The 47,024-nt window shown below is 26.5% G+C and carries 44 protein-coding genes and 1 tRNA gene; 19 read left to right on the top strand and 26 right to left on the bottom strand.

Annotation, left to right across the window (positions count from 1 at the left end):
* The 3 genes from AS160_RS11030 to AS160_RS11020 all read right to left on the bottom strand — a co-directional run.
* Positions 1–1,141 (bottom strand): methyl-accepting chemotaxis protein (locus tag AS160_RS11030; protein WP_165149041.1); only part of this gene is annotated, 1,141 nt, incomplete at its 3' end.
* 15 nt (positions 1,142–1,156) lie between these two features.
* Complete coding sequence (locus AS160_RS11025) at positions 1,157–1,789, bottom strand: class II aldolase/adducin family protein (protein WP_165149038.1); 633 nt, start codon at positions 1,787–1,789, stop codon at positions 1,157–1,159.
* Positions 1,790–1,797: 8 nt separating this feature from the next.
* Positions 1,798–2,985, bottom strand: coding sequence for a pyridoxal phosphate-dependent aminotransferase (locus tag AS160_RS11020; RefSeq protein ID WP_206528184.1), 1,188 nt, complete (start codon positions 2,983–2,985; stop codon positions 1,798–1,800).
* Positions 2,986–3,101: 116 nt separating this feature from the next.
* On the opposite strand from AS160_RS11020, the gene AS160_RS11015 reads away from it, so the two are divergent.
* From AS160_RS11015 to rbr, 6 genes are read left to right on the top strand one after another with little or no spacing between them, the layout of a single operon-like run.
* Positions 3,102–3,761, top strand: a complete 660-nt coding sequence (locus AS160_RS11015; RefSeq protein WP_165149035.1) for a ribonuclease HII — start codon at positions 3,102–3,104, stop codon at positions 3,759–3,761.
* A gap of 9 nt (positions 3,762–3,770) precedes the next feature.
* Positions 3,771–4,433, top strand: coding sequence for a MazG family protein (locus AS160_RS11010; protein ID WP_165149032.1), 663 nt, complete (start codon positions 3,771–3,773; stop codon positions 4,431–4,433).
* Positions 4,433–5,452 (top strand): peptidylprolyl isomerase, encoded by a 1,020-nt coding sequence (locus AS160_RS11005; RefSeq protein ID WP_165149029.1) that lies wholly within the window; start codon positions 4,433–4,435, stop codon positions 5,450–5,452. The genes AS160_RS11010 and AS160_RS11005 overlap by 1 nt, the downstream gene beginning before the upstream one ends.
* Positions 5,442–5,741 (top strand): metal-sulfur cluster assembly factor, encoded by a 300-nt coding sequence (locus AS160_RS11000; protein WP_165149026.1) that lies wholly within the window; start codon positions 5,442–5,444, stop codon positions 5,739–5,741. Before AS160_RS11005 ends, AS160_RS11000 begins: the two co-directional genes overlap by 11 nt.
* Complete coding sequence (locus AS160_RS10995) at positions 5,738–6,559, top strand: HemK/PrmC family methyltransferase (protein WP_165149023.1); 822 nt, start codon at positions 5,738–5,740, stop codon at positions 6,557–6,559. Before AS160_RS11000 ends, AS160_RS10995 begins: the two co-directional genes overlap by 4 nt.
* Positions 6,556–7,116: a rubrerythrin gene (gene rbr / locus AS160_RS10990; RefSeq protein ID WP_165149020.1), complete on the top strand. Its 561-nt coding sequence runs from the start codon at positions 6,556–6,558 to the stop codon at positions 7,114–7,116. Before AS160_RS10995 ends, rbr begins: the two co-directional genes overlap by 4 nt.
* 47 nt (positions 7,117–7,163) lie before the next feature.
* On the opposite strand, the gene ileS is transcribed toward rbr, so the two are convergent.
* The 3 genes from ileS to AS160_RS10975 are packed head-to-tail and all read right to left on the bottom strand — an operon-like array spanning position 7,164 to position 13,050.
* A complete protein-coding gene (gene ileS / locus AS160_RS10985; RefSeq protein WP_165149017.1) occupies positions 7,164–9,911 on the bottom strand; it encodes an isoleucine--tRNA ligase in 2,748 nt (915 codons plus the stop codon).
* Between the two features lie 20 nt (positions 9,912–9,931).
* Positions 9,932–10,288 (bottom strand): response regulator, encoded by a 357-nt coding sequence (locus AS160_RS10980; RefSeq protein ID WP_165149014.1) that lies wholly within the window; start codon positions 10,286–10,288, stop codon positions 9,932–9,934.
* A 17-nt stretch (positions 10,289–10,305) separates the two neighbouring features.
* Positions 10,306–13,050 carry an ATP-binding protein gene (locus AS160_RS10975; protein WP_165149011.1) on the bottom strand — a complete coding sequence of 915 codons (2,745 nt, stop codon included), beginning with the start codon at positions 13,048–13,050 and terminating at the stop codon, positions 10,306–10,308.
* Positions 13,051–13,182: 132 nt separating this feature from the next.
* On the opposite strand from AS160_RS10975, the gene AS160_RS10970 reads away from it, so the two are divergent.
* The 7 genes from AS160_RS10970 to AS160_RS10940 are packed head-to-tail and all read left to right on the top strand — an operon-like array spanning position 13,183 to position 21,083.
* Positions 13,183–14,031 carry a YitT family protein gene (locus AS160_RS10970; protein WP_165149008.1) on the top strand — a complete coding sequence of 283 codons (849 nt, stop codon included), beginning with the start codon at positions 13,183–13,185 and terminating at the stop codon, positions 14,029–14,031.
* An 11-nt stretch (positions 14,032–14,042) separates the two neighbouring features.
* Positions 14,043–15,269, top strand: coding sequence for a tRNA uracil 4-sulfurtransferase ThiI (gene thiI / locus AS160_RS10965; protein WP_165149005.1), 1,227 nt, complete (start codon positions 14,043–14,045; stop codon positions 15,267–15,269).
* Complete coding sequence (locus tag AS160_RS10960) at positions 15,262–15,999, top strand: lysophospholipid acyltransferase family protein (protein ID WP_165149002.1); 738 nt, start codon at positions 15,262–15,264, stop codon at positions 15,997–15,999. Before thiI ends, AS160_RS10960 begins: the two co-directional genes overlap by 8 nt.
* A 12-nt stretch (positions 16,000–16,011) precedes the next feature.
* Positions 16,012–16,554, top strand: a complete 543-nt coding sequence (locus tag AS160_RS10955; RefSeq protein ID WP_206528183.1) for a bifunctional nuclease family protein — start codon at positions 16,012–16,014, stop codon at positions 16,552–16,554.
* Positions 16,538–17,380, top strand: a complete 843-nt coding sequence (locus tag AS160_RS10950) for a polyprenyl synthetase family protein (RefSeq protein ID WP_165148999.1) — start codon at positions 16,538–16,540, stop codon at positions 17,378–17,380. Before AS160_RS10955 ends, AS160_RS10950 begins: the two co-directional genes overlap by 17 nt.
* Before the next feature lie 2 nt (positions 17,381–17,382).
* Positions 17,383–19,926, top strand: coding sequence for a hypothetical protein (locus AS160_RS10945; protein WP_165148996.1), 2,544 nt, complete (start codon positions 17,383–17,385; stop codon positions 19,924–19,926).
* Positions 19,902–21,083, top strand: coding sequence for a tetratricopeptide repeat protein (locus AS160_RS10940; protein ID WP_165148993.1), 1,182 nt, complete (start codon positions 19,902–19,904; stop codon positions 21,081–21,083). The genes AS160_RS10945 and AS160_RS10940 overlap by 25 nt, the downstream gene beginning before the upstream one ends.
* A gap of 6 nt (positions 21,084–21,089) precedes the next feature.
* Here AS160_RS10940 and AS160_RS10935 read toward each other — a convergent pair.
* Positions 21,090–21,165, bottom strand: a tRNA-Gly gene (locus AS160_RS10935).
* A 52-nt stretch (positions 21,166–21,217) separates the two neighbouring features.
* Between AS160_RS10935 and lgt the strand changes: the two genes are divergently transcribed.
* The 6 genes from lgt to AS160_RS10905 all read left to right on the top strand — a co-directional run bounded on the left by lgt (position 21,218) and on the right by AS160_RS10905 (position 24,944).
* Positions 21,218–22,096, top strand: coding sequence for a prolipoprotein diacylglyceryl transferase (lgt, locus tag AS160_RS10930; RefSeq protein ID WP_165148990.1), 879 nt, complete (start codon positions 21,218–21,220; stop codon positions 22,094–22,096).
* A 3-nt stretch (positions 22,097–22,099) separates the two neighbouring features.
* Positions 22,100–22,459, top strand: coding sequence for a cupin domain-containing protein (locus AS160_RS10925; RefSeq protein ID WP_206528182.1), 360 nt, complete (start codon positions 22,100–22,102; stop codon positions 22,457–22,459).
* Complete coding sequence (locus AS160_RS10920) at positions 22,459–23,223, top strand: TatD family hydrolase (protein WP_165148987.1); 765 nt, start codon at positions 22,459–22,461, stop codon at positions 23,221–23,223. Before AS160_RS10925 ends, AS160_RS10920 begins: the two co-directional genes overlap by 1 nt.
* Before the next feature lie 64 nt (positions 23,224–23,287).
* A complete protein-coding gene (locus AS160_RS10915; protein WP_165148984.1) occupies positions 23,288–23,512 on the top strand; it encodes a hypothetical protein in 225 nt (74 codons plus the stop codon).
* Positions 23,513–23,524: 12 nt separating this feature from the next.
* On the top strand, positions 23,525–24,151 hold the full coding sequence (locus AS160_RS10910; RefSeq protein WP_165148981.1) for a hypothetical protein: 627 nt from the start codon (positions 23,525–23,527) through the stop codon (positions 24,149–24,151).
* A gap of 4 nt (positions 24,152–24,155) precedes the next feature.
* The gene (locus tag AS160_RS10905; RefSeq protein WP_165148978.1) at positions 24,156–24,944 is read left to right on the top strand and encodes an ABC transporter ATP-binding protein; all 789 of its coding nucleotides are present in this window, start codon (positions 24,156–24,158) and stop codon (positions 24,942–24,944) included.
* Positions 24,945–24,967: 23 nt separating this feature from the next.
* On the opposite strand, the gene AS160_RS10900 is transcribed toward AS160_RS10905, so the two are convergent.
* The 19 genes from AS160_RS10900 to AS160_RS10810 form a co-directional block, all read right to left on the bottom strand.
* Positions 24,968–25,327 (bottom strand): DUF6672 family protein, encoded by a 360-nt coding sequence (locus AS160_RS10900; RefSeq protein WP_165148975.1) that lies wholly within the window; start codon positions 25,325–25,327, stop codon positions 24,968–24,970.
* Between the two features lie 9 nt (positions 25,328–25,336).
* On the bottom strand, positions 25,337–26,434 hold the full coding sequence (locus AS160_RS10895) for an ABC transporter permease (RefSeq protein WP_165148972.1): 1,098 nt from the start codon (positions 26,432–26,434) through the stop codon (positions 25,337–25,339).
* Positions 26,431–27,471, bottom strand: coding sequence for an ABC transporter permease (locus AS160_RS10890; RefSeq protein WP_165148969.1), 1,041 nt, complete (start codon positions 27,469–27,471; stop codon positions 26,431–26,433). The genes AS160_RS10895 and AS160_RS10890 overlap by 4 nt, the downstream gene beginning before the upstream one ends.
* A complete protein-coding gene (locus AS160_RS10885) occupies positions 27,471–29,057 on the bottom strand; it encodes a sugar ABC transporter ATP-binding protein (RefSeq protein ID WP_165148966.1) in 1,587 nt (528 codons plus the stop codon). The genes AS160_RS10890 and AS160_RS10885 overlap by 1 nt, the downstream gene beginning before the upstream one ends.
* A 75-nt stretch (positions 29,058–29,132) precedes the next feature.
* Positions 29,133–30,293: a DUF3798 domain-containing protein gene (locus tag AS160_RS10880; protein ID WP_165148964.1), complete on the bottom strand. Its 1,161-nt coding sequence runs from the start codon at positions 30,291–30,293 to the stop codon at positions 29,133–29,135.
* Positions 30,294–30,630: 337 nt separating this feature from the next.
* A complete protein-coding gene (locus AS160_RS10875) occupies positions 30,631–31,842 on the bottom strand; it encodes a U32 family peptidase (RefSeq protein WP_165148961.1) in 1,212 nt (403 codons plus the stop codon).
* Between the two features lie 20 nt (positions 31,843–31,862).
* Complete coding sequence (locus tag AS160_RS10870; RefSeq protein ID WP_165148958.1) at positions 31,863–32,288, bottom strand: peptidylprolyl isomerase; 426 nt, start codon at positions 32,286–32,288, stop codon at positions 31,863–31,865.
* A 1-nt stretch (position 32,289) separates the two neighbouring features.
* Positions 32,290–33,882 carry a DEAD/DEAH box helicase gene (locus AS160_RS10865; protein ID WP_165148955.1) on the bottom strand — a complete coding sequence of 531 codons (1,593 nt, stop codon included), beginning with the start codon at positions 33,880–33,882 and terminating at the stop codon, positions 32,290–32,292.
* Entirely contained in the window at positions 33,860–34,315 is a 456-nt protein-coding gene (gene aroQ / locus AS160_RS10860) for a type II 3-dehydroquinate dehydratase (protein ID WP_165148952.1), read from the bottom strand. The genes AS160_RS10865 and aroQ overlap by 23 nt, the downstream gene beginning before the upstream one ends.
* A 75-nt stretch (positions 34,316–34,390) precedes the next feature.
* Positions 34,391–35,854, bottom strand: a complete 1,464-nt coding sequence (locus AS160_RS10855) for a shikimate kinase (RefSeq protein WP_165148949.1) — start codon at positions 35,852–35,854, stop codon at positions 34,391–34,393.
* Entirely contained in the window at positions 35,802–36,896 is a 1,095-nt protein-coding gene (aroC, locus tag AS160_RS10850) for a chorismate synthase (protein ID WP_165148946.1), read from the bottom strand. The genes AS160_RS10855 and aroC overlap by 53 nt, the downstream gene beginning before the upstream one ends.
* A gap of 73 nt (positions 36,897–36,969) precedes the next feature.
* A complete protein-coding gene (locus tag AS160_RS10845) occupies positions 36,970–37,752 on the bottom strand; it encodes a shikimate dehydrogenase (protein ID WP_277601317.1) in 783 nt (260 codons plus the stop codon).
* Positions 37,749–38,639 carry a tRNA-dihydrouridine synthase family protein gene (locus AS160_RS10840; RefSeq protein WP_165148943.1) on the bottom strand — a complete coding sequence of 297 codons (891 nt, stop codon included), beginning with the start codon at positions 38,637–38,639 and terminating at the stop codon, positions 37,749–37,751. The genes AS160_RS10845 and AS160_RS10840 overlap by 4 nt, the downstream gene beginning before the upstream one ends.
* Positions 38,633–39,637 (bottom strand): tRNA (adenosine(37)-N6)-threonylcarbamoyltransferase complex transferase subunit TsaD, encoded by a 1,005-nt coding sequence (tsaD, locus tag AS160_RS10835; RefSeq protein WP_165148940.1) that lies wholly within the window; start codon positions 39,635–39,637, stop codon positions 38,633–38,635. The genes AS160_RS10840 and tsaD overlap by 7 nt, the downstream gene beginning before the upstream one ends.
* Positions 39,637–40,863: an ATP-dependent Clp protease ATP-binding subunit ClpX gene (gene clpX, locus AS160_RS10830; protein WP_165148937.1), complete on the bottom strand. Its 1,227-nt coding sequence runs from the start codon at positions 40,861–40,863 to the stop codon at positions 39,637–39,639. The genes tsaD and clpX overlap by 1 nt, the downstream gene beginning before the upstream one ends.
* Before the next feature lie 118 nt (positions 40,864–40,981).
* Complete coding sequence (locus AS160_RS10825; protein ID WP_165148934.1) at positions 40,982–43,162, bottom strand: cache domain-containing protein; 2,181 nt, start codon at positions 43,160–43,162, stop codon at positions 40,982–40,984.
* Positions 43,159–44,283, bottom strand: coding sequence for a 1-deoxy-D-xylulose-5-phosphate reductoisomerase (dxr, locus tag AS160_RS10820; RefSeq protein WP_165148932.1), 1,125 nt, complete (start codon positions 44,281–44,283; stop codon positions 43,159–43,161). The genes AS160_RS10825 and dxr overlap by 4 nt, the downstream gene beginning before the upstream one ends.
* Positions 44,284–44,358: 75 nt before the next feature.
* A complete protein-coding gene (locus tag AS160_RS10815; protein ID WP_165148929.1) occupies positions 44,359–45,948 on the bottom strand; it encodes a hypothetical protein in 1,590 nt (529 codons plus the stop codon).
* Between the two features lie 14 nt (positions 45,949–45,962).
* A complete protein-coding gene (locus tag AS160_RS10810) occupies positions 45,963–46,724 on the bottom strand; it encodes an outer membrane lipoprotein-sorting protein (protein ID WP_165148926.1) in 762 nt (253 codons plus the stop codon).
* Positions 46,725–47,024 lie beyond the last annotated feature (300 nt).

The raw sequence follows: 47,024 nt of genomic DNA, 5'->3' as shown, positions 1-47,024 counted from the left end.
TTACACTTGTATTCTTTTCTATTGCTGTTGTTACTACTGATGATGTTTTTATTAATGTTTCTGATGAATCTTTTACTTTATTTACTAGTCCTGCTAATGATTCTATTGTTTTGTTCATTATATTTGCTAATTCTCCTAATTCATTTTTCGATTGCACTTCTACTTTAACATTTAATTCTCCTTTACCTACTTTTTCCATTTCAGATGAAATTATCATTATAGGATTGATTATAGATTTTTTAGAAAAATATAAACCAATAATAAATACAAATAGTGTAATTAAAACAATGCCTGCTAATTCAAAGTATAAGCTTTTTAAAATTGCATTTTTTATTGTACTTTCTGGTATTCCTGTATAAATAGTCCATTCTAATTTAGGTAATTTATGATAAAATGCTAATTTATTTATACCATCATAGTTATATTTAATAACCCCAAAATCAGAAGTTGCGTTTTTAAAGAAATCTTGAGATTTAACATCTAAACCCCATTTTGATGAATCTTCATGAACAAGTGTAATTCCTTCTTTGTTGATTATATATGGAACTTCATCATCATACATTTTATTTTCAAAAAATTTTGAAACGAGATTTTTTATATTAAGATCAATAGCTATTGCTCCTATTAAATTTCCTTCTTTGTTTATCACAGCTTTTGACAATGTTAATAATATATCGCCTGTTTTTACATCAGGATATGGATCTGATATTATAACTTTATTAGGATTATTTATAGCTTTAATATACCAAGGTCTAGATGTAGGATCATATCCTTCCATATTATCATCAGGTTTTATTAAAGTAGTTTTATCCTTTAATCCAATATATATCCATTCAAAATCGCTGTATATATCAATTATATTTTCGAATTCATTTAATACAGCTATTCTTTCATTATTATTATTCTCTAAAACTCCCATTATATTTTCATTTTTAGATAATAAATTAATTAAATCAATAATAGGATTAAAGTATTCGATAATTGTTTCTGCTCTACTATGTGTTGACAATTCTAAGTAATCTTTTGCGTTATTTAATTTTGTATTATACAATTTGTATGAATTGTTTAAGGTTAACAGTAATAATGGTATTAAAGAAGTTATAATTAATATAAAAATAATCTGATTTTTAATACTTTTCACGCAAAGACCTCCTGACTAAATATTTTTACTATATGATGCTATGTATAGATTTCTCATCCATTTAATATCTTCTTCAGATAATGGGTGCCCACCACCCATTAATTCCACATAGTAAGCAATATTAGCGCTTTTTTCAATTATTTCTGCAGCAATTAAAGCTTCTTTTAGATTTCTTCCAATAGATACTATCCCGTGATTAGCAAGTAAAATTCCATATACACCTAACCTAAATTTTTTAACGGCTTCTAATGCCAAATCTAATGTTCCTGGAAGTTTATATTCAGCTACAGGGATTTCTCCACCAATTATTTGTGCTTGATCTTCAATATAACAAGGAACTGTTTTTCTTAAAGCTGAAAAAATTGATGCATATAAACTATGTGTATGAACAATAGCATTAATTTCAGGAAAATTTTTATAAATTTCTATATGTAAAGCTTTTTCAGACGAAGGTTTTAAACCCGAAAGATGTTTTTGAGATTCTAAATCCAACACAGATATATCTTCTTCTTTTAATATATCATATGGTATTCCTGATGGTGTAATAAACACTTTATCATTAACCCTCACACTTAAGTTTCCCCAAGTGCCTTTTATTAAACCCTTTTTTTCTAAATAGTCAATAGCTTTAATTATTTCGCTTCTCAAAATATCACCTACCTATTATTGTATGCTTTAACAGCTTCTGCTAATATATGTGTTGCAAATTTAAGTTTGTCACTTTCTAAAACATATGCAATTCTAATTTCTTGTTTTCCAGCACCTTCAGTTGCATAAAATCCAGATAATGGTGCAACCATAACGGTGGTGTTATCTATACTAAAATCTGTAAGTACCCATTTTACAAATTCTTCACTATCGTCAATTGGCAATTTTACAGATACATAAAATGCACCTTTTGGTTTTTCAAAAACAGCACCTTCTATTTTTGATAATTCTTCATATACAGCTAATCTTCTTTTATCATATTCTTTATACACTTCTTTTATATATGAATCATCCATTTCTAATAATCCAATGGTACCCAATTGAGCTATTGTTGGAGGGCATAATCTTGATTGAGCCATTTTCATTACTTGATTATATAAATCTTTATTTTTTGTTGCAAAGACACCTATTCTAGCTCCGCATGCACTATATCTTTTTGAAACACTATCTACAACAATTGTTCTATCATATTCTCCAAATGCCATTGTGGAAATATGTTTTGTACCATCAAAAGTAAATTCCCTATAAACTTCATCAGAAATGATAAAAAGGTCATGTTTTTTAGCAAAATCAACAATTCTTTTTAATTCTTCTTCAGTGTAAACTGCGCCTGTTGGATTTGATGGATTAGAAAAAATAATTCCTTTTGTTCTACTAGATACAACTTTTTCAAATTCTTCTGTAGGAGGTACAGCATAACCTGTTTCTGGTAAAGCTTTTACAGGAACTAATTTTACATTTATCATTTCTGCGAATCCTTTGTAATTAGCATAAAATGGTTCTATTACAATAACTTCATCGCCTGGATCAGCAATAGCTGCTAAAGAAAAGATAATTGCTTCGCTACCACCATTGGTAACAATAATTTCTTCTGTAGAAAAAGGTATATCATTTTTATTATAATAAGCGGAAAAAGCCTCTCTTAGTTCTATTAATCCTGCAGAATGAGAATAAGCTATTACTTCAGGTTTGTTTTTCTCGATATAATCAAAAAAAGCCTTAGGAGTTTCTAAGTCTGGCTGACCTATATTTAAATGTAAAACCGTCTTTCCAGCTTTTTTAGCTTGTTCAGCATATGGTATTAATTTCCTAATAGGTGATGCTTGCATGTTTGAAGCTCTTTCAGATAAAATCATATAGCTACCTCCTATGAAATATTTTTCTATATAATTTTACCATAAATGTTAAGAATTTTTTCATATTTTTTTGTAATAATAATGTATTGAAATTATTAAAATTTAGGAGTGAAAAAATGGATTTAGAATATATAGAAAAATATGGTAAAATTATTGGTGTAGATGAAGCAGGGAGAGGTCCTTTAGCAGGACCGGTGGTTGTTGGTGCTTTGTTATTAGAAGATAAAAGTCAATTAGATATATTAAATAAAATATCTAATGATTCAAAAAAAATGTCAGAAAAATCTAGAGATGAGGCATTTAAAATAATTACAGAAAATTTCAAGTATTCTATAAAATTATCAACACCTGAAGAAATAGATTTATACAATATTTTTTCTGCTACAACATTAGGTATTGAAAGAGTATTAAAGGAATTTAATATTATTGATAAATATATTATTATTGATGGGAAAAATTTTAAATTAAATATAAAAAATTACGAGTGTATAGTAAAAGGAGATTCTAAATCAAAAATTATAGGAGCAGCATCAATTTTAGCAAAAGTTTATAGAGATAGAATTATGACAGAATTGGGTGAAAAATATACTGAGTATAATTTTCAAAAACATAAAGGATATCCAACTAAGGAACATATTGAAAATATAAAAAAATATGGAATTAAAGAATTTTACAGAATAACATTTAATCCAGTTAAAACTATGCTATTGAAAAATGAAATTAAATTTAATAGAAATGAATTTAATATTATGCGATTAATGAGAATAGGATTATAGGAGGATTATATGAAAGAATTAGAAAATTTTAAAAAATTATTAGAAATTATGGAAATTCTAAGATCGGAAAAAGGTTGTCCTTGGGATAAAGAACAAACACATGAGTCACTAAAACCGTATGCTATCGAGGAAGCATATGAATTAGTACATGCTATAGATAGCAAAAATAATAACTATTTAGTAGAAGAGTTAGGAGATGTGCTATTGCAGGTTATTTTTCATTCACAAATTGCAAAAGAAAATAAAGAATTTACTATTAATGAAGTAATAGAAAGATTAAATGAAAAATTAGTTCGTAGACATCCACATGTTTTTAAAGAAGAAGGTGAATATTCATATGAACAATGGGAGAAATTAAAAGCAAAAGAAAAAGGAAATAAAAAATATTCTAAAATTGGTGAATATAATCCTGGTATGCCTCCTTTAATGAATTTAAGACGTTTAATAGAAAATTCTTTTGCTGTTAATTATGATCCGTATAAAGATTATGATGTAATAGATTTAATGATAGAAGATTTAAATAATATAAAAGATAATAATGATGAAAAATATCATATTGTTTTTTTAACGCATTTGATATATTATTATGTTAAAAATAATATAAACATAGAAACATTAATATCAAAAGCTGCTCGAAAATATTTAGAAAATTATATAGGGGAGGATAAATAATGAAAAAAAACATATTTTTTATTATTATTATGTTGTTAATCATTTCATCATTTGGTGCAATATCATATAAGGATTTAGATGAAAAAACAATTGTAATAATTAATGATGAAATTGTTAATTATGATTATTTCCAATCACAAGCTAAATCTTTAGAAATATTAAGAGGAATAAATAATATTAATAACACATTTTATAAAATTTTAGTTGGGACAAATGAAGGAAATAGTGTAGTTAAAAAATATGAAAAATATATATTAGATAGATTATCTGGTGAAATTTTATTTATTCAATATGTTGAAAGTAAAGGAATAAATTTAAGTAAAAATGATTTATTTAGTACTATAAAAAATCAAACTAATGAAATTTTAAACTCTTCAAGTTTAAATGATAATGATATAATGCTTTATTTCCTTTCTAAAGGGTTTGAAAATAAAGATCAATATATTTACAATATATATCATGAGAGATTATATAAAAATTCAGTTTCATCGATATATCAATATTTGTTAAATAATGTAGAAGTTACAAACGAAGAAATCAAAAATGAATATGAACAGAATAAAGAAAAATATTTTACTCAACAATCTGCTGAATTAAAAATGGTTTTTTTTAAATCTTCTGATGAAGCATCGTTAACCTATAAAAAAATTATAGATGGTTATTACACTTTTGATGAAGTTTATAATACTTCTAACGAATCCACATCATTAACAATAAGCGTTGAAGATGAATCGAATGAATTTATTAAAACAATAAAAAATTCTGTACCTGGAGCAATATTAGATCCAGTAAAATATAATGATAATTATTTTGCATTAATAAAAATTAATAAGAAAATACCGAGAAAACAAATGACTTTAGAAGACGCTACAAATTTAATTATTGAAAATATCAAAGATGAAAAAGCTAAGCAATTATTTGATAAATTAATAACTTCAGAATTTCAACAATTTAAAAGTAATTCTGAAATTATTATAAATTCAAAATATTTTAAAGGAGATGAGATAAATGGTAACTAAAGATCAAGTTATGGACGCTTTAAGAAACGTATATGATATGGAAATAGGTTTTGATGTTGTATCTTTAGGTCTTATATATGATATTAACATAGATGAAGAAGATAATGTTCACGTATTAATGACTTTAACAACACCTATGTGCCCATTAGCAGGATTTATTACAGAAGATGCAAAAAATAAAGTTGGATCTATAGAAGGAGTAAAAAGTGTTAATGTTGAATTAACTTTTGATCCTCCTTGGGACCCTTCAAAAGCTTCTGATGAGGTAAGAACAATTTTAGGAATATGACATTAAAAGAATTTATAAAAAAATATATAAATATATTGAATAAAAAGGGGATTGGTAATCCCCTTTATTTTGTTGCAAAATTAATTTCAGAAATAACTGCTATTCCTATATCAAAAATACTAATAGATGATAATTTTATTATAGACAATAAATTAGATAAAAAATTAAGGAAAATAATAATAGACGATTATCCTTTAGAATATATAACTAATAAGGTTACTTTTTATGATTACGAATTTTATGTTGATAATAATGTATTAATTCCTAGAGTAGAAACTGAAGATTTAATAAATATTGCGAAAGAAATAATACAAAAATATAATTATAAGTATATAATGGATATAGGTACTGGAAGTGGGGTTATTGCAATAATTCTAAAAAAAATATTTCCAAATATTATTGTGTATAGTACAGATATTTCTAAAGATGCTTTGAAAGTAGCAGTAAAAAATGCTAAAATTCACAATGTGGAAATAAACTTTATTCATAGTAATATATTTGAAAATGTACCAGAAAATATTATTGAAAAAATACAATTTATTGTTTCTAATCCTCCATATGTTGAAAGCGAATATTATTATAATAACCCGTCATTAAAACACGAACCTAAAATAGCTCTTGAAGCAGGAAGTGATGGACAAGATTTTTTTAGAGAATTAGTAAAATACAAAAAAATACTAAAAAAACATATGTTATTTGAAACTACTGAATTTAATATTGATAAAACAGCTAAAATTTTATCTGAATATGGAAAAATTAAAATTTATAATGATTCTTTTGGAGTTAAAAGATTTGTTGAAAAGGAGGGAGAATTATGAGTATTAAAGGAACAAAAACCGAAAAAAACTTATTAATTGCCTTTGCTGGAGAATCACAAGCAAGAAATAGATATGATTTTTTTGCAGGGGTAGCCAAAAAAGAAGGGTATATAAAAATTCAAAAGGCTTTTTTAGAATTAGCAGAAAACGAAAGATCCCATGCAAAAAATTTTTTTAAGCATCTTGAAGGCGGAGAATTAGAAATTACTGCATCATTTCCAGCTGGTAAAATTGGAACAACCATAGAAAACTTAAAAGCTGCGATAGAAGGGGAAACATTTGAATATGAGAAGTTATACCAAGAATTTGCTGATATTGCAGAAGAAGAAGGTTTTAAAGAAATAGCATTTCTTTTTAGATCTATAGCTATTGCTGAAAAACATCATTCTGATATTTTAAAAGCATTACTAGAAGAATTAGAAAATGATACTATATTTAAAAGCAAGGAAAAAGTTTTATGGAAATGCGAGAAATGTGGCTATATAGTTGAAGGATATTATCCTCCTGAAAAATGTCCTGCATGTAATCATCCAAAAAGTTATTTTGTAAAAATATAAAAATAAATTAGGTGCGGTTATCGCACCTAATTTATTAAATCATAATATTATAATTGTTCTAATACACTTGCACATCTTGGACAAGCATCTGGATATTTTTCATTATTACCAACTTCCGGATGAATCTTCCAACATCGTTCACATTTTTCTCCTTCGGCTTTAACAACTTTAACTTTTGCATATTCTCCATTATAACCATCTTCAACAGTACCTAATTCAAATTGAGAAGTGATAAATAAATCTGCAATGAAATATGGGTCATATGAGTTTAAAATTTCTTTTAATTCTTCTGATTTGGGTTCTACAATAATTTTAGCATCTAATGGATGACCTATAAATTTTTCTCTTCGTTTTTCTTCTAATGCTTTTGTAACATCTTCTCTTAATTGGAAAATTTTATTCCATTTTTCTTCTAAATCATTATCAAAATATTTTTCATTTACTTTAGGCCATTCTTCTAATTGTACAGTTTCATATTTTTTTGTTGGTAAATAAGAATATATTTCTTCTGTTGTAAAAGCTAATAGCGGAACCATTAATTTTGTCAATGTAACTAATGTTTCATACATTACTGTTTGTGCAGATCTTCTTAGTCTTGACTTTGGCAATTCGGTATAAACTCTATCTTTTATAATATCTAAATATATTGAACTCATTTCAACTGTACAGAAATTGTTTATTAAATGATGAACCCTGAAAAATTCATAATTTTCATATGCTTCTGTAACTTTTTGTATTAATTGATGGACTTTCATTAATGCCCATTTATCTAATTCTTCCATTTCTTCATATGGAACTGAATCTGTTTCAGGATTAAAGTCAGATGTATTACCTAATAAGAATCTAATTGTATTTCTATATTTTCTATATACCTCTGTTTGTTGTTTTAATATATCAAATGATACTCTAATATCACCTCTATAATCACTTGAAGCTACCCATAATCTTAATATATCAGCACCGTATTGGTCAATAACATCAAATGGGCTAATTACATTTCCTAGTGATTTGGACATTTTCTTTCCATCTTTATCCTTAATAAATCCATGGGTTAATACTGTTTCATATGGAGCTATTCCATTTTTAGCTACAGATAAGAATAAAGAGCTTTGGAACCATCCTCTATGTTGATCAGTTCCTTCTAAATATAAATCAACTGGATATTTATTTAAATCTTTTCTAACATTAACTACAGCATCCCAAGATGAACCAGAATCAATCCAAACATCTAATATATCTTCTTCTTTTTTGAAATGAGTTCCGCCGCATTTAGGACATTTATATCCTTCTGGTAAGAAATCTTCAACAGGTCTTTCATACCATGCATTTGTTCCTTCTTTTTCGACAATGTTTATAACATTTTCTAATACTTTTGGATCTAAATAAGTTTCTCCACAATCTTCACAATATAATGCTGGAATAGGAATTCCCCAGGCTCTTTGTCTAGAAATACACCAATCAGGCCTATCTTGAACCATTGCAGTAATTCTATTTTCTCCCCAATCAGGAACCCAATTTACTTTTTTTATCTCTTCTAAAGCTTTCTCTCTCAAATTATTTTTGTCTACAGAAATAAACCATTGTTCTGTTGCTCTGAAAATAACAGGATTTTTACATCTCCAGCAATGAGGATAAGAATGTCTTATATCTGATTGAGCAATTAAATGCCCTGATTCTTTTAAATCATTTATTATAATTTTATTACCTTTCCAAATATGCAATCCCTTATATTTTCCAGCTTCATCTGTAAATATACCTTCATGATTTACAGGAGATAATATAGGTAGATTATATTTTAATCCTGTTTGATAATCTTCAGCACCATGTCCAGGTGCTGTATGAACACAACCTGTACCGTCTTCAAGTGTTACATAATCTGCTAATACTAATATTGATTCTCTATCCATGAAAGGATGTTTTGTCTTTTTGTATTCTAAGTCTTTACCTTTAAATTCTTCAACTATTTCATATTCTTTAATTTCTGCTGCTTTTAACAAATTATCTAATAATCCTTTTGCTAAAATCCAGTTTTCTTCTCCAACCTTTACCTTTACATAGTCAAAATCTGGATGAACTGCTATAGCAACATTAGCAGGTAAAGTCCATGGTGTAGTTGTCCAAATAACTACAAATGTATTTGGATCATCAGTCATTTCAAATTTTACATATATTGAATGTGATGTATGATCATGATATTCTATTTCAGCTTCAGCTAAAGCAGTTTCACAACTTGGGCACCAATATATAGGTTTCTTATTTCTAAATACATTTCCATCTTCAACCATTTTCTTTAATATTTCAAGAACTTTAGCTTCATATTCAGGTTTTAAAGTAACATATGGATTTTCCCAGTCACCTCTAACGCCTAATCTTTTAAATTCTTCTTTTTGAATATTTACATAATTTAATGCATATTCTTCACATAATTTTCTTATTTCTAATTTTGACATTTGTTTTGCTTTTTCGCCTAAATCTGTAGTAACTTTGTGTTCAATAGGAAGACCATGTGTATCCCAACCAGGAACATATGGTGCATTATATCCTTGCATTGTTTTATATTTTATTACTATATCTTTTAATACTTTATTCAAGGCATGACCTAAATGAATATGACCATTTGCATATGGAGGTCCATCGTGCAATATATATGTTGGGGCCTTTTCTCTCTCTTTTCTTACATAATGTTCTAAATTTAAAATTTCCCATTTCTTTAAAGTTTCAGGTTCTTTTGTTTTTAAATTTGCCTTCATTTTAAAAGGCGTATTTGGCAAATTTAACGTATCTTTATAATCCAATGTAAAGCACCTCCAAGTAGTTATAATTGCAATAATCTATTTATTGTATCTTTAAATTCTGTTAAATCCAATGATTTTACTACATAAGCATCTGCTGCCCATGATGCCATATCACTTTTATAATGACTATATGCGGTCATTAAAATAATTTTTTTATTAGGATATTTTTTTCTTATCTCTGCAGCTAATTCCAATCCGTTCATTTCAGGCATTTCAATATCTAAAGAAATAATATCAAAATTCTGATCATTTGATAATATTTCCAAAGCTTTCTTGGCACAATTTGCTTCAATAACTTCATAACCAATATCCTCTAATTCTTCTTTTAAAAGAAGTCTAATATTATCCTCATCATCAACAATTAATATCCTTGCCATAATAACCCCTCCCAAAGTTAATTTAATGGTAATTCAAATCTAAAGATGGTTGATTGTTCATCAGATTTTACTAAATAAAGTTTACCTTTATGTTCTTCTTCTATTATTTTTTTACAAATAGGTAGTCCTAAGCCGGTACCTTGTATTTTTGTAGTGAAAAAAGGTGAAAAAATTCTGTTTTGTTTTTCTTCTGGAATAGGCTCTCCATTATTTTCAATTTGAAAATAAACATATCCATTTTCAGTTCCGGTATATATATATATATAATTATCCTCATTAACAGCTTCAATAGCATTTTTTATTAAATTAATCAATACTTGCTTTACCCTACTTCTATCACATTTTACATCTATTTTATCAAACATTTTTTCGAATTTCAACTCTATTCTCTTTTGGTATAGAAAATCTTGAAACATTAATATTATTTCATCTATTAGCGAGTTAATATCTACAAATTCAAAGACTGGGATTCTACTTCCTCTACTAAATTCCAGTATTTCTGAAACAATACTTTCCAATCTAGTTAATTCATCTTTTATTATAGAAGAATATTGTTTTATTTTTTCTGGATCATCTAATTTTTTCATCATTCTATTGACAAATCCACCAATAATAGTTAAAGGGTTTTTGATTTCATGAGCAACTCTTGCTGTCATTTCACCAATAGCTGCTAATTTTTCTCTTTTGGCTATTTCTCTTTCCATTTCATAGGTTTCAGTAACATCATCAAAGGTAACTATAACTCCTTCGATTACATCTAAATCTCTATTCCATAAAGGTGAAAGTTGTATATCGAATACCTTTTCATTGTTATCATTTCTAATGATATATTTTGGCATTTTCATTTCTTCTCGTGTAAAGAAAATACTTTCTATAGAGTTTATAACATCTATACCAAGTTTATCTCTTAAAATTTCTGAACTTTCACCAACTACTTGTTCTCTGCTTTTCTCAAAAAATAATTCTGCTTTTTTATTCCATTCGATTATTTTACCTTTTCTATCTATAACAATTATAGCATGTGATAAATTTTGCAAAATATTTTCATTAAATCTTCTATAAAATTCTATTAAATTTTTTTGTTCCTCTAAATATTTAGTTTTTTCTTTTAATTCTTCGTAATTTTCAATTGTTTCAATAGAAAGTCCTATACTATCTTGAAACAATCTTAATATTTCAATATCGACAGGAGTAATTTCCTTTTTATTGAATTTATTATCAGCTATAACTATACCTTTTGTTTCCCATTTTCCAGTTATTGGAATTATTACAAATTCATCGTATTTAATAATGTCATATAAGTATTGAAGCTCATCATTTTTAAATTTAATCATTTGAGGTACAACGTGTACAATATGTTTTTTTGTAACTGCTCTTTCTAAAATTGGTTGTCCTTTATATACTATAATTTTATTTTTTACATTTTGTGTTAATTTATTATCCGTTGGTAGTTGTATAGCTTCTTCTCTTAAATATTGAACAATGTCCCCATATTTTAATGCTCTTTTATTTGCTTCTTTCCAAATAGTATCAACATCTTCATCGTCAGAAGGTCCAATCCATATTTTAGGAATTAAAACTCCTTTTATTCTATCTCTTTCTAAATATAATGCTCTATTAAACTTTAAACCTCTTACACTAGTTAATCCCATTAACATAATTTTTATAGCATTTATTTTATCAAAAGTAGACCTAACAGCTTGACTAATTTTATGTAATGAATTTAGTTTGTCTAAGTGTTCTCTTTGTGTGTTTATAAGATTTTCATGATTTTTCTTTAATGATATTAATTTTTCTATCTCATCTTTTAGTTTGTCGTATAAATAAATTCTACTAAGAGCTAAGCTAAGTCTTCTTGTTATATTCCTTAAAGAAGCTAAATCAAAATTGTCAAAATGTTTATATGGCCTAAACCCATAACCCTCTTCTCTATTATAAACGCCTATTACGCCATAATCTATATTATCTATAATAATCGGTGCATATATAGCAGATAAAAGATCAGTTTTTATTGGAACAAAAAATTTCTCAAATCTTTTTTTACCAACAACTAAAAATGGTTTTTTTCGTAATTTAGATAAACCTTCTAAAGTATTTCTTTCTTCTAAAATTTCTTCTATATTATCAAATCCGATTTTTTCTTTTAAAATCAATTTATTTCCTTCATTTTTCCAAAAAACGACACATTGTGCATGCAACATATTTTTGATTTTTTCAATTATCTTAGTCATCAATAAATTTTCATCTAAAATATTTTCAAATAGCTCTGTAATTTCATCTATGTATTCAAGTCTATCTCTAGTTTCTTCCAGTACTAAAAATTCCATAGTAAGTTTTAGTAATATTCCATAACTTTCAGTTTCTTCTAAAAAATAATTTAATTCATTTTCATTAAAGTTATCCGAAACACCAAAAGCACCAATTAATGAATTATTAGAAATAATAGGAATTAAAAATAATTTATTTAAGTTTAAGCAATTTAATTCTTCTAAATTCTCTAATGTAATTTCACTAACTTTGTTGTTTATAAGATTTTCATATAATTTTTTATTATCAGAAAAATATATTTTTAATTTATTTATAGCATTGCATTCAACAGATGCCCCCAAAAGTTTTAATAATTCTCTTGTAGGCTCATGTATGAATATGTATATATTTCTATTGAATTTTTTGGATAAATTTTTTGCGGTATCATTTAAAACTACTTTTAATAAATTTGAAGGATTTTCTATTGAGAATTTTTTTAATAATTCGTTAAGCATATTATCACTCCAATATATTTTTTATATAATAATTATACTATAAAAAAATACAAATTTTAACAATAATACCTTTAAATTAAAATTATTTTGATATAATTAATTGCAAAAGACTTTAATAAGGAAGGGATAAACATGAAAAAAGAATTATTTAAAGATATATTTCTAATAACTTTAGGGACTTTTATTAATGCAATAGGTTGGACTTTATTTTTAATTCCATGGAAAATAGTAGGTGGAGGATTAAGTGGTGTAGGTACAATGATTTATTATGTAACAGGTATTCCGGTTGGTATAAGTTATTTAATTATGAATGTAATATTATTATATATTGCTATGAAAATAATTGGAAAATCTTTTGGGTTTAAAACTATATTTGGTATAGCGAGTTCATCGTTTTTTATAACCTATTTGCAAAATTTTTTTAATTCTCCTATATTATATGATCAATTTTTGTCATCTGTAATTGGAGGTATATTATTGGGTACAGGTATAGGAATTGTTTTTCTTGCTGGAGGAAGTACTGGTGGAACAGAAATAATAGTAATGATTATAAATAAGTTTAGAAATGTTAGTCCTGGAAGAACCATGTTTTTATTTGATATAATAATAATAGGTAGTTCATATTTTATTTTTAGATCTTTTGAGACTATAATATATGGTTATGTTACAATGGCAATATCAAGTTATGCTGTTGATTTAGTTTTAGAAGGTGGGAAATCATCTGTACAATTATTTATATTTTCAGATAAATACGGAAATATTGCAGATGAAATCACTAAAACATTAGGTAGAGGAGTAACATTAATTCAAGGAACAGGTTGGTATACAAAAGAAAACAGAAATATTATATTGACTATCGTAAGAAGAAGAGAATTACCTATTGTTTTGAAAATAATAAAAAAACATGATAAAAATGCTTTTATTTCAATGGGATCAGTTGCTGGAGTATTTGGTGAAGGTTTTGATAAATTAAAAATTTAAGGAGGTATTTTATGTACGATTTTGTGGTTATTAAATATAGTGAAATAGGAACTAAGGGAAAAAATAGAAGAATATTTGAAAATAAATTAATGAATAATATAGTGTTACAATTAGACCATAATGTTAGTGCAAAAAAAATATATGGAAGAATAATAATTACTCCTAAAGAAAATAAAAAAATAGACAGTACTATGTTAAATAATTTAAAAAGGGTATTTGGTATAAAATCTATATCTCCGGCTTTAAAAGTGGAAAAAAATTATGAAGACATAAAAAATAAAATATTTTTCTTATTAAAAGAAAAAAATATTGCAACAGGTACTTTTAAAATTGATGCTAGAAGAACAGATAAAACATTTCCAATTAGAAGTTTTGATTTAAATAAAAATCTTGGCGAAGATGTTCTTAATGAATTTCCGAATTTAAAAGTAGATGTGCATAATCCTGATTATTTAATTAAAGTTGAAATAAGACAGGAACTTTCTTTTGTATACTTTGAAAATATAGAATGTTATGCGGGATATCCCGTCGGTGCTGGTGGTAAGGCTAGTATTATGCTTTCTGGAGGTATAGATAGCCCTGTAGCAGCATGGCTTATGATGAAAAGAGGAATGAAAATGAATGCCATATCTTTTTATAGCCCTCCAAGTAATAATGAGAAAACAATTATGAAATTAATTGAGTTAAGTAAAAAGTTAAGTGAATATTATCCATTTAAATTTTACCATTATATTGTTCCTTTTACTAATGTTCAAATGGCTATAAAAAAATTAAATGTAGAAAGCTATTCGTTAATTTTACAGAGAAGATCCATGTTAAGAATAGCTTCTAAAATTGCGAAGCATTCAAATAGTTCAGCGTTAATTACGGGAGAAAATCTAGGCCAAGTTGCATCACAAACATTAGAAAATATGATAACAATATCAGATGCAACAGATATGTTAATATTAAGACCTTTAGTTGGATATGAAAAGTTAGAAATAGTAAAAAGGTCACAGGAAATTGGTACATATGATATATCAATATGGCCATATAAAGATAGTTGTGTTGCATTTTTACCTAAAACACCAGCTACTAAATCATTCCCTGATAAAATGAGAAAATATGAAGAAAAAATAGAAAATTTATCAAATTTGGAGTATGAAGCTATAAAAAATAGTTTGGTATATATAATAAAAAATGGTGAAGTTATTGAAAATTACTCTTTTTTAGAAAAAGAGGTGTTGAATCTTGATTAATTTAATAAAACGATTTTTATTAACTATATGGTTTTATATTGGTTTTTTTGGATATGTAGTTATATATGGTTCTATTGTTTTATTAATTTCAAAAATTATAAGCAAAATATCAGGTGAAAAAAAGGCGGATTCTTATTTGAGAAAAGTTGTATATAAATTTGGGAAAAATGCGTTTAAATTATTAGGGATAAAAGTAAATGTTGAAAGTGAAATAGATATAAATGAAATTGAAAATGAACAATATATGATTGTTGCAAATCATCAAAGTTTATTAGATATTCCGTTAATAATAGGTTATATATATCCTACAGGATTTATAGCAAAAAAGGAATTAGAAAAAGCCCCTATAATTGCAAGTTTTATAAAAGCGTTAGGTTCTGTATTTATTGATAGAAAAAATCCTTCCAAAGCGGCGGCTGCTCTTCGTGATATAAAAAGAAAATTAGAAGAAGGAAGAAAATTGACTATTTTTCCAGAAGGTACTAGAACTTTAGATGGAAAAGTAAAGCCATTTAAAAAAGGATCTTTAATGATTCCGTATAGATATAATATAAAAATACTTCCTGTTGCAATTGATGGAACATATTACATAATAAAAAAAGGAGAACATTTGCTTAATCCACATAATGTTAATATAAAAATTTTTAAACCTTTAGTTCCTAAGGATTTTGAAAGTGAAGAGGACTTAAGAAATCACATTTTTAATTTATTATCTTCTGAAGTAAATTAAGGAAGTGATATTATGTTTAAAAAGGTTGATATTATTACAATGGGATTAGATAAAATTTCTAATTCTCCAGTAGTTTTTTTGAGAATAGAAAATACACATTTAGGTATTCCAATATGGATAGGAGCTTGTGAAGCTACCTTTTTAGCGTTAGCAATAAATGAGCAAAAGACTCCACGTCCTTTAACTCATGATTTGATAATTTCTATATTAGAAAATGAAGGATATGATATAAATAGAGTAGAAATACATAACATGGAAGATAATATATATTATTCAAATATTATTTTAGAAAAAGATGGAATAGAAATAAATCTTGATTCAAGACCATCGGATGCACTTGTACTAGCAGTGAAAAAAAGAATACCTATTTATATTAAAGATAAATTGATTATTGATAATGGAATTGATTTGTCTTTTATTCCTATTGAAAATGAGGAAGAAAATACCGAAGAAGATAAAAGAAATGAATTTAAAAAGTTTTTAGAAAATTTTGATATAGATACAATAAAAAAGCATTTTTTTGATGAGGGGAAAAAATATGATGAAGATAAATGAATTTAAAAAAGTTTTTGACAATGCATCTAAAGAATTATTTAATTCTTTAGAATTAATAAACATTTTAAATGAGACAATTAGATATTCATATTTTTCAGGAGGAAAAAGATTACGTCCCTGGATAATTTATAATATCGGACGATATTATAATGTAGAAGAAGAAAAATTATTTAAAATAGGTTTTGCAATAGAGATTTTACATACAGCATCTTTAATACATGATGATTTGCCAGCAATAGATAATAGCGATTATAGGCGAGGAAATAGGACAAGTCATAAAGAATTTGGAGAATGGAGAGCAATTTTAACAGGTGATTTGGGTTTTATTTTACCATATAAAATTTTTTATGATAATAAATTATCAAAACTATATGGATTCTTTTCTGAAACTGTAATTAAATTAATTGAAGGAGAAACTTTAGATGTTGCTTTTGAAAAAAAATTAATTGTTCCATCAGATAAACAAATATTGGATATGTATGAAAAGAAAACATCTGCTTTATTTGAGTTTTCTTTTGCTTTTGCCTCGTTATTAAAGGATAATCAAAATGATTTTGAAATTCTTAAAAATACTGGTAAAAGTTTTGGTCTAGCATTTCAAATTTATGATGATTTAAAAGATTTACACGGTACATTTGATGAAGTTGGAAAGGATTTAAGTAATGATGAAAATAAATACACTTTATTAAAAATAATGAATCAAGATAAAGCAAAAAAATATGCAGATTCATTATTTGATGAATCGATTTTATCACTTTCAAAACTGAAAATGAATTTTTTAGTTGATGAATTAATTAATATTAAATCATTAATTGAAAGGAAGTAGATATGGCAAAAAAAGGAAAAAATATATCAGAAGAGAGTAATAAAAATGAAAAAAAATCTAAATTTAATATAAGCGGTATTTTAGGTATTTTTAAGAAAATACCTTTAAAAAATTTTTCTATAAAAAAAATTATAGAATTTTTGAAAGATTTTAAAAACTTTAATAGAAAGAAGAAAATAATATTTATTTCATCAGTATTAGCAATAATATTATTAATAATACTTTTAATAATTATAGTTCCGACATTTTCTACAAAAAAATTAAATGTTGAAAGTCAAGCAGAAAGCGCATCTATTTCAAATTTATTTATATATGTACCTCCAGATGCATTTCAATATAAAAAGACTTTTACTATTAAATCATTAAAAGAAAACTCAGCTGAATATCAAAATTTAAAAACTTTGGGAAATTTATATGGTCCCATATATGAAATAATTCCTGATGATAAAAAAGATGAGTCTTCCTTGAAACCTATTAAAATAAAATATAAATTACCAATGGAATTATATTATGGTGATTCTTTTAATAATTTTTCAATAGTTTATGCTTCTGATGATAACCCACCAGTAGTAAAAAAATTGGCTGGATGTGAAATATATAAAGATGAATCTTTGGGAACATATGTAGTACAAGCAAATACTTTTCATTTTTCGAAATTCGGACTATATGTAGATCCTAACCCAAAAGAAGTAGATTTTGGTTTAAAAACATTAATTGAAAAACCATCATCATTAGAACCGGATATTATATTAGTTCCAGGAATCGATAATAATTTTTTAGGATTTATACCAAATACTCAGACAATAAACAATATATATGGCGAAAATATTTGGAGTTTATATTTTCCTAATAGGACAATATGGAATTATAAATATCCTTTATTAGAAACTAAACCAAAAAAGTATATGGATGCCTTTTTTGGTTATTATATAAGAACAGGTTCAAATAGTTACTTGGAGTTTGAAGCAGAGAGATTTGCTTTGGAATTAAAAGCTAAAAAAAATAAGCAGTTTGATATAATAACTCAAGGTATAGGAGGTTTAATTGTAAGATATGCTTTAGAAAAACATCCAGAAATAACTAATGTTAGAACGATAACGATGTTTTCTCCTCCAAACAATGGAATTAATATAGTTAATCCGATTTATTATAATGTTATATATAAAAAGAGTCCCGAAATAATAGAATTAACATATGGTTTGAATAAAGAAGAATACAATTCCTTGTATTTAAACATAACTTCTAAATTAGAGTTAATTTCATCTTATTATAAAGAACTTTTACCTGATTCGGAATTTATAAAAAAATTAAAAAATTCAAATATAAGAAAAGATATTGAATATAATATTATTACAGGAACAATTCCAGATATAAATATTCATATTTCTAATACTAAATTATCAACTTTCTATCCGGAATTTATAAAAGGATATGGGGATGGTTTGGTTACTATAGATAGTGCAAGAATAAATGGTGCGAATTTTTATACATATGATATGCCATATAATAAGCTTTATTCTGATAATGATGTCTTATCTTTTGTACAAAGTATATTATCTAAAAACATTGAAAAGGTTGATATACCTAAAATTGAAGATGATAAATTTCCTGAAACAACAATTGAAGTAGTTGAAAAGATTAAATCTGAGGAGAAATCTAAAGAAAATCGTACCATTATTTTTCAAAAAAATAGTAAATATACACAAAAAGAATTATTAGAATTTAAAGAAGAATTATTATATTTAGAAAATATAAATTATGGTAAAATTGTAAATTTAAATAATAATATTATTATTCTTACAAATAAAGGTGCATATGATTTGGATGGAAACAATATTTTTAATAAGAATATATTAGGAAGTATTAAATATAAAGATAGATTATATATTGCATCAGATGATGGTGTTTATGCTATAGATGAAAGCGCCTTTAATTTCATTAAAATTAAAAATAAAGATTTTGAATTACACAATAATGTATATTATTTACCAGAAATAAGAAGATACATATATGTTGATTATGTCGATGGATTGGCTAATATATATGAAAATGAAACTATGATATCAGAAGGTAGTCAATTTATTTCAATGAAGGTTATAAATAATGAATTTTATATTATTTTAGGAAATAAAATATTAAAAAGAAAAGGAAATAATTGGATTACAATAGTTAATAAGGCAGGTATAGAAGCTTTATTAAAGGAAGAAATAGGGAATTTTGTAGATTATTATTCTCGTGCATATTTAATATATTTGTTGACATCGGATTATAAATTAATTATATATGATACGAAAAATGAAAAGGTTCAAATATTGGGTAATAGTGATGTTGGTAAATTGAAGTTGTTAGAAAATAATAATTTATTATGGATATTTGATAAAAATTATATTACTTATATAGATTTGAATAATAAGGTTTTTGGAGGGGATTATCAATCTATATTAGATTTTGATATTATTGATGTTGAAAATTATAATAATTCATTTTTAATATTTATTAGAAAAAATGGGGGATTTGAATTATGGGATACTATTATAAAAAAGTAATGATGATAATATTTCTAATATTTTCTATTATTTCTTTATCTCAAACTGCATTGGATAAAGCAGAAATCTATTATTTTAATGGGAAAAGCGCTTTTCAGACAGGAGAATATGAAAACGCTGAAAAATTTTTTGAAGAAGCTTTGAAATTAACAGCCCAAATTGAAATAAAATATCCTGATATTAGATATATGTTAGGTTGGACAAAATTTTATTTAAAAAAATATAATGAAGCAGAAAATTATTTAAAATATTATACGGATGATCCCAAGGTTTCTTTAGCTTTAAAAAGTATTAAAGAAGGTAATATTCAAGAAGAATTGAGTTTTAAATCTTTAAAGATTCAATCAAATGCTACTTCAACAACAAATGAAGCAACAACAGATGTTAAAATAGGATTATTTTATTATATTATAACAACAGCTGTTATATTTATGATTATAGGAATTACCAGTTTTCTAATATATTTCTTTATTTTCAGAAGATACTCATTTAAATCTGAATTAGATAATAAAATTGAAAATAGAGAAATTGTTGAAAATGATGAAGAGATTGAAGAAGAGACTATACCATTAGAAGAAGTATTAGAAGTGAAAATTGATGAATTAGAAGAATTATGGGATGAATATGAAAAAATGAAAAATAAACTCGATGTTAATGATGAAGATGTTGGAAATATTGAACAAAATTTAGAAGAAATAGATGTTGATAGTTTATTAGAAGAAGAAATAGAAGTTAATGATAATGTCAATCTTGATATAGAAGATCTTGAAGATACAATTGAAAATGAAGAAAAAACAGAAAATGATGAGGAAAAAACTGAAGAAGTTTTAAATGAAACAAAAGAAGAAATTTCAGAAGAAGAGATTTTAAATGAAGCAGAAAAAACTATAGAAGATATAATAAAAGATGAAAAAGTAAAAAGTTTAGATGAAATAGAAACCGTAAAACCAAATATTGATATTGTTTCAAAATATCAAAAAATATTAAATGAACCTGAGGGAAAGGTTGTAGTATCTAATATAAAAGGTTTAAATAGTTTAGAAGAAATAGACGAAGATATTAAAAGAAAAGGTGGCCAATATTCGAAAGGGGACTTACATAGCATTTTCAAAGAAATATTTGCAGAAAAAAATAGAGATGAAATAAATATAGAATAAATTAATTGGAGCGGGCGACGGGACTCGAACCCGCGACCCTCAGCTTGGGAAGCTGATGCTCTACCAACTGAGCTACACCCGCTTGCCGAAATTTATTATATCATTATTTAAAAAAATTTTCAAGGGGGTTTTGTATGAAAAACGATAAGTTATATAAAAAAGTATTATTAATTTCAGCTATTGTATATATTCTTTTAGGCTTATTATTTTTGCCTAAAGTTTTTTCTGGTGAAGTAATTGTAAATCCAATTATATTGAAAATAGGATCTTTGCAAATAAGATGGTATGGGTTACTTATAGCTTCAGGAGTATTTTTGAGTTTTTATTTAGCGACTGATACTGCAAAAAAATGGAATTTTAATGAAAATGAGTTATCAAATGCTGTAATTTTAGGTGTAGTTTTTTCAATTATAGGTGCAAGATTATACTATGTTATATTTAATTGGGATATATATTCTAAAATGCCATCAGAAATTTTCAAAACATGGCATGGGGGAATGGCAATTCATGGAGGTATAATAGGTGCATTGTTATCAGTATATATATATACAAAATTAAAGAAAAATATTTCTTTTACATTTTTACAAGGATTAGATTTAATGGCACATGTATTACCTTTAGGACAATCAATCGGTAGATGGGGTAATTTTTTTAATTATGAGGCTTATGGAAGTCCAACAAATTTACCTTGGAAAATGTATGTGCCAAAAGAATTTAGAATGCCGGGCTATGAAAGTTATGAATATTTTCATCCAACGTTTTTATATGAATCTATATGGGATTTAGTGATATTTTTATTTTTATTTTATTATGCAAGAAATAATAAAAAGTTTGATGGCGAAATTATATCATTATATTTAATATTATATTCTTTAGGGAGAGGATGGATAGAATTATTAAGGACAGATTCTCTAATGTTTTTAGGTATGAAAGTTGCGGTATTAATAAGTATATTTTTTGTAGTTTTTGGTATAATATTATATGTATCAATTAAAAGAAAAATGGAGGTGTAATTTATGAATAAGGCATATATTGGTAAGGCTATGGATATAGAACCTATAACATACGATGATGGTGTAAATGTAAAGGGAGCTCATAAAAGGGTTCTAATTGGAAATAAATTAGGAGCTCCAAATTTTGTGATGAGATTATTTACATTAGAAAAAGGTGGATTTACTCCAAAACACACACATAATTGGGAACATGAAGTTTATGTTTTAAAAGGGAAATTAGAAGTATTTAATGGAGAAGAAACTGTTATAGCAGAAGAAGGTTCTTTTGTATTTGTTCCGCCAAATGTTTTACATCAATTTAAAAATATTAATGATGGTGAAAGTCAATTTATTTGTGTCATCCCAACATCAGGAGGAGAATAATGGGCTTTATAGATACACATTGTCATTTAAATTTAATTGAGAATAAATATGAAATAATAGATTCATTTGATGAAAATGATATTGAATATGTAGTAGAAGTTGGAATAAATGTAGAAAATTCATTCAAGAACATCGAATTATCAAATAAATATGAAAAGATTTATTGTTCTGTAGGGATTCATCCAACTGACTCTAAAGGGCTCACAAGTAAGGATTTTGATACAATTAATGTTTTAGCAAAAAATGAAAAAGTTATAGCTATTGGAGAAATAGGATTAGATTATTATTGGAAAAATGTATCAAAAGAAGATCAATATAAATCTTTTATTAATCAATTAAATATAGCCAAAGAAAATAAATTGCCTGTAATATTACATGTTAGAGAAGCTTATGAAGATGTTTTTAATATACTCATAAATGAAGGTATTCCAGATAATTTAGGTGTTGTTCATTGTTTTTCTTCTAACTGGTCTATGGCAAAAAAATTTTTAGATCTAGGGTTTTATATAGGGATAGATGGTCCAATAACTTTTAAAAATAATAATACATTAGTCGAAGTTGTAAGAAATACTCCTATTGAGTATATATTACCAGAAACAGATTCACCTTTTTTAACTCCAGTGCCATTTAGAGGAAAGAAAAATAAACCCATATACGTAAAGTATATCATTGAAAAAATTGCTGAAATAAAGAATATTAATATAGTAAATGCTTCGCGAATATTGTTGGAAAATTCAAAAAAATTATTTAGCAAAATTATTTAAAACCTCCCGAAAGGGAGGTTTTTGTGATATGATATAATTATAAAAAATACAAAGGAGTGTTTATATGAAAATATTAATTTTTTATTCTGCTATAATAATTGCAATTCTAGGAGTGTTTTTTTCTAATGTTCCAATATTGCCTTTTATTTTAGAAGCATTAGCTGCTATTGTTTTTTCTATGGTTTTTGAGAAAGGTAAATGGTTGTATTTGATATTGTTTTTTGTTATTTATATTTTAATAATTACTAATTACATTCCTAGTTTTAATTTTATACTTACAATAAAATAATGAGGTGATTATATGTTAAAAACTATTAAATTTGTTTTTGAAAAAGAACTTAGACAAAGATCATATTATTTTATATTTATATCTATTTTGTTATTTTTACCAAATGATTTAGGAAATTTATTTGCAGTGTTATTTGCATCAACTTTATTTACCAGAGAATTGGAAAATAAAAACTTCACTTTAATTTCAACATTACCTGTTTCAAGGATGGACTTATACTTGGCATATTATATATTTGGAGCAAGTATATTATTATTTTCAAAATCATTATATTTTGGAATAACACAAAATTCGGATTATATATCGTTGTTTGGATCATTATTATTTTTCGCATTTTTTTATAGTTTAAGTATTTTAACTTCAATTAAAGGATTAGGTGGAATATATATTCCAATCTCTATTTGGTTAGTAGACTTATTTTTAAAATCAAATAATATGATAAAAAATTATAGCTTAGTAACTCAAAAAAATATTTTTATTAATATAATATCTTTATTTTTATTTATATCAGTTATGATAATATTTCATTTTACTGATTCATCAAATTATACAAAAAATAAAAATAAACTATTTACATTTATAGGTTTGATTTTTGTTTTGATTATTGTAGCTTGGTTGATAACTAACTCTTTGAGGTGATAATATGATTGAAGTTATTAATTTAGAAAAGTCATATGGTCCAAAACCGGCTTTAATAGATATTAATCTTACAATAAATCCTGGAGATATATATGTATTAGTTGGACCTAATGGAGCTGGAAAAACTACAACATTAAGATGTATATATGGAGATTTAAAACCAGATGAAGGAAAAATTCTCATTTATGGAAAAAAATTAAATAAATATAGAAAAAGAAATCTTTCTGTGTTATTAGAAGAAAGAATCACCTTTAAAGGATTATTCCCATATGATTATGCTGAACTTTGGAAAATTTTATACCCAAACTGGAATGAAAAGAAATATAAGGAATTAATGATGGAATTTAATTTGCCTATTAATAAACCTGTTCATACATATTCTTCTGGTATGAAAACATTATTTTATATAGTTCTTATGTTTTCAGCACAACCAAAAATAATGATATTAGACGAACCAACTCAAAATATAGACCCTGTAAAAAAAGACAAAATATTGAAAATGCTAAAGGAATTTGTTTCAAATGATGAAAATATTGTAATTATGTCTACTCATCACATAGAAGAAGTTGAATTGATAGCAACTAGATTTGCTATTATAAATTCTGGTAAAACTACATTTGAAGGAGATATAAAGACAGCATTATCTTCTCATAAAATAGTGAAACAAAGTGAAATGACTGAAGAAATGGAAATAATAACTCCACTTGATGAAGGTATTTTAGTAAAAACAAATGAAGAAATAGGTAGAAATCCTGATTTTAGAGAAGTTGTTTTGGGATATTTAAAAAAATAAAGTCCGCCTTTGAGCGGACTAAATTATTCTCTCATACTTTTATATTCTATATATTCATTATCTCCATTAATTAATGCTGGAATATTAATAATAACATCTTGATTAATTGGGATTTTAAATTCCTTCTCGATTATTTTTCCATTATATTCAAAAGTTATTTTATGTTTTGGTCCAACAACTTTCGCTACTTTTCTCGATTTTTTTCGCACTTTTAATATAACATCATCTACTTTAACTTCTAAAGTTTCATTTATATAATTATAGTTCTTAAAAGTTTTATTATCTACAAAAACCTTATGTTGTTGACCAATATTAAATAATAATACTCCTAATAAAAACAAAGCTATAATAAACATTAATCTAATTATAAGTCTTTTATTCATTATTTCACCTCAACCTTCTTGTCTCATAGCATGTCTTTCTCTTTCTTTATCCCTGCTACGTTTCCAAGCGTGTAGTGCCAAGGATATAGCAATAATACCATAGGATATAAATACTCTAAAGAATTCTCCTAATTGGGCTTGACCGATTAATTCCTGGCCTGCTCTCGGAGATACAACAAACATTAAGTGGAATAAGGTTATTCCAACAAACACATTAGGAATAGATGCTTTAGCTACAGAAGCACCACCTATTAAAAGAGCCGCAATTGAAAACATTCCTATTTGTTCATGACTATTATAGGTATTTACAGTTCCAATATTTTGTAAGAAAATTATTTGACCTATTGCAGCTAATACTGTAGAAATTACAATAGCTAATATTCTTGTTCTTTCTACATCTATTCCAGCAGCTTTTGCTATTTCCATATTTTGTGCAATTGCTCTCATATCTTGTCCTAATTTTGTTTTTCTAAACCATACTATAAATATACATAATATAGCAATTACAATAAATGTAGATAAAGGTATATAAACACCGTTTATATCTATCTTCCAAACATTATCTAATGCTTGTCTTACATTTGTTAAATTAATAGCATTTCTAATTCCAAATCCTCTACTTAACAATATTTCTTTATTTGCAATAGGTATTAAATTTCCCATAGCGTATAGTACTATTATTTGGTAAACACCATTAATAAAAAACCCTAAAATAAACGATGTTACCATTTCCCTACCTTTGGCCATATTTAAGATAGAACCACTAAAAACCCCTAATAATATAGCTATTGGTAGTGCAATTAGCATAGCTAATAATAGTCCTGGAACTCCTACTATATTCCAATCTGTAACAAAAATAAGACCTATTTGTCCAGCCATAGCTCCCAGTACAATACCAAAATTTAAACCCATACCCGCCATAATAGGAATTAATAATGAGGCTACCAAAAATGAATTTCTTGATAATCTAACAATCATTTCTTGGATTAAATATTTACCTGAAAAACCAGAAAGAGGTATAGCAAAAGCACTTAAAATTATAAAAATTATAGGGACTGAATTATTAATGAAAAAATATTCAATTTTTTTTGCAAATGTTTCTCTCATGATCTCGCCTTCTTTCTAGTTAATGCATATAATATCATTCCATTAGATACTACTATTCTTATTGCTTCAGACATATCTGTTTTAATTAAATTATTAATTACAGATGGAGTCATAGTCAATATCCCTTGGAATAAGAATGTACCAACAACAACATTTGTAATTGTAGCACCATGAATAGAAGCACCACCAATTAAAATAGCAGCAACTGCAGGGAATGCCATATAAAACGGTCCCATATATAATTGTATAAAACCAAAGCTTTGTTCATATACAATAATACCAATAGCTCCTAATACCGTAGACATAATAACAGATATAATCCTCATTTTATCTATATTAATACCAGAAGCTCTAGCAAAATCAGGGTTAGAACCAACTGCAATAATTGCAGTGCCTGTTTTTGTTCTAAAAAATAGCCAAACTAAGAAGGCCATAAATGCAAAAAACAAAATAGCTCCAGTTGGAAATACAAAATAATCGCCTATTTTAATAGATAAAAAATCATTTAAAACATGAAACCAATATTTTTCTACAGATATAGTTGTTCTTAAACCTGAACCACCATATGCCCAAATCATATCTGGACTTTTATAAGGCAATATTAACCACATCATTGACATGAAAGCTACTGAAGAAAATCCGACATAGGTAGCTACCATCATTTCTCCACCTTTTACTTTGTTTAATAAAATCCCATAGCCCCAACCTAAAACTATAGCAAATGGCAAAGCTATTAAAATTGCAGTTATAAATCCAAAAAATCCAGTTACTCCTAATTCAATGCTAGTAACTGCACCAATTAAACCTGCAATTATTCCTAAAGGTAATCCGAAGTTTAAACCTGTACCTGATAAAACCATAGGAACCATAGCTAAAACAAGTATTGAATTCATTCCAAATCTGATAAAAATATCACTAATAGACGTGGAAATTCTAATATTTACAAAAGGCGCAATAACAAATAGCGCTAATAAGAATAAGGCAATTATAATCCTGGGCCAACCAAAATTTTCTATATATTTTTTTAATTTCTCCATCATTTCACCTCAACTCTTTTAACCATAAGCTCTCCGAATTTTATAGAATCTTCTTTTGCTGGTAAGATACCAGAAACTTCTCCTTCTGAAATAATAGCAATTCTATCACAAATACTTCTTAATTCTTCTAATTCAGAAGAAGTTATTATGATAGTTGTTCCATATTCTCTATTATATTGTTTTAGAACATCCAGAACTAATTTTTTTGCTCCAACATCAATACCTCTTGTTGGTTCAGAAACGAATAATAATTTGGGATTCATTACAAAAGCTCTAGCTAAACATACTTTTTGCTGATTTCCTCCTGATAACTCTTTTACTTTTTGTTTTTCACTAACACATTTTATCTGCAACTTTTCAATATATTCTTTGGCAACCTCACTCATTTTATCTTCATCTCGTAATTTTAAAAATAACCATCTTTTAATAAAATCCTCTCTAATTTGCATGGCTGTAAATGAAATATTTAACTCAATTGATTCATCTAATAATAATCCTACACCTCTTCTATCTTCAGATACAAAGGCAATACCTTTATTTAATGGTTCAAGAGGATTATTTAAAGAAAGTTTTTCTCCGTTGAATTCCACTTCACCTTCAGAATAAAATAATCCCATAATCCCATTTGGTATTCCTAATTTTCCTTGACCTGCCAATCCGCCTATACCAAATATTTCACCTTCTCTAACTTCAAATGAAACATTCCTTACAAATTCTCCAGGCATGTCAACCATAAGATTTTTTACCTTTAATATTGGGTTTCCAAATTTTCTATTTTCAACACTATTATTTTCAAATTTTTCTATATTTCTTCCAATCATCCATTCAGTTATTTTATGCTCATCTGCTTCTTCTATTGGAACTTCTTTTATTAAATGTCCATCTCTTAACACTGCAACTTTATCTGCAACTTCTAAAATTTCACTGAGTCTATGAGTGATAAATATAATTGCTATACCTTCATTTGATAATCTTTTTATAGTATCTAATAATATATCAGCTTCTGATTCAGTTAATACTGCTGTAGGTTCATCCAAAACTAATAATTTTGTATTTTCTCTTTCGATTTCTCTCGCTATTTCAGTAAACTGCTTATGTCCAACAGGCATTTCAGAAACTAACATTTCAGGGTCTAAATTAACTCCTAAATGTTCAATAGCTTTTTTAGCTCTCTTTTTCATATCTATAAAATCAAGAGTTTTTATTCTATCTCCAAAAATTTCAACTAAAAAATTATATTTTGTAGATTCTCTATTTAAAACAATATTTTCTGTAGCAGTAAATCCTGGTAATAATGAAAATTCCTGATGAACCATACCTATACCATTATCTAATGCATCCAAAGGAGATTTGAAATTAACTTCTTTTCCTTCAAATATTATTTTACCTTTATAACCTCCAGTTTCATGGATTTCAGGCATGCCAAATAATATTTTCATCATTGTAGATTTTCCGGCACCATTTTCTCCAACTAAACCTAAAACTTCACCTTCATTTAAAACAAGGTTGATGTCTTCAAGGACCTTATTTCCAAAAAACTCTTTTTCTATATGTTCAAATCTTAATATTTCTTTGCCGCCTCTCAAAGATGTCACCTCACTTAAAAAAGCAAATTTGTTTAATATAAGATGTGTTGGCCAAGGCCAACACATCGATAATTTTTATCTAATTTCAAAATATTTTTCAGGAACTTCCAAATCTGTCATATGTAAATAACCTTTTCCAAATACATATGTATCTTGATATACTAAGATGAAATTTTCTCTTTCAACTTCATCTGCATCTACATAGAAGCTACCATTCCATCCAGCACCTGGAGTGTATTTTCTAAATGATGCCATAACATCATCAAAATTATCAACTTCTGCAATTCCTAATACAGCTTTGATAGCTAAATCTCCTAATGCTGCTGTTGTTGTATAACCAAATGAGTATGCCCATGTTCCCATTCTTCCTGCTCCACCTTTTGCTATAACTGCTTCTTCAACTTTCTTTAAAATAGCTGGCCAATTACCTTTTTCTTCTTCAGTAAATGTAATACCTAAAGCACCTGGATAACCCATTGTAGGTGAAGGTAAATCAGCTTCTATAAAATATCCACCCAATTCTGCAATTCTTTTTAATAATGGTTCTGTATGAGCGTCATTTGTACAGAAGAAAGCTGTATTTTTACCGTATTCGTCTAACCATGCAGGAACTTTTTCTAAGATAAACTGTTGTGCTCCAGCAATACCGACATCACTAACTGGATCTGGAGAACCCATATCAACAAATTTCATTCCTAAATCTTCAGCTGCTACTTTCATTATATTTCTTCTTCTAGATAATAATTCATAACTCATATGTCTTGGGAAAGAAATGTGCATAAATGTATCTGCTCCTAACATCTTTGCAGCTTTAACAATTAAATATCCTCTTGCTACATTATCAGGAGTTACAGCAACATCTGCAACATCTGCTATCATTGTAGGATCTTCATGGGGATTACCTGCTAATAATAATATATCAGGTCTTTTTTCTCTTACTCTTCTAAATGCTTCAACCGTTCCTGGAACAGCTTGGTTAACAACTATAGCTTTTATAAGAGGATCATCTGCTAATCCGACTATTTGTGCAATAGTTGTTTCCATTTCTTGCATAAAATTGTCTGGGTATGTAACGTGGACAATCATATCTTTATACTCTTTAATAAGTTGTTCTGCTCCTCTTAGATCATCTTCAGATTGAGATACTGTACCTGTTACAACACCAATTTTAAAAAGTGGTTCTGCAAAAATTGTTAAGGAAAACACTAATAACAATACAACTAAAAACTTCTTCATACTATCCCCTCCTAAAATAAAATGTTACAAATCAGTTATTATTATAACATATTTTTTTCTTTTTGTCTATATATATGTGAAAAATATTTCAAAAGCTATCCTATAGTGAATTTTATATTAATAATACAAATTATTTTTACATAAAATAAATATTTTTAATTTCAAATGCCTTTAATGAAAAATGTATTAGAAAAATAAATAAAATAGTTTGCGATTCAATTTTGTATAAAAAAAGACTAAAATTATAAATCCTTTTTTATATTAAAAATTTTAATAATTATTTTTGATATTAATTTACAATAACTAAAAAAATAGCTCTGCATATTGCAGAGCAGAATTATAGTTTTTTTCTTAATATATCCATTTCTTCTAAATCAAGATCAACTTTAATAATCATATTTGGATTTGCTATTTCTATTTTACCTTCTTCTTGACCTTTTCTCATTTTTATCATTTCTGGCATAATCATTTTAATAGGATCGCCTTTTGGTTTTATAACTTCTATTTCATCCCCAACTTTTACTTTACTTCTAACTTCAAGAATAGATTTATTATCTTTAGATTTTCCAATGACTTTTGCAACAATATCATGAGTTTTGTTATATGATGATGAATCATAATTTTGTCCTTCAGGTCCAGGATTTCCAAAGAAAAATCCCTTAGTATATTTTCTATTACTTACAGAATTAAGCATATCCATCCACTTTGGATCATATTCGAATTTACCTTCGTAATATTTATCAATAGCTTCTCTATATACTTTAGTTACCATTGCACCATAGTATATACCTTTCATTCTTCCTTCTATTTTTAAACTATCAACTCCAGTATCTAAAATTTGATCTAAGAAATCAATTGTACATAAATCACGAGAGTTCATTATAAATGTACCTCGTTCATCCTCATAAATAGGATAGTATTCTCCAGGTCTATTTTCTTCTACTAAATGATATTTCCATCTACAAGGTTGAGCGCAAGCTCCTCTATTAGCGTCTCTACCAGTTAAATAATTACTTAATAAGCATCTTCCAGAAATAGACATACACATTGCGCCATGAACAAAAACTTCAAGTTCGACATCAGGCACTTTATCTTTAATTTCTCTAATTTCTTTCAATGAAAGTTCTCTTGCTAAAATTATTCTTTTAGCTCCCATATCTTTCCATACTTTAACACTCATCCAATTTGTATTACTTGCTTGGGTGCTCACATTTATATCTAAATTAGTATTTTCTCTAACTACTTTAAATACACCTAAATCAGCAACTATTACTGCATCTACGCCTGCTGACTCTAAAAATTTTGCATAATCAGCTACTTTGTCAATTTCATTATTATGTGCAATAATATTTAAAGTTACATAAATTTTTTTACCTAATGAATGAGCGTAATTAACAGCTTCTATAATCTCTTCATTTGAAAAATTCCCCGCTAATGCTCTTAAATTGAAAAATTTTCCGCCAAGGTAAGCTGCATCAGCACCGTAGCGGAAAACCATTTTTAATTTTTCCATATTACCAGCGGGGGAAAGTAGTTCTACTTTTTTCATAGTCTTTCCTCCCAGTGATTTTAATTAATTTCTACAATTTCGATTTCAAATGTTAAATCTTTTCCTGCTAAAGGATGATTAGTATCCATTTTTACTATTTCATCTGTAACTTCTAATATTTTTGCTAAAAATACATTACCAGATTGATCGCCTAATTGAACAGTTTGTCCCAAAGCTTCATCAATATTTGGTGGGAAACTTTGTCTTGGTAATTCAAATACTTTTTCTTCTGAATACTCTCCATATGCTTCTTCAGAAGGGATAGTAAATGTTTTCTTTTCTCCAACTTCCATATCCATAACAGCCTTATCAAATCCTGGTATTACTTGTCCAGCACCTGCTGTAAATTCTAATGGTTCTCTTCCTTCAGATGAATCGAAAACACTCCCATCACTTAATGTCCCTTTATAGTGTAATTTTACAACACTTCCTTTTTGTACTTTCATATTATTCCGCCTTTCTCTTTTTTTCTTTAGCCTTTGATATTATAGGCTTTCTACCTCTTTTTTTCATTTTAAATGCCTGTAAAATAATTTCAGCTTCTTCAAATGGCACAGTCATAAATGAGAACTTATCAAGTATTCTAACATCTTTTAGATATATATTTTGTAAATTTGTATACTCTTTTATCATATTTTTTAATTTTTCTATTGTTAAATCATCATCTCTACCTAAAGCTACAAATAATCTTGTTTTCCCTTTTTTATCTACAGAAGATACTTCTTTAATCTCCCTATAATTTCTTTCATCTAACTCATCTTGGAATGCATATTTTAAAACAGCTGCAAGAACTTCTTCTGGATTATTATCTTCAAGCATTTCTTTAGCTAATTTTAAATAATTCTCATATGCATTATGTTCTAAAATAGAATTAATTTCATTCTTAATTCTTAATTTTTTTGTTTCAATAACGTCTTTAACTTTTGGAATTGGCATTTTTTTAATATTACTTTTTGAAATTCTTTTAATAAATAATAATTTTCTATATTCTTCTGGAGTTACAAATGTTATAGCAGTTCCTTCTTTCCCGGCTCTACCAGTTCTTCCGATTCTATGAACATATGATTCCGGATTTTGAGGTAATGAATAATTAATTACATGTGTTAAATCGTTAATATCTATACCCCTTGCTGCAACATCAGTAGCTACAAGAATATTTGCTCTTTTTGATTTAAATTTCTTCAAAATTCTTTCTCTTTGATATTGGGATAAATCACCGTGTAACGCTTCAGCACTATAGCCTCTATCAATTAACCTATTAGATACTGTATCAACATCTACTTTTGTTCTACAAAAAACAAGACCATAAAATTCTGGTTCAATATCTATTATTCTACATAATGCTTCAAATTTGTCTTGTTCAGATACTTCAAAGTAAATTTGTTCAGTTAATTCTGTAGTTAATTGTTCTGGTTTTACAGATATAATCTTATAATTCTTCATATGTTTTTTTGCTAATGAAATAATTCTTGAAGGCATTGTAGCAGAAAAAAGTAATATTTGCCTATCATTTGGAGCGTTAGATAAAATTTCTTCTACATCATCAATAAATCCCATATCTAGCATTTCATCTGCTTCATCAAGAATAAAATATTTTACATAACTTAAATCTAAAGTTCTTCTTTTGATATGATCTAATACTCTTCCAGGTGTTCCAACAACAACATCAACACCTTTTTTTAACCTACTAATTTGATTTTCAATTGATTGACCACCATAAATGGGTAATACATTTAACTTGTTGTTACCTTTTAAAGAATTAATTTCTTCAGCTACTTGAACAGCTAATTCCCTTGTTGGAGTTAAAATTATAGCTTTTACTTTTTTAGATGGTTTTAATTTTTCAATTAAAGGTAATCCAAAAGCAGCTGTTTTACCAGTTCCAGTTTGAGCTTGCCCAATTACGTCAACATTTTCTTGTAATAATAACGGTATAACCTTTTCTTGTATTGGAGTTGGTTCCTCAAACCCTTTCTTTTTCAATGCTTTTAACGTTGTTTCTGATAAACCTAGTTTTTCAAACTTTTCTAATTTTACCATTTTCTACCTCTTTCCATAATAATTTTTTTAGATAATCCAATGCCAGGATATATCCATCGAGTCCTAACCCTGTAATTTGTCCATCACAAACAGGGGCTATTACACTATTTTTTCTAAAATCTTCTCTTTTATATATATTAGAAATATGCAATTCTATTTTTGGTATATTTAAAATTTCGAGAGCATCTCTAATCGCATAACTATAATGTGTATAAGCACCTGCATTAATAATGAGCCCTTTAAAGTCCATTTTTTGAAGTCTATCAATTATTTCCCCTTCGCAATTTGACTGAAAAATATCGACAGGTATTCCATTTCTTTCTGACCATTTTTTTATCTCAAATAATAAATCTTCATAAGAAAATAGTCCATATATACTTTTTGGGCGTTTCCCTAACATATTAAGGTTAGGACCATTCACTACTAATATCATATCACAAAACCCTCTCTTTTTATTTTGTTTTTTAGTATCTTAACTCAAACTTCCTTATATTGTTACTACATATTTTTAATATTTGTTTTTTATATGTTTTAAATTGATATTTTTTAATTTAAATTTTCCTACTTCTTCAATAACTGGAATAGTTATCTCCTCTTTTGATATAATTTTTTTATCTTGATATATATATTTTATTAAATTTTCATTATTAATTTCCATATTTAAAATATTTCTTGGAATAATTTTATTTAAAAAATCTAAAATATATTCTTTATCTTTTAAATTTGTACTAAAAAATTCTAATTCTTTTATTAATCCCCATCCTACAGAAAGTCCATGTGGAATATTTGTATAACTTTCAAAAGCATGTCCAAATGTGTGTCCTAAATTCAAAGCTTTTCTTATATTTTTATCATATGGATCTTTTGAAACAATATCCAATTTTACTTTAACTGCATATTTTATTATTTTTATTAAAGTATTTAAATCTCTTTTTTTTATCTTTTCTATATTATCAATAAAAAGATTAATATTTCCATCTATTAAAGAAACTTTGAAAGCCTCAATTATTCCTTCAATATAATTCTCTTCTTTTAAAGATATAATACTTAAAGGATCTATTATAACTTTTTCAGGTTTATAGAATGTTCCTATAACATTTTTTATTTTATCAAGATTAACAGCTGTTTTGCCACCTAAAGCTGCATCAACTTGTGCTAATAATGTTGTAGGATAAAATATTATTTTAACTCCTCTTTTAAAGGTAGCTCCAACATATCCTATCAAATCAGTTACTGTGCCTCCACCTACTGCTATTAATGAATCTGATCTATTTATTTCTTTTTCTATTAAATATCTATATAATATGTCTAAATTATCAAAGTTTTTTATTTTCTCTCCATCATCTAAAACATATGGACAGTTAAAATAATCTCCATATATTCTATTTACGCTATTACTTACAAAAATATTTTTTTCATTTTTTAAGTTTTCTAGCCCTTTAGTCTTTAAAATAACAGATTGAAAATCATTTTCTATAATTTCCTCATTGTTCTCAGTAATATAATATAATATTTTTGCTGCAGATTCATATACACTTAAATTCGATAAATTTACTTTTTCAAATTGATTGTATAAATCTTTTCTATCTTCCCAAATTTCAAATAATTTATTTTTTCCATTTTTTAATAATGGTCTATTTTTTATATCCACTCTTTCTAATATCTCTTCTATAGGTACATACAAAAACAAAGTTTTATATTTTTTTAAAAACTCTCTATTTATTTTTTTTAATATTATTCCTCCACCAGTAGATATAATAGCATCATTATCTTTCATTTGAAATAAAAGATTACTTTCTATTTCTCTAAAATAATTTTCACCTTTTTTAGAAAAAATATCTGATATTTTCATATTTTCTTTTTTCTCAATTTCTTCATCTAAATCTATGAATCTTTTATTTAAAATTTCACTTAATACTTTACCTATTGTTGTCTTTCCACAACCCATCATTCCAATTAAAAATATTGGCACTATTATACCTCCTGATAATCTCATCAAAATTATCATTACCAAATCTTTCTAAAATACTTTCCATTAAAATTAAAGATAATGCGTTTTCAAAAATAACCACACTAGCTGGAACTATTGTAATATCAGATCTTATGTATGGAGCATCAACTTCATTTAATGTTTTTAAATCAATAGATTTTAAAGGATTCCCAAGTGTAGGTATTGGTTTTAAAAAAACAGTTATTTCAATATCTTCTCCATTTGTAATTCCAGCTTCAATACCTCCAGCATTATTTGTTTTTCTTTTGATTTTATTATTTTTTATATAAAACTCATCATGATATTCTTTACCTGAAAGCGAAAAATCATCATTTCCTATTATTAATCCTTTTACTGAAGGTATAGCCATAAATAATTTTCCAATTTTTGAATCTAATTTTTCACAAATATTTGAGTATCCTCCTATACCTGGAATTATATTTTGAGCAATAATTTTTACGCTTCCGCCAAGAGTATTTCCTTCTCTTTTAGCTTTATCAATTTCTTCTTCCATTAATTTGTTTATTTTCTCATTTGGGAGGTTTATAGAAGAAATAAAGTCATTTTTTATTCTTCCTATAGATTTTACATAACCAAACACTCTAATGTTTAATTTTTCTAAGAATTGCTTTGCAATGGCTCCAAGAGCAGTTAATACTACAGTCCATCTTGCACTATTTCTTTCTGTATATATATTTAAATCTGGTAATTTATATTTCATATAAGCACTAAAGTCGCCATGTCCGGGTCTTGGTATGCTTCTTGTTTCTTTTTCTGTATTTTTCCCATTATTTGTTATTTTTAATGTAATAGGAGCTCCTGTTGTATAACCTTTCCAAATTCCTGAAATTATTTCAACTTTATCAGCTTCAATTTCCATTCTCTTTCCACGACCATATGTATTTTGTCGTCTTTTTAAATCATTATTGATTTTTTCAGTATCTATTTCTAAACCTGCTGGAATTCCAATTAATGTACCAATCATCTCTTTTCCGTGTGAATCGCCAGAAATAATATAATCCATTTTATCAACCTCATTCATATATCATTAAAAATTAGCTTTGAGAATCTCTCAAAGCTAATTATATCACATGAAATTATAGAATTATAGAATTAAATACTTGTTTAAATATTTTTTCATCATACATATTCCAAATTTTTAAATTTTGTATAGCTTGTTGATACCACATTTCTTTTCCGTTTATTGTTTTAATTCCTAATAATTCAGCTTCTTTTTGTAATGGTGTATGAAAATATACAACATCATATACTAAACTAATATTATTATGTAATTTTACGGGTATTTTTTCATTAAACATACCTAACGATGTTGTGTTAATAAAAATATTTGCGTTTTTTATTTCTGAATTTAATTTTTCATATTCTATTACTTTAATATCTAATTTCTTAAAAAATAATTTTTTTAATTCAATTGCTTTTTCATATGTTCTATTTACTAAACATAATTTATCTACACCTAATTTATGTAATCCATATAAAACTGCTTTAGCGGCACCACCTGCTCCAAAAACTAATATATTTCCATCTAATTTTTCGTTTATAGAATTATAAAACCCTATCCAATCGGTGTTATATCCCATATTATTATGAATAGTGTTAATAGCTTCTAAGAAAACAGCACTTTCATTTGCATAATCTAAATATTTAAAAATTCTTTCCTTAAAAGGTATAGTGATATTCAAACCATAATATTTTTCTAATATACCTTTTATTTCATTATCAAATATATTTGGATGAATATTTATACCCTCATATATAGCATTAATATTTACTTTTTTAAAATATTCATTAAAAACCATTTCGGATAAACTTGTTTTTTTGGGATATTGTATTATTCCTAATTGTAAAATATTAATCACTCCAATATATTTACAATATTTATTAAATCATTATATGTATATAAATAAGGGATTTTTTTTCTAATTTCTCTAGCATTTTTCATTCCTTTTGTATAACCTATAAAAATTTTTTTGAATCTTCTAATAGCTTTTTCTTCTCCATGTTCATTAATCATTAAATTAGCATGTTTTAATATAACTTTTTTTATTTCATTTATGTCAGGCGTAATATTTGAGAATATCCATGGATTTCCTATACTTCCTCTAGCGATAACAACAAAATCAGCCATATATTTTTCCATAACAATTTTTGCATCATCATATGAGTAGATATCACCGCTAGCACCTAATGGGATTTCACATATTTTTTTTAAATCATTAAACCTATTCCAATTTGCTTTGCCGGAATACAATTGTTTCTGTGTCCTTGCATGAACAATAACATAATCTGCTTTATTTTTTTGAACAACTTCTATTATTTTCTCTGCATAATCCTCTTCAAAACCTAATCTTATTTTTACGCCAACAGGTTTATCAATATTCTCTTTTAATGCTTTTATTATATCACCTAATTTATTTAAATCTTTTAAAAGTGCAGAACCTGCCCCTTTTTTTATAACCTTTTTCACAGGACATCCGGCATTAATATCTATCCAATTACCCTTGTTTTGAACTAATTTTGCAGCTTGTATAAAACTGTTTATATTAGATCCAAATAACTGAATTCCAATATTTTCCTCATTTTCTTTTGGTAACATATTAAAGCTTTCTTTTTTATCTCTTATTAATGCTTCTATACTAATCATTTCTGTAAAAGAAAATTCTGATCCATATTCTCTACAGATTTCTCTATATGAGAAATCTGTATAATCTGCCATTGGAGCTAAACCTATCTTGCCTTTTAACATATATCTTTCAACCCCAAATTAGGCATTGCATCTAATTTTAAATCTGCAAATTTATTTCTAATATATTTTTCATATGCTGCTCTTGCTATCATTAAGGCATTATCTGTACATAAATTTAATGGTGGAAAATAAATGTTTAATTTATTATTTTTTTCTTGTTCTTCATTTATTTTTTTTCTTAAATACGAATTAGCCGCTACTCCACCAGCTATAATAATATTATTAACTTTTAAATCTTTAGAAGCTTTAATTGTTTTATGTATTAATGTATCTATTAAAGCTTTTTGAAAAGACGCCGCAACATCTTCTATCTTATAATTTTTATTTTCTTTTGTAAAATATAACAATGATGTTTTTAAACCGCTAAAACTAAAATCATAACCTTTATGATATAAAGGTCTAGGAAAATCATAAATAGGATCACCATTTTGAGCTAATTTATCAATTTTAGGACCACCTGGATATCCTAAATTTAGCATTCTTGCAACCTTATCAAATGCCTCTCCTGCAGCATCGTCCATAGTTTGACCTACTATTTCAAAATGCAAAAAATCTTTTGCATGCAAAATCATAGTATGTCCACCAGATACGAGTAACACCAAAAATGGAGGTTTTAATTCTGGGAAAGCTAAAAAATTTGCATATATATGACCATATAAATGATTTACACCTATCAAAGGTTTATTTAAATTTAAAGCTAACCCTTTTGCAAAGTTTAATCCTATAAGCAAAGCCCCGACTAAACCGGGGCCATATGTAACTGCTATTGCAGATATTTCTTCTGGTTTGATGTTTGCTTCTGAAAAAGCCTTTTCTGTTAATTTGTTTAAATAATTTAAATGTTTTCTAGATGCAATTTCAGGTACAACTCCACCAAAAATTTTATGTATATCAATTTGAGAAACAACTAAATGTGATAAGACTTCATTTTTTCCTTTTAATATAGCAACTGCTGTTTCATCACATGAAGTTTCAATAGAGAAAATAATAGGTTCCATTATGCACTCTCCCGTTCGATCATTATGGGTTCCTTTTCTCCTTTAACAACATTTTCATCTATAATAATTTTTTCTACTATTCCTTTTTTATTAGGAGCTTCAAACATAATATCTAACATTACATCTTCAAATACACTTTTTAAAGCTCTTGCACCAGTACCTTTTTTCAATGCAACCTTTGCAATTTCTAGTAATGCATCATCTGTAAATTCTAATTTGATTCCATCTAATTCTAACATTTTTTGATATTGCTTTAATATAGCGTTTTTTGGCTCTTTTATGATTTTTACTAAATCTTCAGCGCTTAAATCTCCTAATGTTGTAACAACAGGAAATCTACCTACAAATTCTGGTATTAATCCAAAATGAACTAAATCATCTTGAGTTACATTCTTTAATAATTCTCCTAGTTTCATATCATTTTTGCTTTTTACTTCAGTTCCAAAGCCCATAGTTGTTGTTAAAATTCTTTGTTTGATTATTTCATCAAGCCCATCAAATGCTCCGCCAGCTATAAATAATATATTTGATGTGTCTACTTTAATAAATTCTTGATATGGATGTTTTCTTCCACCTTGTGGCGGTACATTAGCAACAGTTCCTTCGACTATTTTTAATAATGCTTGTTGAACACCTTCACCAGAAACATCCCTTGTAATAGAAGGATTTGGTGATTTTCGAGTAATTTTATCAATTTCATCTATATATATAATTCCCATTTGTGCCTTTTTAGGATCATAATTTGCTGATTGCAATAATCGCAAAATAATATTTTCAACGTCTTCACCCACATACCCTGCTTCTGTTAATGGTGTAGCATCTGCAATTGCAAAAGGCACTCCTAATACTTTAGCTAATACTCTAGCCATTAAAGTTTTACCTGTACCTGTTGGACCAATCATTAAAACATTTGATTTTTCTATTTCCACATCATCATGTTTATTTCCATAAAATACACGTTTATAATGATTATACACAGCTACAGATAATGTTTTTTTTGCTTGTTCTTGCCCAATAACATATTTATCAAGTTCTGCTTTAATTTCAACAGGTGTTGGTAATTTTATATCATTATCTTTTATTTCTTCATTATTAGAATATTTTTCTTCAATTAAATCAGAAAATAAATCTACACATTCATTACAAATATATACTCCTGGCCCTGCTATTAAAGTTTCTACCTTACTTGCTGGACGTCCACAAAATGAACAATGTTTATCTTTCATATTTGAATCCTCCTACTTTTTTATTTCAAATTATTTTAACATTATCATATGGAATTTTCAAGACATTTTATTAATATTTAGTTACTTATATAATAAAAAAGCTGTGGAATACCCACAGCTAAATTTTAAATCTATTTATTGCTAATTCTAATTTATTTATAGTTTCTGATAATTCGTTTGATATTTTTTGTAATTCATCACTTCTTATCTCAATATTTTTGAAATTATCTTTTGATTCTCTAATCTGTTCATTAACATTAACAACATTCTTTGATGCTTGATCCATGGCAGCGGCCATTTCTTCTGTTGAAGCGCTTTGTTCTTCTGAACTTGAAGCTAAACTATCAACCATGCTCACAATATTTTCAATAGTGTATTTAATATTATTAAATTCAACAGATACTTCTTCGCTTTTTGTAGTGACTTTTTCGATAATAGATGACATTGATAAGGATTTTTCAGTAACTGCATCAGCCTCGTTTTTAATCCCTTTAAGTAAATCAGAGATAGTTTCGGTTGCTTTTCTTGTTTCCTCTGCTAATTTTCTAATTTCATCTGCAACAACAGCAAAACCCTTTCCTGCCTCTCCAGCTCTTGCAGCTTCTATTGCAGCATTTAATGCTAATAAATTAGTTTGCTCAGCAATATTTACTATTGTATCAACAATTTCGCCAATATTAGCTGATTTATCCTGTAATTCCTTTACTTTTTTTGCATTATCATTAGCAGCGATTTTTGCTTCATTTGTTATGCTTTTAATTTCATTAATACTATTTTCTCCAACTAAAATGGATTTTTCAACATTGTTGCTCTTTTCACTCAAATCTTGTGCAGAGGAACTTACCATTTGTGCTGCTGATGCAATTTCTTCAATACCTGATGTGGTTTCTTCTATAGAAGAAGCTGCATTGTCTGATTCATTTAGTGCGTTTTCAAGGTATTTTTCAACATTATCTACTATTATTTGTAATTCATTTGAACTTTCAATTATTTTATTTTTTTCTTCATTTACTTTTTCATTTTCTTTAATTAAAGATACAACTAATTCTTTTAATGATTTTCTCATGTTTTCTAAAGAATGTTCTAATAATCCCATTTCGGTATTTGAAGTAACTTTTATTTCTTTAGTTAAATCACCTTTTTCAATATTGTTTATTTCTTCAACTAATTTATGAACTTTAGATGAAATTAATTTTTTTATGACGATACTAATAACTATTATAATAACAACAATAGCAATTACTAATGAAATAATATTATTTAAAGTTGCTTTATATAATGGTTGATAAATTTCATCCTCATATACAGCAAGAACAACATATAAGTCATCAACATTTTTTACATAAGCGATCTTTTTATATAATTTCTTTGAATTATTTTTAGGGTACATGTATTCATAGAAACCATTTTTTGTTTCAATAGCTAATTGTGAAATTAACTTACCTGAAATAGGATCCTTTGAAGATGAATTTATTCCAATTTTAGATTTATCTTTATACATAAAATATGATCCATCTTTATTATATATTATTGGATATGTGTTATCTCCAATATACGAAGTTTTATATAATTCTTCATATAATGCATTTTTAAATTCATTCTTTTTTTCATTAATCTTTTTATCAATTTCATCAATATATACTCCTGTTCCTATTATCCATTTAAATTCTGGTATCCAAAAAGACACGCCTAATTTTGGAAAAACTTTGTTTTGATCTTCGCTGGGTTTTTGAAAATAGTATGTAAGAACACCACTATCATTATTGCTATATGCATCTTTTGCTTTTTTAATAAGTTCTCTAACAATATAAATGCCAGTTTTATCTTGTAAATCATATAAATTTTTACCTTCTAAAGATGGATTAGCGGCATGCATAATATTTATACCATTTTCATCAAAAATAAAATAATATCCTTGATTATTGTCAAATCGTATTTTTCTAATTTCATTTTTAATGGCATTAATAGTTTCGTCTTTTGACATATTACCATTTTTCATTTCATTAATATAGTAATAAACTATGCTCTTGGCGCTATCATTTAATGATTTTAATCTATTTATTTCGTCATTTTTTAATGTTTCTTCTAAATTTGTTAAACCATTTTTGAATGTTTGTATTGTAACAGCAATATTTTCTACACTTTGTTTCATTATACCTTCTTCAACATAATTGTCTGTTAAATTTTTTAAATTATTATAAGATAAAATTCCGTTGAATAAAAATGCCGTTATAACAACTACAGATAGCGATAATAAAGCTTTAAATAAAATACCTTGATGAAATCTTACTTTTCTCATAATATCAACCCTCTCGAATAATATTTTACTTCATAATCTAGGGTTATTATATCATAAAAATCATAAATTTTTACATTTGTATTAATAAATTTATCAATCGATTGATAAATTAATTTATAAATATCTGTATATTTAATTTTCCTTTCTAAAAATAATTGTACAGCAACTTCATCTGCTGCATTATATACAATTTGCAATTTTTGATCTCCTAAAATATCAAAAGCTAATTTCAAAGCAGGGTATCTATTATAATCCACATTTTCAAATTTAATTGATTCTAAGGTTAGATCGGGATAAATATATTCATATATTCTTTCTGGATAAGTAATAGAGTATGCAATAGGAATTTTCATACTTGGAATCCCATAATGAAATTTCATAACTCCATCTGGATATCCTACAATCGCATGTATATGACTATTTCTGTTAATTACTACATCGATATTTTCTTTCTTTAAATTAAATAGATGGTATGCTTCTATAACTTCAAGTCCTTTATTTACCATAGTTGCAGAATCTACTGTAATTCTTTTTCCCATTGACCAAACTGGATGATTTAATACATCCTCTACTTTAACCTCATCCAATTTTTCTATAGGCCAATCTCTTAGTGCTCCACCAGATGCTGTAATAATTATTTTTGAAGGTGTAGAATCTCCATGGTTTAGTTGGAATAATGCACTATGCTCACTATCTACTGGTATTATTTCAGTATTATTTTTCATAGCAAAATCTAACAGCATCTTTCCTCCACAAACTATAGATTCTTTATTTGCTAATCCTACCCTTTTTGAAACCTCTATTGCTTTTAATGTATGTTTTATTCCTATAGAACCTCCAGTTGCAACTAAAACAAAGTCTGGTTTAGATTTTTCTAGCATTTCTATTGTTGAGTCTTTTCCTGTTAATATTTTTGTTCCATTAAAATTCTCAAGTTTTGCATTTTCGAGAGCCGCATATTCTGGTTTCCATTTTTTTATTATATCTAACATTTTGTTTTTATTACTACCAGCGCTTATTCCCACTAACTTAAAATTATAATTTTTAGATTTTAAAAATTCTAAAACCTCTAAAGTTTGTGTTCCTATTGATCCTGTTACTCCTGTTATAGCTATTCTCATTATCAACACTCCTTGTTATTTCTGAATTGATATTATATTATAACATAAAAATAAAAGAGCCAAATTTCTGGCTCTTTAGAAATAAGTTTTGAAGCTTAAAGAAATAGAATTTAAATTTTCATATTGTTTTATAGAATGTTCATTATCTTCTGCGTATGCGTAATTTATTTTAATTGAGGGTTCAAAATTATCTATTCCTGAATAAGAAAGTTTTATGTTTGTCATATATCCTGGTTTGTATTCGTCATTAATTTTAGAAAAAGCTACTAATCCTAAACCTTCTATAGCAATATTTGAGTATTTTGCTTTAATGTACGTATCTCCGCCAAATGAAATATGATCCTTTAATTCTTCTGTTGGTAATCCATTAAATCCTTCTATTCCAATTGTTAAATCTTCGCCTTTTGTATATTCTATACCAGCAACTGCTTTTGCATAATATTTATCAAATATATCTATATTTGTTGAATTTGTTGTTATTGTTGTTTCTGTTGGTTGTAAAGTATCTGGAACATAATAACTGGTGTTTACTATTGTATAAGTTTTTTCTGGCATAATAAACGCTGCTTCCCCATGATAACTAATAGAATCAAAGAAATTTGACACACCTTGTATATCTAAAGTAACAGAATTTCTTGATGGTCTATACATTACTGTATTTGATACACCTGTTCCATTATCAGAATATTTTATATCTATTTTTTCTGGTACCATAAAATGGTAATGGTCATGTACAAATCCCATTTTTAAATCATATCCCAAAATATTAAAAGAGATTTTTGCTGCGTAATTCATATTTTTTGCATTTAATTCATCTATATTTGTTGATTCAGCAGTTATTGTATTAATTTCATAAGTTGATGGTAATGTCATCAATGTTTGACCAGCATATATTTCATAAATTTGTTCATCTGACAATCCAACATTTTTTAATAATAAAGGATTGTTTAGCATAGTATTTATTGTATTTAGATCTAATCCATTAGCTATTAATTGATTAATAAGTTCTTCTGTTGCATTTTCAACCTCTTTTTTACTTTCAGTAAATTGATAAGTTAATGTTACAGCATTTTCGTAAATAATATTTTCATTTATATTTTTTGGATACAAAACAAAATCAGATATATTATCATATGTTTCAGGGATTATGGTTAAATCATATACATAATCACCTAAATAACCATTTATGTTAATTCCTTCAACTGGTAATGCTTTATAATTTTCAAATGGATTTAATCCATCATGTGCGCTTAATAAAACTGAAGGACTATATAATGTTGAGCTGCCATTATTTAAAATAAATCTTCCAAATCTTACAGTTGCTTCATCGAAATATATATCAGCATATGCTTCATTTAAAACATATAACATCCATGGTACATTAGGTTTTATTAAGTACATTTCCGAAGGGAAAATCATTGAATAATTATTAATATCAAAATCAAAATATGTTTTTCCATTTTTTAATTTGAATAAATCAAGAGATAATTTGTAATATAATGTGTCTAAAGAATTTTCAAAAGATAAATTTGCTTTTAAACCACTTATTGTAGTTGATGCATCTTTTGAGAAATTATATCCATAAAAATATTGCAAATCGCCATTGAATCCCAAAATTACTACTGTTGAGAGTATCATTAAAAATATAAAAAGTCTTTTTCTCATCTTTTACACCCCCATCATTTATATTTTAATATTGGGTTTGATATGTTTCTTCTATCAAAAAATTTCTTTGTAATTGGTATATCAAATTCCACTTCTTTTATTTCTAAAATTGTAGAATGATTTTCTTCTAAATTATTTAATGTAATATTTGTTGCTAATATATGACCATTAAAATCTTTTTCATTTTCAAAAGTCATAACTTTTATTAGTTTATTTTCATGATTGTAAAACTCAATTTTTTTAAATAACATATGTTCTTTTTTTATTGTCATAATTATTTTTGCATAATCATTATCCTTTTCATGTGGAATAACTTCTACAATATATTCTGTTCTTGTTTCTTTTATTAAATTTGCATCATAATCTCCTGTTTGTTCATTATATAATAATGAAATATCATTATATTTAAAATCTGAACCTACAAAATTCCCATTTTTTGCTCCACCAGATATTCTTTTAGTTTTTCTATATGCAGGCATGTATAAGTATATTTCATCATCTGATAATGTTAATAAAGTGATGTTTTTAACTTCAGATGGTTTGTTGAATCTTACTAAAGCTAATGAATCATCACCATCATGCATCAAGTACATATCAAATTCTCTTTCTCTGATATTACCATTAGCATCTTTTAATTTCATTATTACCAAGGATTTTTCTGTTTTAAAGTTATCATGTTCATCTTTTACATTATCAAGAACTTCTTGACCTGTAATTGCAAAGGTTAAAGAAAATAAAACTAGAATAAATGCTAACAATGAAAATCTTTTTTTCATAATCTTACCTCCTCGTGTATAATGTTTTCATATAATTAATAAATCTGATATTTATTTTTAAAAAAATAATTCTAACTCTGAGTTATTATATAACTAAAGTAATTCTGTCACCTCCTGCACTTAAGTGCCTTGAATAGTCTGACTAACTTTGGTATATAAGTTGAATTGCTACCGGAGAATGAGCTATAGCTCTTACATATAACGAGGCTCTTTTCTTATATACCCAGAGTTAGAATCTAATTCTGAAAGGTTGTGTTTCTATGTTGTTTGTTGGTATCGATGTTTCTAAAGATAAACTTT

It is taken from the genome of Marinitoga sp. 38H-ov (assembly GCF_011057715.1).
Lineage (GTDB): Bacteria > Thermotogota > Thermotogae > Petrotogales > Petrotogaceae > Marinitoga.
Note: the sequence above shows the minus strand (reverse complement) of the source record. Positions and strands in the feature narration are given on the sequence as shown.

Coding starts and splice junctions, on each gene's coding strand:
- AS160_RS10900 (WP_165148975.1), bottom strand. CDS start 25,327: ATGAATAAAAGACTTATAATTAGATTAATGTTTATTATAGCTTTGTTT.
- AS160_RS10810 (WP_165148926.1), bottom strand. CDS start 46,724: ATGAAAAAAAGATTTTCATTGTTAGCATTTATTCTAGTTTTATTTTCT.
- AS160_RS10940 (WP_165148993.1), top strand. CDS start 19,902: ATGGGATACTATTATAAAAAAGTAATGATGATAATATTTCTAATATTT.
- AS160_RS11015 (WP_165149035.1), top strand. CDS start 3,102: ATGGATTTAGAATATATAGAAAAATATGGTAAAATTATTGGTGTAGAT.
- AS160_RS10950 (WP_165148999.1), top strand. CDS start 16,538: ATGATGAAGATAAATGAATTTAAAAAAGTTTTTGACAATGCATCTAAA.
- AS160_RS10815 (WP_165148929.1), bottom strand. CDS start 45,948: ATGAGAAAAAGACTTTTTATATTTTTAATGATACTCTCAACAGTAGTA.
- AS160_RS10915 (WP_165148984.1), top strand. CDS start 23,288: ATGAAAATATTAATTTTTTATTCTGCTATAATAATTGCAATTCTAGGA.
- dxr (WP_165148932.1), bottom strand. CDS start 44,283: ATGAGAATAGCTATAACAGGAGTAACAGGATCAATAGGAACACAAACT.
- AS160_RS10875 (WP_165148961.1), bottom strand. CDS start 31,842: ATGAAAAAAGTAGAACTACTTTCCCCCGCTGGTAATATGGAAAAATTA.
- AS160_RS10890 (WP_165148969.1), bottom strand. CDS start 27,471: ATGGAGAAATTAAAAAAATATATAGAAAATTTTGGTTGGCCCAGGATT.
- AS160_RS10995 (WP_165149023.1), top strand. CDS start 5,738: ATGACATTAAAAGAATTTATAAAAAAATATATAAATATATTGAATAAA.
- AS160_RS10925 (WP_206528182.1), top strand. CDS start 22,100: ATGAATAAGGCATATATTGGTAAGGCTATGGATATAGAACCTATAACA.
- AS160_RS10840 (WP_165148943.1), bottom strand. CDS start 38,639: ATGTTAAAAGGCAAGATAGGTTTAGCTCCAATGGCAGATTATACAGAT.
- AS160_RS10865 (WP_165148955.1), bottom strand. CDS start 33,882: ATGGTAAAATTAGAAAAGTTTGAAAAACTAGGTTTATCAGAAACAACG.
- aroC (WP_165148946.1), bottom strand. CDS start 36,896: ATGGATTATATTATTTCTGGCGATTCACACGGAAAAGAGATGATTGGT.
- AS160_RS11010 (WP_165149032.1), top strand. CDS start 3,771: ATGAAAGAATTAGAAAATTTTAAAAAATTATTAGAAATTATGGAAATT.
- tsaD (WP_165148940.1), bottom strand. CDS start 39,637: ATGGAACCTATTATTTTCTCTATTGAAACTTCATGTGATGAAACAGCA.
- aroQ (WP_165148952.1), bottom strand. CDS start 34,315: ATGATATTAGTAGTGAATGGTCCTAACCTTAATATGTTAGGGAAACGC.
- AS160_RS11005 (WP_165149029.1), top strand. CDS start 4,433: ATGAAAAAAAACATATTTTTTATTATTATTATGTTGTTAATCATTTCA.
- AS160_RS10870 (WP_165148958.1), bottom strand. CDS start 32,288: ATGAAAGTACAAAAAGGAAGTGTTGTAAAATTACACTATAAAGGGACA.
- AS160_RS11020 (WP_206528184.1), bottom strand. CDS start 2,985: ATGATTTTATCTGAAAGAGCTTCAAACATGCAAGCATCACCTATTAGG.
- clpX (WP_165148937.1), bottom strand. CDS start 40,863: ATGAAAGATAAACATTGTTCATTTTGTGGACGTCCAGCAAGTAAGGTA.
- AS160_RS10970 (WP_165149008.1), top strand. CDS start 13,183: ATGAAAAAAGAATTATTTAAAGATATATTTCTAATAACTTTAGGGACT.
- AS160_RS10980 (WP_165149014.1), bottom strand. CDS start 10,288: ATGGCAAGGATATTAATTGTTGATGATGAGGATAATATTAGACTTCTT.
- lgt (WP_165148990.1), top strand. CDS start 21,218: ATGAAAAACGATAAGTTATATAAAAAAGTATTATTAATTTCAGCTATT.
- AS160_RS10880 (WP_165148964.1), bottom strand. CDS start 30,293: ATGAAGAAGTTTTTAGTTGTATTGTTATTAGTGTTTTCCTTAACAATT.
- AS160_RS10945 (WP_165148996.1), top strand. CDS start 17,383: ATGGCAAAAAAAGGAAAAAATATATCAGAAGAGAGTAATAAAAATGAA.
- AS160_RS10975 (WP_165149011.1), bottom strand. CDS start 13,050: ATGCTTAACGAATTATTAAAAAAATTCTCAATAGAAAATCCTTCAAAT.
- rbr (WP_165149020.1), top strand. CDS start 6,556: ATGAGTATTAAAGGAACAAAAACCGAAAAAAACTTATTAATTGCCTTT.
- AS160_RS10895 (WP_165148972.1), bottom strand. CDS start 26,434: ATGAGAGAAACATTTGCAAAAAAAATTGAATATTTTTTCATTAATAAT.
- AS160_RS10825 (WP_165148934.1), bottom strand. CDS start 43,162: ATGAGAAAAGTAAGATTTCATCAAGGTATTTTATTTAAAGCTTTATTA.
- AS160_RS10910 (WP_165148981.1), top strand. CDS start 23,525: ATGTTAAAAACTATTAAATTTGTTTTTGAAAAAGAACTTAGACAAAGA.
- AS160_RS10905 (WP_165148978.1), top strand. CDS start 24,156: ATGATTGAAGTTATTAATTTAGAAAAGTCATATGGTCCAAAACCGGCT.
- AS160_RS10955 (WP_206528183.1), top strand. CDS start 16,012: ATGTTTAAAAAGGTTGATATTATTACAATGGGATTAGATAAAATTTCT.
- thiI (WP_165149005.1), top strand. CDS start 14,043: ATGTACGATTTTGTGGTTATTAAATATAGTGAAATAGGAACTAAGGGA.
- AS160_RS11000 (WP_165149026.1), top strand. CDS start 5,442: ATGGTAACTAAAGATCAAGTTATGGACGCTTTAAGAAACGTATATGAT.
- AS160_RS10920 (WP_165148987.1), top strand. CDS start 22,459: ATGGGCTTTATAGATACACATTGTCATTTAAATTTAATTGAGAATAAA.